This is a genomic window from Thalassospira sp. HJ, from assembly GCF_000948415.1.
Lineage (GTDB): Bacteria > Pseudomonadota > Alphaproteobacteria > Rhodospirillales > Thalassospiraceae > Thalassospira.
The window spans coordinates 633,334-691,004 of sequence record NZ_JYII01000010.1 but is presented as its reverse complement, the minus strand read 5'-3'; the positions used below and the strand labels follow the sequence as shown (position 1 = coordinate 691,004).

At 54.7% G+C, this 57,671-nt stretch carries 50 protein-coding genes (1 of these 50 running past the window's edge); 22 read left to right on the top strand and 28 right to left on the bottom strand.

Going from position 1 to position 57,671, the window contains the following annotated elements:
- Nucleotides 1-721 precede the first annotated feature (721 nt).
- Together UF64_RS08580 and UF64_RS08575 are read right to left on the bottom strand one after the other, a co-directional pair.
- Nucleotides 722-2,101, bottom strand: a complete 1,380-nt coding sequence (locus UF64_RS08580; RefSeq protein ID WP_044828150.1) for an AarF/ABC1/UbiB kinase family protein — start codon at nucleotides 2,099-2,101, stop codon at nucleotides 722-724.
- 1 nt (nucleotide 2,102) lies between these two features.
- Nucleotides 2,103-3,878, bottom strand: coding sequence for a M3 family oligoendopeptidase (locus tag UF64_RS08575; RefSeq protein WP_044828149.1), 1,776 nt, complete (start codon nucleotides 3,876-3,878; stop codon nucleotides 2,103-2,105).
- A gap of 472 nt (nucleotides 3,879-4,350) precedes the next feature.
- Between UF64_RS08575 and UF64_RS08570 the strand changes: the two genes are divergently transcribed.
- Both UF64_RS08570 and UF64_RS08565 read left to right on the top strand, forming a co-directional pair.
- Nucleotides 4,351-6,171, top strand: a complete 1,821-nt coding sequence (locus UF64_RS08570) for a long-chain fatty acid--CoA ligase (RefSeq protein WP_044828148.1) — start codon at nucleotides 4,351-4,353, stop codon at nucleotides 6,169-6,171.
- A gap of 27 nt (nucleotides 6,172-6,198) precedes the next feature.
- The gene (locus tag UF64_RS08565) at nucleotides 6,199-6,621 is read left to right on the top strand and encodes an ATP-binding protein (protein ID WP_044828147.1); all 423 of its coding nucleotides are present in this window, start codon (nucleotides 6,199-6,201) and stop codon (nucleotides 6,619-6,621) included.
- An 11-nt stretch (nucleotides 6,622-6,632) separates the two neighbouring features.
- Here UF64_RS08565 and UF64_RS08560 read toward each other — a convergent pair whose 3' ends face one another.
- A complete protein-coding gene (locus UF64_RS08560) occupies nucleotides 6,633-7,433 on the bottom strand; it encodes a DUF4197 domain-containing protein (protein WP_044828254.1) in 801 nt (266 codons plus the stop codon).
- A gap of 123 nt (nucleotides 7,434-7,556) precedes the next feature.
- The gene (gene clpB / locus UF64_RS08555) at nucleotides 7,557-10,148 is read right to left on the bottom strand and encodes an ATP-dependent chaperone ClpB (RefSeq protein WP_044828146.1); all 2,592 of its coding nucleotides are present in this window, start codon (nucleotides 10,146-10,148) and stop codon (nucleotides 7,557-7,559) included.
- 353 nt (nucleotides 10,149-10,501) lie between these two features.
- Between clpB and UF64_RS08550 the strand changes: the two genes are divergently transcribed.
- Nucleotides 10,502-11,266, top strand: coding sequence for an MOSC domain-containing protein (locus tag UF64_RS08550; RefSeq protein WP_044828145.1), 765 nt, complete (start codon nucleotides 10,502-10,504; stop codon nucleotides 11,264-11,266).
- A 6-nt stretch (nucleotides 11,267-11,272) separates the two neighbouring features.
- On the opposite strand, the gene UF64_RS08545 is transcribed toward UF64_RS08550, so the two are convergent.
- From UF64_RS08545 to UF64_RS08495, 11 genes are all read right to left on the bottom strand, one after another.
- Nucleotides 11,273-12,868: a type IV secretory system conjugative DNA transfer family protein gene (locus UF64_RS08545; protein WP_044828144.1), complete on the bottom strand. Its 1,596-nt coding sequence runs from the start codon at nucleotides 12,866-12,868 to the stop codon at nucleotides 11,273-11,275.
- A 284-nt stretch (nucleotides 12,869-13,152) separates the two neighbouring features.
- Nucleotides 13,153-13,917, bottom strand: a complete 765-nt coding sequence (locus UF64_RS08540; protein WP_044828143.1) for a DUF4167 domain-containing protein — start codon at nucleotides 13,915-13,917, stop codon at nucleotides 13,153-13,155.
- Between the two features lie 293 nt (nucleotides 13,918-14,210).
- Nucleotides 14,211-15,113: a peptide chain release factor N(5)-glutamine methyltransferase gene (gene prmC / locus UF64_RS08535; RefSeq protein WP_052657510.1), complete on the bottom strand. Its 903-nt coding sequence runs from the start codon at nucleotides 15,111-15,113 to the stop codon at nucleotides 14,211-14,213.
- Between the two features lie 2 nt (nucleotides 15,114-15,115).
- Nucleotides 15,116-16,198: a peptide chain release factor 1 gene (gene prfA, locus UF64_RS08530; protein WP_044828142.1), complete on the bottom strand. Its 1,083-nt coding sequence runs from the start codon at nucleotides 16,196-16,198 to the stop codon at nucleotides 15,116-15,118.
- The gene (gene hemA / locus UF64_RS08525; RefSeq protein ID WP_052657508.1) at nucleotides 16,195-17,550 is read right to left on the bottom strand and encodes a glutamyl-tRNA reductase; all 1,356 of its coding nucleotides are present in this window, start codon (nucleotides 17,548-17,550) and stop codon (nucleotides 16,195-16,197) included. Before hemA ends, prfA begins: the two co-directional genes overlap by 4 nt.
- A gap of 7 nt (nucleotides 17,551-17,557) precedes the next feature.
- Complete coding sequence (gene hisS, locus UF64_RS08520; protein ID WP_044828251.1) at nucleotides 17,558-18,799, bottom strand: histidine--tRNA ligase; 1,242 nt, start codon at nucleotides 18,797-18,799, stop codon at nucleotides 17,558-17,560.
- Between the two features lie 128 nt (nucleotides 18,800-18,927).
- Nucleotides 18,928-20,052: a flavodoxin-dependent (E)-4-hydroxy-3-methylbut-2-enyl-diphosphate synthase gene (gene ispG, locus UF64_RS08515; protein WP_044828141.1), complete on the bottom strand. Its 1,125-nt coding sequence runs from the start codon at nucleotides 20,050-20,052 to the stop codon at nucleotides 18,928-18,930.
- Nucleotides 20,053-20,231: 179 nt separating this feature from the next.
- Nucleotides 20,232-21,440 (bottom strand): helix-turn-helix domain-containing protein, encoded by a 1,209-nt coding sequence (locus UF64_RS08510; protein ID WP_235285004.1) that lies wholly within the window; start codon nucleotides 21,438-21,440, stop codon nucleotides 20,232-20,234.
- A 168-nt stretch (nucleotides 21,441-21,608) separates the two neighbouring features.
- On the bottom strand, nucleotides 21,609-23,891 hold the full coding sequence (gene ptsP / locus UF64_RS08505; protein WP_044828140.1) for a phosphoenolpyruvate--protein phosphotransferase: 2,283 nt from the start codon (nucleotides 23,889-23,891) through the stop codon (nucleotides 21,609-21,611).
- Between the two features lie 5 nt (nucleotides 23,892-23,896).
- Complete coding sequence (locus UF64_RS08500) at nucleotides 23,897-24,925, bottom strand: nitronate monooxygenase family protein (RefSeq protein WP_044828139.1); 1,029 nt, start codon at nucleotides 24,923-24,925, stop codon at nucleotides 23,897-23,899.
- Between the two features lie 416 nt (nucleotides 24,926-25,341).
- Complete coding sequence (locus UF64_RS08495) at nucleotides 25,342-26,562, bottom strand: aspartate kinase (RefSeq protein WP_044828138.1); 1,221 nt, start codon at nucleotides 26,560-26,562, stop codon at nucleotides 25,342-25,344.
- 422 nt (nucleotides 26,563-26,984) lie between these two features.
- Here UF64_RS08495 and ubiG point away from each other — a divergent pair, with 422 nt between their 5' ends.
- Nucleotides 26,985-27,743: a bifunctional 2-polyprenyl-6-hydroxyphenol methylase/3-demethylubiquinol 3-O-methyltransferase UbiG gene (ubiG, locus tag UF64_RS08490; protein WP_044828137.1), complete on the top strand. Its 759-nt coding sequence runs from the start codon at nucleotides 26,985-26,987 to the stop codon at nucleotides 27,741-27,743.
- A 50-nt stretch (nucleotides 27,744-27,793) separates the two neighbouring features.
- Here the strand turns inward: ubiG and UF64_RS08485 are convergent, their stop codons facing one another.
- Together UF64_RS08485 and UF64_RS08480 are read right to left on the bottom strand one after the other, a co-directional pair.
- Nucleotides 27,794-29,314 carry a GGDEF domain-containing protein gene (locus UF64_RS08485; RefSeq protein WP_235285003.1) on the bottom strand — a complete coding sequence of 507 codons (1,521 nt, stop codon included), beginning with the start codon at nucleotides 29,312-29,314 and terminating at the stop codon, nucleotides 27,794-27,796.
- Nucleotides 29,315-29,359: 45 nt separating this feature from the next.
- Nucleotides 29,360-29,794, bottom strand: coding sequence for a DUF1178 family protein (locus UF64_RS08480; RefSeq protein WP_044828135.1), 435 nt, complete (start codon nucleotides 29,792-29,794; stop codon nucleotides 29,360-29,362).
- Between the two features lie 125 nt (nucleotides 29,795-29,919).
- Between UF64_RS08480 and UF64_RS08475 the strand changes: the two genes are divergently transcribed.
- The gene (locus tag UF64_RS08475) at nucleotides 29,920-30,450 is read left to right on the top strand and encodes a bifunctional 2-polyprenyl-6-hydroxyphenol methylase/3-demethylubiquinol 3-O-methyltransferase UbiG (RefSeq protein WP_052657507.1); all 531 of its coding nucleotides are present in this window, start codon (nucleotides 29,920-29,922) and stop codon (nucleotides 30,448-30,450) included.
- A gap of 147 nt (nucleotides 30,451-30,597) precedes the next feature.
- Complete coding sequence (locus UF64_RS08470) at nucleotides 30,598-32,511, top strand: PhoX family phosphatase (RefSeq protein ID WP_044828134.1); 1,914 nt, start codon at nucleotides 30,598-30,600, stop codon at nucleotides 32,509-32,511.
- Nucleotides 32,512-32,594: 83 nt separating this feature from the next.
- Here the strand turns inward: UF64_RS08470 and UF64_RS08465 are convergent, their stop codons facing one another.
- Complete coding sequence (locus tag UF64_RS08465; RefSeq protein WP_044828133.1) at nucleotides 32,595-33,137, bottom strand: YHS domain-containing (seleno)protein; 543 nt, start codon at nucleotides 33,135-33,137, stop codon at nucleotides 32,595-32,597.
- A gap of 225 nt (nucleotides 33,138-33,362) precedes the next feature.
- Here UF64_RS08465 and UF64_RS08460 point away from each other — a divergent pair, with 225 nt between their 5' ends.
- Nucleotides 33,363-33,746 (top strand): VOC family protein, encoded by a 384-nt coding sequence (locus UF64_RS08460; RefSeq protein ID WP_044828132.1) that lies wholly within the window; start codon nucleotides 33,363-33,365, stop codon nucleotides 33,744-33,746.
- 19 nt (nucleotides 33,747-33,765) lie between these two features.
- On the opposite strand, the gene UF64_RS08455 is transcribed toward UF64_RS08460, so the two are convergent.
- A complete protein-coding gene (locus tag UF64_RS08455) occupies nucleotides 33,766-34,590 on the bottom strand; it encodes a carbon-nitrogen hydrolase family protein (RefSeq protein ID WP_044828131.1) in 825 nt (274 codons plus the stop codon).
- Nucleotides 34,591-34,827: 237 nt separating this feature from the next.
- Between UF64_RS08455 and UF64_RS08450 the strand changes: the two genes are divergently transcribed.
- The 3 genes from UF64_RS08450 (at nucleotide 34,828) to UF64_RS08440 (ending at nucleotide 37,715) form a co-directional block, all read left to right on the top strand.
- On the top strand, nucleotides 34,828-35,499 hold the full coding sequence (locus UF64_RS08450) for a GntR family transcriptional regulator (RefSeq protein WP_044828130.1): 672 nt from the start codon (nucleotides 34,828-34,830) through the stop codon (nucleotides 35,497-35,499).
- Between the two features lie 63 nt (nucleotides 35,500-35,562).
- Nucleotides 35,563-36,357 (top strand): phytanoyl-CoA dioxygenase family protein, encoded by a 795-nt coding sequence (locus UF64_RS08445; RefSeq protein ID WP_044828129.1) that lies wholly within the window; start codon nucleotides 35,563-35,565, stop codon nucleotides 36,355-36,357.
- A 20-nt stretch (nucleotides 36,358-36,377) separates the two neighbouring features.
- Complete coding sequence (locus UF64_RS08440) at nucleotides 36,378-37,715, top strand: NAD(P)H-dependent oxidoreductase (RefSeq protein WP_044828128.1); 1,338 nt, start codon at nucleotides 36,378-36,380, stop codon at nucleotides 37,713-37,715.
- 85 nt (nucleotides 37,716-37,800) lie between these two features.
- Here UF64_RS08440 and grxC read toward each other — a convergent pair whose 3' ends face one another.
- The 3 genes from grxC to UF64_RS08425 all read right to left on the bottom strand — a co-directional run bounded on the left by grxC (nucleotide 37,801) and on the right by UF64_RS08425 (nucleotide 40,071).
- Complete coding sequence (gene grxC / locus UF64_RS08435) at nucleotides 37,801-38,058, bottom strand: glutaredoxin 3 (protein WP_044828127.1); 258 nt, start codon at nucleotides 38,056-38,058, stop codon at nucleotides 37,801-37,803.
- 285 nt (nucleotides 38,059-38,343) lie between these two features.
- The gene (locus UF64_RS08430) at nucleotides 38,344-39,096 is read right to left on the bottom strand and encodes a ComF family protein (protein WP_044828126.1); all 753 of its coding nucleotides are present in this window, start codon (nucleotides 39,094-39,096) and stop codon (nucleotides 38,344-38,346) included.
- A gap of 60 nt (nucleotides 39,097-39,156) precedes the next feature.
- Nucleotides 39,157-40,071, bottom strand: coding sequence for a LysR family transcriptional regulator (locus UF64_RS08425; RefSeq protein WP_044828125.1), 915 nt, complete (start codon nucleotides 40,069-40,071; stop codon nucleotides 39,157-39,159).
- Nucleotides 40,072-40,203: 132 nt separating this feature from the next.
- On the opposite strand from UF64_RS08425, the gene UF64_RS08420 reads away from it, so the two are divergent.
- From UF64_RS08420 to UF64_RS08410, 3 genes are all read left to right on the top strand, one after another.
- On the top strand, nucleotides 40,204-40,821 hold the full coding sequence (locus UF64_RS08420; protein ID WP_044828124.1) for a glutathione S-transferase family protein: 618 nt from the start codon (nucleotides 40,204-40,206) through the stop codon (nucleotides 40,819-40,821).
- Between the two features lie 133 nt (nucleotides 40,822-40,954).
- Nucleotides 40,955-43,060 carry a pyridoxamine 5'-phosphate oxidase family protein gene (locus tag UF64_RS08415; protein ID WP_044828123.1) on the top strand — a complete coding sequence of 702 codons (2,106 nt, stop codon included), beginning with the start codon at nucleotides 40,955-40,957 and terminating at the stop codon, nucleotides 43,058-43,060.
- Between the two features lie 101 nt (nucleotides 43,061-43,161).
- The gene (locus tag UF64_RS08410) at nucleotides 43,162-44,061 is read left to right on the top strand and encodes a methyltransferase domain-containing protein (protein ID WP_044828122.1); all 900 of its coding nucleotides are present in this window, start codon (nucleotides 43,162-43,164) and stop codon (nucleotides 44,059-44,061) included.
- An 18-nt stretch (nucleotides 44,062-44,079) separates the two neighbouring features.
- Here the strand turns inward: UF64_RS08410 and UF64_RS08405 are convergent, their stop codons facing one another.
- The gene (locus tag UF64_RS08405; protein ID WP_044828121.1) at nucleotides 44,080-44,298 is read right to left on the bottom strand and encodes a DUF6500 family protein; all 219 of its coding nucleotides are present in this window, start codon (nucleotides 44,296-44,298) and stop codon (nucleotides 44,080-44,082) included.
- 134 nt (nucleotides 44,299-44,432) lie between these two features.
- Between UF64_RS08405 and sfsA the strand changes: the two genes are divergently transcribed.
- The 4 genes from sfsA (at nucleotide 44,433) to UF64_RS08385 (ending at nucleotide 47,365) form a co-directional block, all read left to right on the top strand.
- Nucleotides 44,433-45,146, top strand: coding sequence for a DNA/RNA nuclease SfsA (gene sfsA / locus UF64_RS08400; RefSeq protein WP_044828120.1), 714 nt, complete (start codon nucleotides 44,433-44,435; stop codon nucleotides 45,144-45,146).
- A 110-nt stretch (nucleotides 45,147-45,256) separates the two neighbouring features.
- Nucleotides 45,257-46,063: a type I methionyl aminopeptidase gene (gene map, locus UF64_RS08395; protein ID WP_044828119.1), complete on the top strand. Its 807-nt coding sequence runs from the start codon at nucleotides 45,257-45,259 to the stop codon at nucleotides 46,061-46,063.
- 26 nt (nucleotides 46,064-46,089) lie between these two features.
- A complete protein-coding gene (gene radC, locus UF64_RS08390) occupies nucleotides 46,090-46,932 on the top strand; it encodes a DNA repair protein RadC (RefSeq protein ID WP_044828118.1) in 843 nt (280 codons plus the stop codon).
- 37 nt (nucleotides 46,933-46,969) lie between these two features.
- Nucleotides 46,970-47,365 (top strand): VOC family protein, encoded by a 396-nt coding sequence (locus UF64_RS08385; RefSeq protein ID WP_044828117.1) that lies wholly within the window; start codon nucleotides 46,970-46,972, stop codon nucleotides 47,363-47,365.
- Between the two features lie 170 nt (nucleotides 47,366-47,535).
- Here UF64_RS08385 and UF64_RS08380 read toward each other — a convergent pair whose 3' ends face one another.
- Together UF64_RS08380 and UF64_RS08375 are read right to left on the bottom strand one after the other, a co-directional pair.
- Complete coding sequence (locus tag UF64_RS08380) at nucleotides 47,536-48,381, bottom strand: MipA/OmpV family protein (protein WP_044828116.1); 846 nt, start codon at nucleotides 48,379-48,381, stop codon at nucleotides 47,536-47,538.
- A 124-nt stretch (nucleotides 48,382-48,505) separates the two neighbouring features.
- Entirely contained in the window at nucleotides 48,506-50,266 is a 1,761-nt protein-coding gene (locus UF64_RS08375; protein WP_044828115.1) for an HD family phosphohydrolase, read from the bottom strand.
- Nucleotides 50,267-50,822: 556 nt separating this feature from the next.
- Here UF64_RS08375 and purB point away from each other — a divergent pair.
- Nucleotides 50,823-52,133: an adenylosuccinate lyase gene (purB, locus tag UF64_RS08365; RefSeq protein ID WP_044828113.1), complete on the top strand. Its 1,311-nt coding sequence runs from the start codon at nucleotides 50,823-50,825 to the stop codon at nucleotides 52,131-52,133.
- Between the two features lie 212 nt (nucleotides 52,134-52,345).
- Complete coding sequence (locus tag UF64_RS08360; RefSeq protein WP_044828112.1) at nucleotides 52,346-52,966, top strand: YbhB/YbcL family Raf kinase inhibitor-like protein; 621 nt, start codon at nucleotides 52,346-52,348, stop codon at nucleotides 52,964-52,966.
- 54 nt (nucleotides 52,967-53,020) lie between these two features.
- Here UF64_RS08360 and UF64_RS08355 read toward each other — a convergent pair whose 3' ends face one another.
- A complete protein-coding gene (locus UF64_RS08355; RefSeq protein WP_044828111.1) occupies nucleotides 53,021-53,920 on the bottom strand; it encodes a LysR substrate-binding domain-containing protein in 900 nt (299 codons plus the stop codon).
- Nucleotides 53,921-54,019: 99 nt separating this feature from the next.
- On the opposite strand from UF64_RS08355, the gene UF64_RS08350 reads away from it, so the two are divergent.
- Nucleotides 54,020-54,961, top strand: a complete 942-nt coding sequence (locus tag UF64_RS08350) for a DMT family transporter (RefSeq protein WP_044828248.1) — start codon at nucleotides 54,020-54,022, stop codon at nucleotides 54,959-54,961.
- A 97-nt stretch (nucleotides 54,962-55,058) separates the two neighbouring features.
- On the opposite strand, the gene UF64_RS08345 is transcribed toward UF64_RS08350, so the two are convergent.
- Together UF64_RS08345 and UF64_RS08340 are read right to left on the bottom strand one after the other, a co-directional pair.
- Entirely contained in the window at nucleotides 55,059-55,736 is a 678-nt protein-coding gene (locus tag UF64_RS08345; RefSeq protein ID WP_044828110.1) for a response regulator transcription factor, read from the bottom strand.
- 165 nt (nucleotides 55,737-55,901) lie between these two features.
- Nucleotides 55,902-56,219, bottom strand: coding sequence for a DUF1476 domain-containing protein (locus tag UF64_RS08340; protein WP_044828109.1), 318 nt, complete (start codon nucleotides 56,217-56,219; stop codon nucleotides 55,902-55,904).
- A 163-nt stretch (nucleotides 56,220-56,382) separates the two neighbouring features.
- On the opposite strand from UF64_RS08340, the gene UF64_RS08335 reads away from it, so the two are divergent.
- Together UF64_RS08335 and purC are read left to right on the top strand one after the other, a co-directional pair.
- A complete protein-coding gene (locus tag UF64_RS08335) occupies nucleotides 56,383-57,162 on the top strand; it encodes an NRDE family protein (RefSeq protein WP_044828108.1) in 780 nt (259 codons plus the stop codon).
- Between the two features lie 488 nt (nucleotides 57,163-57,650).
- A protein-coding gene (gene purC / locus UF64_RS08330) for a phosphoribosylaminoimidazolesuccinocarboxamide synthase (protein WP_044828107.1) crosses the window boundary here: on the top strand, nucleotides 57,651-57,671 show its 5' end (the start). 744 nt of this gene lie beyond the right edge of the window; only the first 21 of its 765 coding nucleotides appear in the window; its start codon is at nucleotides 57,651-57,653; its stop codon lies off the right edge, out of view.

The following is a 57,671-nucleotide window of genomic DNA, read 5'->3' as shown; positions in this document are numbered from 1 at the left end:
GTTTGACAATCCGTGTTCATTCAAAGCAACCGGTTCCAGAACGTCGTTTCGCGTTCCTTGCGGACCGATCACAGGCAACCCTTATCCAATTCAATTATTTCGGACCAACACACCTATCGGCCCGAAAAAAGAAAAAGGCGGTTCTTCAGCAATCGCAGAAGAAACCGCCCACTTTCCCACCACGCATTACAAGGCATAAAACCTTGCCGACATGTCAGGTCCCACCCGCCAATGGTGCTCAGGACAAACAATCAATGACGCCCTGCATGTCTGCGTTGAAAGCAAGATGCGATTTCTCACCGACAACCACAATCCGAAAAACCGATAAAAAAACACTTTAACAAAATATCAGTTAAAACTTCCAAAAATCATATATGTGTGGAAATTCGCACATTTAATTTCCATTATGGAACAAGTCCTGATCCGGATCGTCACACAATAGATCGTTGATTTTCGGCAGTTTCCCCTGTTTTTACCCCACGTTGTAAGTGAATATTATCTTACAAATAAACGCCCAAGTCTTCATTTATTGCTTGTAGGGCACGCAATAAGGAACGCTGCAAACGCCAAAAGGTTCGCAAAAATATTCTCGAATTTTTGAAAACTAACCGGGTTCAGATGCCGAAAATCACGTTTTTGATCGCGCAATTTGATCAAAAACCCGTTCGACTCTGCATTGAAAACGCGAATCGTTGGGGCCAGCCAACCCCGATTACGCGACTTATGCGTCGGGTCGCTCGAGACCAATCTGATCAAGGGCAGCTTTCTGCCGGGCTTCGAGTTTTGCCACGTCAAAGTCGCCAACCAGATCGTTAAACAGGCGATACCAGTTCACCTGTGCATCCAGACGCAGGAACACCGCGCCAAGCCCGACTGCCGCACGGTCAACCAGAACGAACTCGCGGGGTGGTTTGACACCACCGACACGGCGCAGTTCCTGATGAACCTTGCCGGCCACTTCCGCGCCATAGGCGACCGAGTTGGTTTCGCCCATCTTGCGTTCCCGGTCATCCAGGATCGGGCCATAGACGAAGCTCGCCCAGATGTTGAGCACATCAATCAGTTCGCGTGACGGGTTCTCAAAGCCCCAGCTTTCATAAGCCGAAACAGCCTTTTCCTCGTCCTCGTCACGGAGTGCTTCATAAAGCGTGATCACAGCCTGCACGAAGTCGGGTTTGAAAATGCGGATACAGCCGAAATCAAGAAGATTGACCGACAGATCATCGCGCAGCGTGTAATTGCCCAGATGCGGATCGCCGTGGATCACGCCATAGCGATAAAACGGCACATACCACGCCCGAAACATATTAAGCGCCACCTGATTGCGCGCATCCTGATCGGGATCGCTTTCAAGGAAGTGCTTGAACTTCGGTCCCTGTTGCCAGGTCATGGTCAAAAGCCGCTTGGTGGTGACGTCATCAACCGGCTCGGGCACATGCACGCAATCCTCATCGGCCAGCATATGGCGATAAAGGCGCATATGTTTGGCTTCGCGGGAATAATCAAGTTCCTCGCGCAGGCGGGCGGTTAGTTCTTCCTGAATGTTCTGGGCATCAATCGCACTGTCATAGCGCTTATAGATCGCAAAGGCTGCGCGCAGCTGCTTAAGATCTGCCTCAACAGTTGCCGACATATCGGGATATTGCAGCTTGCACGCCACATCCCGCCCGTCGGGAAGCGTTGCCTTATGTACCTGCCCCAGAGATGCCGCGGCCACGGCATCGTGGCTGAATTCGGTGAATTTCGATTGCCATCCCGCACCCAGTTCGCTGCGCATCCGGCGTTTGACGAACAGCCAGCCCATGCTGGGCGCATCAGCCTGAAGCTCTGCCAGGGCCTGGGTATATTCTTTGGGCAGGGCATCGGGGATGGTGGACAGGATCTGGGCGACCTTCATGAGCGGGCCTTTGAGCCCGCCCAAGGCCGAAGTCAGTTCGGCGGCGTATTTGGCATGATCAATCTCGCCGCCGAACATTTTCCCAGTGGCAAGGCGCGCGGCCAGCTTGCTGGCCGAAGCACCCACCCGTGCATAACGACGAACCCGCCCGCCAAACCTGTTTTCCTCGTTTGCGGCGGTATAATCATCGTCGTTATCACTCATTTCAGGAAAGCTCCTCCAGCTCGTCGATCATGCGCTTGATCATATTGAGGCCCCGCTGCCAGAAGGCCGGGTCCGATGCATCAAGTCCGAACGGTGCCAGAAGTTCCTTGTGCCGTTTGGTGCCACCGGCCTTCAGCATATCAAGATACTTCTGCTGGAAGCCGTCTTCGGCACCCTGATAAACATCATAAAGCGAGTTCACCAGGCAATCGCCAAAGGCGTATGCGTAGACATAGAACGGCGAATGGATGAAGTGCGGAATATAAGACCAGTAGTACTTGTATTCGTCTTCATAACGGATGGCATCGCCCAGACTTTCATGCTGTACGGCCAACCAGATGTCGCAGATCTCATCAACGGTCAATTCACCTTCGCGGCGCTTTTCATGCACGCGTTTTTCAAACTCGAAGAACGCAATCTGACGCACAACGGTGTTGAGCATATCCTCGACCTTACCGGCCAGCATGATGCGCTTCATCTTCGGATCAGATTCTGAGCGCAGCATCGACTGGAAGGTCAGCATTTCGCCAAATACCGATGCGGTTTCCGCCAGTGTCAGCGGCGTATCGGACAGGAAGTAACCCTGCTCACCTGCCAGCACCTGATGCACGCCATGGCCCAGCTCATGAGCAAGCGTCATCACATCACGGGTTTTGCCATGATAGTTGAGCAGCAAGTAAGGGTGTGCGGACGGCACAGTCGGATGGGCAAAGGCGCCCGATGACTTACCTGCACGTGGCGGCACATCGATCCACGGGTTATCAAAGAATTTCTGACCAACTTCGGCCAGTTCCGGCGAAAATTCGCCGTAAGCCTTGAGCACGGTCGAACGCGCGGTATCCCAATCGATCTGACGATCATCATCATCAGGCAGCGGCGCGTTACGATCCCAGTAATCAAGCTGATCAACGCCAAACCATTTCGCCTTCAGGCGATAATAGCGGTGCGACAGATCGGCATGGCTGTTTTTAACGGCAGTGTTGAGCGCGTCGACAACTTCATCCTCGACCTGGTTGGACAGGTTGCGCGATGAAACCGGGGTTGCGAATTTGCGCAGGCGATCATCAATTTCCTTGTCCTTGGCAAGGGTATTGGTGATGTGCGCCAAAAGCTTGATGTTCTTGCCCAGAACGTCACCAATGGATTTCGCGGCCTTCTTGCGATCATCAACCTTGCTTGAAGACAGCATGTTCGCGGCATCGGACATGGTCAGGTCTTCGCCATCAATCGGGAAGCGGAGTTCTGCCATCGTCTGATCAAACAGGCGCACCCACGCGGCCGATCCGGCAACGCGGCGTTCATGCAGGACCTGCTCGACCTCGTCGGACAGCTGATGCGGGCGGAAGGCACGGTTTTCATCAAGCCACGGGCGATAGCGGCGCAGCGCTTCGCTTTGATCATACTTGGCATCAAGCGACGCATCTTCGATGCGGTTGATTTCAAGACCAAAGAACAGCGACAGGCTGGAAATGCCGGTCATTTCTTCCTGAACAAACTGGTAGAACTGGCCAATGGCCGCGTCCGAGCTGTCACCAGCATATTTCAGCTGCGCAAAGGATCCGATCTTGCCGCAGATTTCGCTGATCGCTTCATATTCGGCAATGGCAGCTGCCAGTTCATCACCCGACAGGTCATTGAGCTTACCCTGATAGCTTTGCTGGAATGCCTGAGAGCGGCTTTTGGCATCATCAAGATCGCGCCGGATATTCGGGTCTTTCAGATCGTTGTAGAGATCGGTCAGATCCCAGGTCGGCAAATTCTTGTTGATCGCGTTCATTTGTCCTCCAGACAGTCTCGTTGGTCGCGTGCGTCCGATCCGCAGCGGCAAAGGGTATGCCTTTGCTTTTTAATCGTCCTGATCCGATATATAGCCCGTCAAAGCCATATCACCAGACCCGTTTACAGATACGGTTTCAAATTGCTGGGTCGATCATATCGTTCCTTGTGCCATGGACAACAGCAAAGCCGCATCAAGGGCCAAACAAACCGCATTTTGCAGCGCCTTTGACCGGAACAAGCCACCCCAATCCGCGTTTCTGTGACATAGGCGACAATTCGGTCTTTAAAATGTCATTTTCAGGCTGCGCAATTGTGCAATCCCTGATAACAAATTCATCTTGGAACGTTCGTTTATTCCGATCTGCCGCGCGCTCGCGCGGGTATAAGGAAAAAGGAAATGACAGCGTTACCATCAGGGCAGCGCAAAGATTGCCCGTTCGCGGGAACAAAGAGTGAGGCAAGGAAACGTCATGACAAGTTTGCAGGATTATGCCAATTGGCAAAACTTGCCGACCATGTTTTTTGAAAAGGCCAAGAAACATGGCGACACGCCGTTTCTTTGGACCAAGGATTCCGAGGGCAAGGAATTCGTCCCGACAAGCTGGCAAGAGGCCGCCGATCAGGTCCGTGCCCTTGCGCGTGCCCTTTATGACATAGGCGTTCGCCCCGGCGACCGGGTCCTGCTGGTTTCGGAAAACCGTACCGAATGGGGCATTGCCGATCTTGCCATCATGTGCGTTGGCGCCATGACTGTCCCCGCCTACACCACCAATACCGAGCGCGATCATTTGCACGCGATCGAAGACAGTGGTGCGGCGATTGCCATTATCTCGACCAAGAAACTTGCCCAGCCTTTCCTGCATGCCGCCCTTGATAGCGGGCGCTGCCGCCATGCGATCATGATGGAAGAATGGGGTCAAAGCTTTGTCGGCGATATTACCATTTCGCGCTGGGATGACCTGATCGCCAAGGGGCGTGGTCTGACCCATGATGTTGATGACTGGATTTCCAAGATCAATCGTGATGACCTTGCCTGTCTGATTTACACATCGGGCACGGGTGGCTCGCCCAAAGGCGTGATGCTAAGCCACGGTGCGATCATTTCAAACTGCATGGGTGCGTTTGACATCATTGATACGCTGGGCATCGACAAGGAAATCTTCCTGTCCTTCCTGCCGCTGTCGCATTCCTACGAACATACTGCCGGTCTTTATTTCCCGATCAGTATCGATGCCCAGATCTATTACGCCGAGGGGCTTGATAAGCTGGCGGCCAATCTGGCCGAAGTCAAACCGACCATCATGACGGCCGTACCGCGCCTTTATGAGATGCTTTATCAGCGCATGAGCCGCATGGTCGAAAAGGAAGGCGGCATCAAGCAGAAGCTGTTTGACCTGACCCTGCGTCTGGGCCGTAAGAATTACGAAGGCGAACGACTTGGCCTGATCGAAAAGCTTCAGAACCTTGCCTGTGAACTCTTGCTGCGTCGTAAGCTGCGCCAGCGCTTTGGCGGCCGGATCAAGGCGATGGTCTCGGGTGGCGGTCCGCTGAACTACGAACTGGGTGTCCTGTTTGTATCGTGCGGCATTCGCATCCTTCAGGGCTATGGCCAGACGGAATTTGCCCCGGTGGTGTCGTGTAACCGTGCTGAAAACAACAAACTGCGCACAGTTGGCCCGCCGATGGTGGGTGCTGAGGTCAAGATCGCCGATGATGGCGAGATCCTGCTGCGCGGCGAAAGCATGATGAAGGGTTACTGGAACCTGCCGGATGTGACGGCGGCGACCATTATTGATAGCTGGCTGCATACAGGTGACATCGGCAAGTTCGATGAACAGGGTAGCCTGATGATCACGGATCGCAAGAAGGACATCATCGTCAATTCCGGCGGCGACAATATCTCGCCCCAGCGGATCGAAGGCCTGATGACGCTTGAAACCGAGATTTCCCAAGCCATGGTCTATGGCGATGACAAACCCTATCTGGTGGCAGTCGTCTGGCCGGAAGAAGACTTCATGCGCGAGTTCGCCCGCGAAAATGGTATTTCGAACTCCATTGAAGAACTTGGCAAAAATGATGATTTCCGCAAAGTCATCCGCAACGCGATTGATCACGTCAATCAGCGCCTGTCGACGATTGAAAAGGTGCGCAGCTTCATGTTTGCCGAAGCGCCCTTTACCATTGATAACGAAATGCTGACCCCGTCGATGAAAATCCGCCGTCACAAGATCCGCGAAGCCTATGGCAAGCAGCTTGACGGCCTTTATCAGCGCAAGCGTGGCGGCCAATAAAACACCAAACGACTGACCATAAAGACGATGACGCGCCCCAAAGAAATCAAACAAACCCTTACCCTGGTCCGGGGTCTTCCCGGATCAGGTAAATCGACACTCGCCAAAAATCTGTGCCAGGCCACCGGTGCAGTTCATCTCGAAGCAGACATGTTCATGGTCGATCATGAAGGGTTCTACGAGTTTGATGGCACCCGCCTGTCGCAGACCCACGCCCGGTGCGAGGCGGAATGCCACAACGCCCTATCAGAGGGACAAGACGTTGTTGTCTCGAACACCTTTACCCGCTTCTGGGAAATGAAGGCCTATATCGACATGGCCGACAAGCACGACATTCTGTTGCAGATTGTCGAATGCCATGGCCGGTTCGGCAGCATCCATATGGTGCCCGATGAAACCCTTGCCGATATGCGCGATCGCTGGGAACCGCTGCCGGAAAAATACCGCTAAGGGACGCGCCCCTAGTTCACGGTTGAGAAGACCTGCTTGAGGATATCAGTCGTCCAACGGGTCGGATCGCTTCGGATATCGGCTTCCTGAAGGGCGATATAATGGAACAAGCCATCCATCGCCTTATCCGTTGCGTGATCGGTCAACGATGCCTTGAGGTCGGGGACAAACGGCAATTGGGCGTACTGCCCCACCATCTGATCATATAGCGACAAGGCGCCAGTGTCTGACAGCGCGTCCGTGATCATCGGGCGCAGACGTCCTTCGATATCGGTTCCTGAAACACGCCTAAGATACTGGGTAGCGGCGTCATCCGGGCCTTGCAAGATGCCCTTGGCATCGGCGACCGTCATCTGACGCACGGCATTAACCAGAATATCGCCGGCATCCTGCATGGTCTGTTCGGCAGCCCGGTTCATCCGCAATTCGATTTCATCGGCGTAACTTCCAAGCCCTGCGGCACTCATCAATTTCTGGGCGGTCTGGACTTCGTCGGGCAGTGGGATATGCGCAACCGGATCGGCGTTAAAGCCATCAACAGCACCCAGTTGATCGGTGACCAGATCCACCCCGATATCAAGCGCCTGTTTCAGTCCCTGCTCGACCGTATCCGATGACAGGGCGGATATCCCTGAACCGCTGTTTGATCCACTTCCCGACCCCGATGAATTCATCGCATCGCCAAGGGCCTGCTTTGCCTTGTCAAAGAAGGATTGGGCATGAACCGGCGCGACAGTCCCGCCAGCCAGAACACCAACAACAAGTGCGACAGCACCGGCTTTGAAAACATGATCGGAAGTACGTTTGCGCATCTGCGGTCCTGCCATTTGCGTTATTGCCCGTGAAGGGAAAGACAATGAAGAATAATCATGGCCCGAAAAAGACAAAACCCCGGTAAATCAACCGGGGTTTTGCATGTGATATGTCAGGCGGCCTTATTCAATGACCTCGACCTTTTTGCCATTCAGCAGAAGGTCTTTGCCCTCGGCCGAGACAGGGACCGTATCACCGTCCTTGATCCCGCCTTCCAGGATCTGCATCGCCAACGGGTTCTGCAGATAACGCTGAATAACGCGTTTGAGCGGACGGGCACCATAGATCGGGTCATAGCCTTTTTCAGCCAACCAATCCTTGGCAGCATCATCAAGCTTGAGATCAATCTTGCGATCAAACAGAAGCTTCTCAAGACGACCAAGCTGGATATCGACGATCTTGCCCATCTGATCGCGGTGCAAACGATGGAACAGGATGGTTTCATCCAGACGGTTGAGGAATTCCGGACGGAACGATGCCCGAACGATTTCCATGACCTGGGCGCGGACTTCGCCGCTGTCGTGCCCCGGTTCCTGATTGGCAAGGATTTCCCCACCAAGGTTCGAGGTCAGAATGATCAGCGTATTGCGGAAGTCGACAACACGGCCCTGTCCATCGGTCAGACGCCCTTCATCAAGAACCTGCAGCAGGACGTTGAACACATCGGGATGTGCTTTTTCGACCTCGTCAAACAGGACGACCTGATACGGACGACGACGTACCGCTTCGGTCAGCGAACCGCCTTCCTCATAACCGACATAGCCCGGAGGTGCACCGATCAGACGCGCCACCGCATGTTTTTCCATGAATTCGGACATATCAATCCGGACCATGGCCTGTTCATCATCAAACAGGAACTGCGCAAGCGCCTTGGTCAGCTCGGTTTTACCGACACCCGTCGGGCCAAGGAACAGGAACGAACCAATCGGTCGGTTTGGATCCTGCAGGCCTGCACGGGCACGACGTACCGCGTTCGAGATCGAACGTACTGCATCATCCTGACCGACAACCCGTTTGCGCAGCGTGTCTTCCATCTCCAGAAGCTTTTCACGCTCACCTTCGAGCATCTTGTCAACCGGAATACCGGTCCAGCGCGATACGACAGACGCGATGTGCTTTTCGGTGACCGCTTCTTCCTTGATGCCACGCGACGGATCGTTTTCCGCCTTTTCAAGCAGCGCCAGAAGCGCCGGGATTTCTTCGTACTGAAGCTGCCCGGCACGATCAAGCTTGCCATCACGCATCGCACGTTCAAGTTCACCGCGCGCCTGATCAAGCTGTTCCTTGATATGGGTTGATGCAGCCAGTTCTTTCTTCTGGGCTTCCCATTTCGCGGTCAGCTCGGCGGATTTGCCTTCAAGCTCGGCCAGTTCCTTGTCCAGACGGCCAAGACGATCCTTGGAGGCACTGTCCTGCTCTTTCTTGAGCGCTTCACGCTCGATCTTGAGCTGGATGATACGGCGGTCCAATTCGTCGATTTCTTCCGGTTTGGAATCAAGCTCCATGCGCAGACGCGAGGAAGCCTCATCCATCAGGTCAATCGCCTTATCAGGCAGGAACCGGTCGGTTATGTAACGGTTCGAAAGGGTTGCTGCCGCGACCAGCGCGTTATCGGCAATACGCACCCCGTGATGGAGTTCGTATTTGTCCTTGATCCCGCGCAGGATCGATACCGTGTCAGTGACTGACGGCTCATTGACAAAGACCGGCTGGAAACGACGGGCAAGGGCCGCGTCTTTTTCAATATGCTGACGGTATTCATCCAAGGTCGTCGCGCCAACGCAGTGCAGCTCACCACGCGCCAGGGCCGGTTTCAGAAGGTTCGATGCATCCATCGATCCTTCGGCCTTGCCGGCACCGACAAGCGTATGCAATTCGTCGATGAAAAGGATGACCTGACCGGCTTCTGATTCAATTTCGCTCAGAACCGCTTTCAGGCGTTCCTCGAATTCACCACGGAATTTCGCACCGGCAATCAACGCACCAAGGTCAAGCGACAGAAGTTTCTTGTCCTTAAGCGTTTCCGGCACATCACCCTTGACGATACGCAGCGCCAGACCTTCGGCAATGGCAGTTTTACCCACACCGGGCTCACCGATCATGACCGGGTTGTTCTTGGTCCGGCGCGACAGAACCTGCACTGCACGACGGATTTCCTCATCACGGCCAATAACCGGGTCGAGTTTTCCTTCGCGCGCGGCCTCGGTCAGGTCGCGGGCATATTTCTTAAGCGCGTCATACTGGTTTTCGGCACCGGCACTATCGGCCGTACGGCCCTTGCGGATATCATTGATCGCACCGTTCAACCCTTGTGCGGTGACGCCAGCATCGGCCAGCACCTTGCCGGCAGTGGACTTCGGATCAAGTGCGATGGTCAGAAGCAACCGTTCAGCAGTGACATAGCTGTCACCGGCCTTTTTGGCGACTTCCTGTGCCTGATCAATCAGGCGCGCAAATTCGGATGAAAGATAAATCTGGCCATTGCCGCCGGAAACCTTTGGCAATTTTGCCAGTTCCTGCGCGCAACGTTCCTGGGCAACTTTCGGCTTACCGCCGGATGCCTTGATCAGATTGGCTGCCAGACCTTCTTCGTCATCAAGCAGCACCTTAAGCAGATGAACCGGGACAAATTGCTGATGGTTCTCACGCAACGCAAGGGATTGCGCCGACTGGAGAAAGCCTTTTGACCGATCCGTGAAGTTTTCAAATTCCATTCCTGTCACTCCTTGAGCCAACAGTATTCAGACGATGTGGACCTTCTTGGAAGCGTCCACGGCATTGGTGTCATTACCGAATTCTAAAATTATAGATTATTTCGCCAGTGACAACATTGATATGTCTCAGTCTAGCGCGTTTGCAACCACATACCCCTACAAAAGTTGCAAGAATTATTTGTGCGCCGCAACACGAGTTTCTGGCATTATTCCAGATAACCGGCGACAGTCTTGAATTTTGCATGTGACACAGGGTTGCCCTTGGCAAAACAACGTTCTAACGTCGCCACGATATGCATGCCACTCGTCCCGCTTCATCCGGCATGCCAAAGCGCCATACAGGAACACAGATCATGACGATCGAACTCAAAGCCATCAAAAGATACCCGGTCAAGGGCATGCGCGGCGTTGATCTTGCAGAAGCAAAGATCAGCGCGCACCACATGATCACTGACGATCGTCGCTTTGTCATTGCCACCCAGTCGTCCGTCGGACAGGAAGGCGTTCATGAATGGGCGCGCAAAAGCAACTTCCTGCAGCTGGTCAACACACCGAAGCTGGCCGAAATCGGCACCGAATATGATGACGCCACCACGACCCTGACCATTCTTAGAAATGGGCGCGCCATCTGCAAAGGCAAGCTTGATGAAGCCATGGGCCGCACCGTGGTTGAGGATTTCCTCAAGGCATTCCTGAAAAACGACATTGCCGGCACGCCGAAAATCTATTCCGTGCCAGACACCCATTTCGGCGACATGAAAGAGCCTTTCATTTCGCTGCTCAACCTGGCGTCGATCCGTGATTTCGGTACCCGCATCGTTCAAAGCGAGATCGATCCGATGCGTTTCCGTGGCAACCTGCTGGTTGACGGACTGGAGCCGTGGAAAGAACTGGAATGGAACGAAGACAAGATCATCAAGATCAATGATATCTCGTTCCGCGTCGTGCACCCGATCACGCGCTGCAAGGCAACCAGCGTCAATCCGGACACCGCCGTTGCCGATATCAACGTGCCGCTGATGCTGCGCAAGGGTGTGAACCACCTTTATATGGGGGTTTACCTTGAGGCCCTTGGCGACGGCGCGATTGCACCGGGCGATGAACTGACCATCGCCTAAGCCCTATCAGTCATTCCCGGAATTGAATGTCGGGGCATGGACCGCCATGCCCTTGAACATTTCGTCATGATACCAGTCAATCCGATGGGCCCGAATGGGCGGGCATCCCTTACGAAACAGGATTTGTTCTTCCTTGGGGAAACGGGCCACTTCGGCAGATCGCAATATCGGCTGATTGTCTTGGGATCGCAGATGCACCGGGCGGCTGGTATCCTTGCCGCCCCCGGTATCTTCGAATTTCGACATCGCGGTCAGGCCCGACACCCAATCCAGGTTAAATGCCCCTTCCTGACCCAGCACCGAAATGGCATCAACGCGGCCCACGACATTTTCCCAGTTCAGACAAACATCCATCAGGCCACTCACACCTGAGAAGCCGGGCCAGACGATCATGCCATCGCCATACCCGCCGCCCAGAAGGCGTTCGAACAACGGCATGCGGCCAACGCTCTCAATCCCGTCCAGCAGCACCAGGAATTCCGGATCGCCCGATTTCCATCCACGCTGATTGATCAGGTTCATCATGCCCGCCAGCATCACGCGGCTAAAGGATGGTTGAACTTCCGGGCTTTCGCCGCCCAACTGCCCAATGACAAAGATCGACACCGGACCACTGGTGATGTCTTCAAGCGTAAAGCTGCTTTTGCTGACCAAGCGCGCGATTTGCGTATTGTCGAATTCTTCGGTACAGGCCCGGCAGGCCTCGATGATCTTCATGCGCTGATCTTCGGTCATATCAAGGATATTCAGCGCAACCTCGGAAATACGGCCATCGGCGGACTCGATGCTCATCATTTCTTCAAGGATCTTGTAGAACCGGTGCGATGGCATGGTCAGGTTGCGGCGCACTTCGGCAAGGTTGCGGTTGTCCTTTTCACTGCGCTGGATCGTGAAAACGATAAACCCCTGCAACAGCGTCCTTGCAGTGCGAACTTCCTGCTCGTCGAGTTCCTTGACAATCATCGGCGCCAGAAGCGTATCGGCAATAAGGCCGGTATCGGTAATAAGGCCTTCGCCCTGCTGGCGGATGAAATCAAACGGGTTGAAATGTGCGGTTTCAACGCCGGTCTGTTTGTGCGGGTCAATCACGATCAGTTTCTGACCAAGCTTGGTACGGCGCTCGTGAATGGCACGAAAGATGCTACCATACCGCTCATAAACAAACAGGTTGCCGGTGTGCAGCAAGGCATTCGGTTCGGCCGAGGCACGGTAATACTCTTCGGGTTTGGTTGAAAAAGTCAGAACACGCTTGAGGCCATTGGCACCAAGCAGGCGTTTGTCATTCCCCCAACGCCCAAGCACAAATGCGGGATTTTTATCAAGCAGCTTGCGACCATTGAGGTCCTCAAGAGTGGCCCAGTCGCCCTCGCCGCGGGATTTGGCACCTTTTGTGCCCAGCTTGGGTTTCTTTGATTTGGAAGATGAAGATGGCTTCATGCGGTTAAGCACAATGACGACCAGCGGAATGAACATCGGGACGATGAAACAGACAGCCCCCAGAAGGGCCAACTCATAGTCACCATTAAACAGCCCAAGGGCAATAACCATACCGCCAAGAGCCCATAGCAAAACCATGACGACCCGAAATAAGCCAGTCCCCATCTAACACTCCCCGAGAATGCGCCTCTACCGTGAAAGGATGCCGGCTGTTTGCTGCCGATCTTGGCTTCACGGTTTTATTTTGTGATTTGTCCCAGATCCCGCGCGACCGTTAATCGACAGTTGCGCGGGGTATTCGATTATATGCTTATACAGTTTCGCATCCCTTAAAGCACTGCGTCTTTGGGGGTATGTGCGGATTTGGCGCACATACCCAAACGACAACACCCCCGCAAGCGTTGGCTTACAGGGGTGTTTGTCATGTTGAAAGACCGCCTTCTGTCAGATCAGGCCGAAACCGGCTCGGATCCCTCGTCAGAAGTGGCACCTTCTTCGTCTTCACGGCCAGCGGCACGGCTGCGGCCACGACGCGCGGTCGGGTGGCGACCACGGGTGCGCGCAGCACCGCCAGCAGCACGACGCGGCTTTTTCTCGCCGTCTTCGCCCTGATCTGCGTCATCGGCATTTGCCGCTGTGTCATCGCCAGATACTTCTGCCGGTGCATTTTCATCGGCAATGGCGTCATCGGATTTGCGCGGGCGACCACGGCCCTGACCACGTGCATCCGAACGGCGCGCACGCGGGGCGCGTTTCGGCTTGCCACCATCGTCTTCCGACGCGTCGGAAGACGCATTTTCTGCCTCTACCGGGGTGTTGGTATCGTCATTGTTTGACGATGCATCGGAATTTTCGGTGTTGTCGCCCTGCTGATCATCGTTCTGATTGGACTGGGCGTCGTTGCGGTCGTCACGGCCACGATTGTTGCGCTGACGATTGTTATCACCACCACGTTCTTCACGGCGCTGGTTTTCCCATTCCTGGGCGGCCTGAAGAATACGATGGTAGTGTTCAGCGTGCTGATAGAAGTTTTCAGCCAGAACCGGATCGTCAGTGCAATCCTTCGCCAGCGAAATGTACTTCTCATAGACTTGCTGGGCATTGCCGCGTACGCGGCCGTCCGGCCCATTGCTGTCAAAATTCTGGAATTTCGGATTTACTGGACGTTTATTCGACTGTTGCCGTCCGCGCGGACGTTTATTGTTATTTCTCATATCAACATGACTTTGGTGTTGAAGGACAATCCGGCGGCATCATCGGCCCCGGAACCACTCCGTCTGAAAAACATATTTCCCGCTAAACAGCGCCGATCACGGCATTTGTACAAACCTGCCGGGACCCTTTTAAAAAAGGAGCGGAGATTGTTGACTGTTTACAGGGGAACACGGCGCTTCCATAAGCGCGTCGGGCACCCGGCCCGTTCAATTCAACCTATATGGCTTGATCGGTTATTCCAACTGTTTTTTTCACTTGCCAGTGCTTTTTTTACATCACAGGTCTGGAATAATCAGATTACGCAACGCCCGACCGAACAACGGGTTTTCTTTGCCGCGACGCAACGAACAATTCCGCCCAGATCTTCGCGATATTCCACCCCGACAAAACCGGCTTCGACCAGCAACTGACCAACATCCTTTTCCTGGCCGCGACCAATTTCAAAGATCACAAAACCACCCGGCTTTGCCAAATCAAACGCCACTGGCGAAAGCGCGCGATAGGCCGCCAATCCGTCGCCTTCATCCGTGAGTGCAAGGCGCGGATCAAACTTTTGCACCTCTTGCGACAGGGTCGTCATTTCATCGGCAGTGATATAGGGCGGGTTTGACATGACAAGATCAAATCCCTCTGCCCTATCCGCCTCATCAAGCGAACTATCCCAATCGGAAACGCGAAACTCGACCACATCATCAAGTTCCAGCAACCGGGCATTTTCACGCGCGCAGGCTACGGCACCTTCGCTCAGATCAAGTCCGATCCCGCTTGCCCCGGGCAAATCGCCAACGGCTGACAGCAACAGGCACCCCGTGCCCGTCCCGAAATCAACAATCCTTGGCGCATCAGCATCTTCAAGGAAGTCAATCGCCCATTCGACCAATGTTTCGCTATCGGGCCGCGGCTCCAGCGTTTCTGGTGACAGTTTGAAGGTATGACGCCAGAAGTCACGCTCCCCCAGAATACGCCCGACCGGCTCATGCCCAATGCGGCGTTTGATCATGGCGCGAAAGGCGTCGGCCTTATCGCCTGGTACAATATCTTCGGGCCAGGCACTGATCCGGCCCCCATCAACACCGGCCGCACGCGCCAACAAAATACGGGCATCCATGCGCGCATTTTCAATACCGGCATCGGTCAGGGCCGCGACGGCCTCTGCCATCAGGGCACCAAGGGTTGCTGGGGTGTCAGAAGACATGATCAGCTTTCAATTTCGGCAAGCTTCTGCGCCTGTTCCTCGGCGATCAGGGCATCGATCATTTCATCAACTGCCGGACCACCGGCGATGAAATCATCCAACCGGTAAAGTGTCAGGTTGATGCGGTGATCCGACACGCGCCCTTGCGGGAAGTTATAGGTACGAATGCGCTCTGAACGGTCGCCCGATCCGACCTGTGATTTACGATCAGCCGCGCGTTCGCTGTCCTTGCTTTCGCGTTCCTGATCATAAAGACGCGACATCAGCATCTTCATCGCTTTTTCTTTGTTCTTGTGCTGCGACTTTGCTTCCTGGCTGGCCGCCACAACACCGGTCGGAATATGGGTGATACGCACCGCACTATCGGTGGTGTTGACGTGCTGACCACCCGCCCCCTGGGATCGATAGGTATCAATGCGCAGATCCTTGGGATCGATCTTGATATCAACGTCTTCGGCTTCGGGCAGAACGGCAACGGTTGCGGCCGAGGTATGAATACGCCCACCACCCTCGGTAACCGGCACGCGCTGCACACGATGCACGCCGCTTTCAAATTTCAGGCGTGCAAACACGTCCGTTCCCGACACGTTGACGATCACTTCCTTGAAACCGCCAAGGTCGTTTTCGCTGGCATCCATCTGCTCGAACTTCCAGCCCCGACCTTCGGCATAGCGCTGATACATGCGATACAGATCAGCCGCAAACAGGGCGGCTTCCTCGCCACCCGTGCCAGCACGGATTTCAAGAATGGCGTTTTTGGTGTCTGCCGTGTCTTTCGGGATGAGCATCAGTTTCATCTGACGCTCTGCCTCGGGCAGCTGGTCCTGAATGTCGTATTTTTCGGTTTCGGCCATCTCGCGCATGTCGCGATCGCTTTCCGGGTCGGCCAGAATTTCTTCGGCGTCCTTCAGATCGCTTAGAAGCTTTTTATAGGCTTCAATCGCCTCGACCACCGGGGCCAGTTCGGCATGTTCGCGCGACAGCTTGGAAAAGCCGTCACCATCAAGCTCTCCGCTTGAAAGAAGCGCGTTGAGTTCGTCGAACCGGCGTGTAACGCCTTCGAGTTTCCCAAGGTCCAAACTCACTCTTTATTCTCCTGTTCAGGGTCGCTGGCCTGATCGTGATCTCGATCAGCGCCAAGCGGCTTGTCTTCAAGTTCAAACAGGCGCGCCAACAGTTTCTGGGCCTTGACCCATTCGACGGTGCCTGCACCGTCTGTTGTCGTTGCCAAATCCTTCAATGCCTGTGTCGGCGCATGCAAAAGGCGATTAACCAAAAGCCGGGTCGCCTTTTCCGCATCCCCGTGACTTTCACTAAGCGCATCGGCCCGCACCGCCTCAAACCGTTTGCGCAAATCGGCAATCGCCGGAACCGCTGCGCGTTGAGCACGGTCGCGCACGAAACTGTCAATTTCGGCTTCGATCAATGCCCAGGCCTGGTCGGCCTTTTCCTCGCGCCCGCCGCGTCCTTCGGCGGCAATCTTTTCCAGATCCTCGATCCGGTAAAAGAACACCTCGTCAATCTCGTCGACCTGCGGGTCAATATCACCCGGAACGGCCGTATCAATCATCAGAACCGGACGGAACCGGCGGCGTTTGACCGATGCAAGAGCGCGTTCCTTGTCGATCATGTAGCGGCGTGATCCGCCCGCCGTCAGAACAAGGTCGGCCTCGGCGAGCAATCGATCAAGATCATCAATCTCCGACCAGTGACAATCAAGGCGCCGTGCAACCAAGCGCGCACGCGCGGCCAACCTGTCCGTCACCAGAATGCGACCAATGCCCCGTTCAGCAAGGGATGCCGCAATCAGTTCGCCCATGTCACCTGCACCGGCGACAAGCAGGGTACAATCACTCAGATCACCATGCAGGTCGCGCGCAACCGATTGCGCAGCAGCCGCGATTGAAACTGCCCCCTGCCCAATGCCGGTCTGGTTTCGGACCTTTTTGGCGATGGCATAGGCGGTCTGATAAACCAGCTCCAACTCGCGCCCGACCAGATCGTGCTTTCGCGCGATGCGGTGCGCATCCTTGACCTGACCAAAGACTTCCGGCTCGCCGATCACCAGACTGTCAAGCGAAGCGGCCACGGCAAACATGTGGCGCAGGGCATCACGGCCGGATCGGATATAAAGCTCGCTCGCAAGCTGGTCGCGATCAAGATCTGCCCAAAGCGACATTAGATCGATCAGGCGTTCACGCCCGCGTTCGGCCTCAGACGCCAGAAGATGGATTTCAGTGCGGTTACAGGTCGAAACGACAACCGCCTGCCCTAGTCGGGCCTGCTCGATCGCGGCCAGAAACTGTGGCAAGCGGGCTTCTTCAATGAACAGACGGTCTCGCGTATCCTCGCTTGAGCGCCGATGATTGGTGCCGATCACCATCAGGCGATCAAGCGGCCAATCCCCGGCATCCTCATGCGAAATCCCGTCTGTCACACCATTCTCACTTCTTGCCGATCACATCAGCCAGCTGATCAAGGGCGACTTCCTGCTGCTCGCCGCTATCAAGATCGCGCAACTGGGCGACACCATTGGCAAGTTCATCATCACCAAGGATCACCGCCAGTTTGGCTTTGGCCTTGTCAGCACGCTTCATGCGCTTCTTCATGTTGCCGGAATAGCCGAGCTCGACCGCAACACCACCTTCGCGCAGCGTCTGGGCAAGGGTGCGGCATTTTGCTTCGGCCGCATCGCCCATCGGGATCAGCGCCACCGGGCGTGCACCCGCCGGGGCTTCGCCAACCATCAGCGCCAGGCGTTCAACACCAGCCGCCCATCCAACACCGGCGGTCTGCGGACCACCCATGGTCGAAATCAGCCCGTCATAGCGGCCACCCGCCATAACCGTGCCCTGCGCACCAAGGGTGTTGGTGGTGAATTCAAAGCAGGTGTGGCAGTAGTAATCCAGCCCCCGCACCAGACGCGGGTTCAGTTCGTAATTGATGCCGATATCACCAAGGCCTTCGGTCAGGCCCTTGAAGAATTCCTGAGAATGCGCATTCAGGTATTCGGCAAACAGCGGCGCGTTGGCCACCAGTTCACGATCCCCTTCATCCTTGGAATCAAGGATACGCAGCGGGTTCTTTTCAAGACGCGCACGACTGTCTTCCGACAACTTGTCGAAATGCCCCTTGAAATAATCGACCAGCACATCGCGGTATGCCGCACGGCTTTCCGGATCACCAAGGGTGTTCAGCTCCAGCGTGATGCTGTCCCAAAGACCAAAGGCTTTAAGGATATGTGCGCCGTAACCGATCATCTCGATGTCGCCTGCAACCTGCTCAACGCCAAGCAGCTCGGCACCGATCTGGTGGAACTGACGCTGACGGCCTTTTTGCGGGCGTTCATAGCGGAACATCGGGCCGTAATAGCTGACCTTGACCGGGGACATCTGCTGCATGCCGTTTGAAATATAGGCACGTGCGATACCAGCCGTCCCTTCGGGACGAAGCGTCACCTGTTCGCCGCCGCGATCTTCAAAGGTGTACATTTCCTTGGTCACGACATCGGACGTATCGCCAAGGGTACGGGCAAAGACCTCGGTAAATTCGAAGATCGGCGTGGTCATGCGATGGTAGCCATACAACTCGCCGATTTCGCGTGCGGTATTCGCGATGTAATCCTGCAGACGGTTCTGTTCCGGCAGAAGGTCGTGCGTGCCACGGACGGGTTGAAGCGATGCCACTTTGGGTCTCCGATCTAACTTGAATTCCAGATATTTGCGCAAAATATCAATGAGCGCAAACACATGCGAACATGAAAATAGCTTTCCGCCGGTGTGGCGGAAAGCCAAATTTAGTCAATACTGCCTAGCTATTCCGCTGCGGTTTTCTTCGCGGCTTCTTCGGCTTCGATTTTGGCAGCACGTTCTTCGACCAGTTCGACGATATGGTCGACCATCTTTTCCGTACTGATATTGTGATCCGGACGCCCGGAAATATACATCTTGTGGTTCCCGCCACCGCCACCGGTAAGCCCGATATCGGTTTCACGCGCCTCGCCCGGACCATTGACGATACAGCCAATGATCGACAGCGAAATCGGGGTCGAAATGTGCGCCAAACGCTGTTCGAGGGCGGCCACGGTTTCAACCACGTTAAAGCCCTGACGTGCGCAGGACGGGCAGGAAATGATCTGAACGCCACGGGTACGAAGACCAAGTGATTTCAGGATATCGAACCCGACATGGATTTCCTCAACCGGGTCGGCCGAAAGCGACACGCGAAGCGTATCCCCGATCCCGGCCCAAAGAAGGTTGCCCATGCCAATCGATGATTTCACCGTACCACCGCGAAGGCCACCAGCCTCGGTAATGCCAAGATGCAGCGGATAGTCGCACGCTTCGGCCAGGCCATAATAGGCCGCAACCGCAAGGAACACGTCCGATGCCTTGACCGAAATCTTGAACTCGCGGAAGTCCTGATCTTCAAGAATTTTGGCGTGGTTAAGCGCACTTTCGACCATCGCTTCCGGGCATGGTTCGCCGTAACGTTCCAAAAGTTCCTTTTCAAGCGACCCGGCATTCACACCGATACGCATGGAACAGCCATGATCCTTGGCCGCCTTGACAACTTCGCGCACACGTTCGGTCGAGCCGATATTGCCCGGGTTGATGCGCAAGCAGGCGGCACCGGCTTCGGCGGCCTCGATCGCGCGTTTGTAATGGAAATGGATGTCAGCAACGATCGGGACATGCACCTGCTTGATGATGTCTTTCAGGGCTGCCGTTGATTCCTGATCCGGGCAGGACACACGAACGATATCCGCACCGGCTTCTTCCAGGCGATGGATCTGCGCAACAGTCGCGTTCACATCGGTGGTCAGGGTGTTGGTCATCGACTGCACCGAGATCGGTGCATCCCCGCCGACTTCCACATCACCGACACGGATTTTGCGGCTTTGGCGGCGTTCAATATCGCGATATGGGCGGACGCTCATTTCCGGTTCCAAAATGTTCAAAATGTCTTGGGGAGTATATAGCTTATCAAACGCGGATTAGAAACCGTTGGCTAACAGATTTTCCGCCAGATTTCGCATAGCTGTCACGAAAAAAGGCGACCCGTTCGGATCGCCTTTCGCATTTTGTCTGTTTTATCGCCAGATGGCGTTGCTGCAACCTATTGAACGCTCGGCTCTTCGGTCTGGGTCAGATCGCTGACATCAAGCGAGAAGTCCGAAATCACCGCGCCATATTCGCCAACCGGCTGGGCTTCTGCACCATCAATGCTATAGGTCAGCGCACCGGCATTCCCGACTTCAAGTTTCAAACCATCACGATTCGGAACCATGTAGGTATCCCCAGCCGTCAGCATGCGGGTCAGCAGCACATTGCCATCTGCCTCACGGATACGAACCCAGCTGGTTTCAACCGCCGAAATGGTCACACGGCTATCAACATTGACCGCACCAAAGACGCGCGCACCACCGGCATCATCGACTTCCGGTGCAGCCGGTACCGATGCAACTTCGGCCGCGGGTGCAGCTGGTTCCTCAACCGGAGCTTCGGCCACTTCGGCAGCCGGTACCGGCTCAGACGCAGGCTGCTCAGCAACTTCCTCGACAACCGTTTCCGGTTCCGGGGTCGGTACTGCGTCTACAGGTTCTTCACTAACCACCGGAGCTTCTGCCGGTTCTTCAGTCGCTTCTGCGACTTCGGCAACCGGTTCGGAAGAAGTCGGCTCAGTTGCCGGTGCTTCGGCAACGGTCGGCTCTTCAACCGGCGTTTCAGTCTCGGTAACACTTTCCGGCGCGCTGGCAACAGATGGCTCCGGATCGGCAATCACCGGTGCAGGTGTTGCGACCTCGGCCTCGGCAGCCTGTGCGTCAGCAGCATTTTCAAGATTGCGCGGTTCGGCTTCTTCGGTTGCCGGGGTCGAATAGCTTGCCAGACGTTCTGGCAACGGGTCGACCAGATCGGCAATGGTTTTGCCCTGGCTGGACAGGTAATACCAACCACCATAGGCACCAAGACCCAGCATGACCGCAATCAGCAGAACAGCACCACCCGGCACACGGCTTTCCTGAACCGGTTTCGGGAAGGACAATTCACTGCGTACAGCAGGCGCATTGCTTTCTTCACGGAAGCGGCGCGCGATTTCCGCGCCATCCAGTCCGAGATGTTCGGCATACGCCTTTACGAAGCCAAGACCATAGGGACCGTTCGGAAGAACCGAATAGTCGCTGCTTTCAATGGCTTCGATGTAAATTTTACGAATACGAAGCATGCGGCAAACGTCTTCGACGGATTGCCCCAAACCATTACGGGTGGCCTTAAGCAGGCTCCCGACTTCGGTGTAGCCACCGATCTGGCTATTATCTTCGTCCATCACAACATCATTTGACGGTTCATCCCCGGACAAAGGCCTGAAACGAAGGCGCCCACGGGTCTCGTCGTCCAAATGATCTTCCTTTCGCTTTTTGATCGCCAACTCCGCACCCCCACGTTACGATCTAGCAATAAAACTAGCAGATATCCCCACCAAAAGCGATTGTTTTTAAAGTTTTACACCGTGATCTATTGCGAAAGCCTTAAGACGCGATCGCAAAGATCTGGTTGGGTTATCCATCACGGTCAGGATATAGCGTTCGACTTCGGACTTGCACATGCTTCTGACCATTTCCTTCACAGGACCGACAGAGGCAGGTGCCATCGACAAACGCTTGATACCCAAGCCGATGAGGGCCATCGCTTCGAGCGGACGCCCCGCCATTTCACCACAAATGGTCAGGCGGACGTTCCGCTGATCACACAATGTCACCAATTGGCGCATAAATGCAAATACGCTTGGTGACAACGTATCATATCGACCTTCAATTCGCGGATTTCCACGGTCAGCAGCAAACATGAACTGCAACAGATCATTGGTACCGACCGACAGAAAATCAACCCGCTCGAGCAAGGCCGGTGCCTGCCAGATCAGGGCAGGAACTTCAAGCATCGCCCCGACTTCAACCTTGCGCGGCACAAAACCACGCGCAGCTTCACGCTTGAGCTGTTCATCCAGAACCGCCTTGGCCATGTCAAACTCGGCCACCTCGGCGATCATCGGGAACATGACATAAAGATCGCGGTCATGCCCTGCACGGATCAGCGCACGCAGCTGATGGACCAGCACCGCTGGGCGATCGAGAGTAATACGGATAGACCGCCAGCCCATCGCCGGGTTCTCTTCTGTCATATCTTCCCAATAGGGCAGCAATTTGTCGCCGCCCACATCAAGGGTTCGGAAGACAACCGGCCGGCCTTCGGCCTGTTCGAAAATGCGATCATACAGGCGCGTCTGATCGGTGATATCGGGCATGGCGGATCGCACCATGAACGGAATTTCCGTCCGGTACAGGCCAATGCCGTCAGCACCGCTTTCAATCACATGCGGCACATCAATCAAAAGCCCGGCATTCACATTCAGCGAAATCTCTGCCCCATCAGTGGTTTTCGCCGGCAGGTCACGCATCTGGGCATAAAGTGCTTTTCGCTCTGCCCGGGCACACAGCGCGCCATCAATCACAGCACGAACGTCCTCACTCGGGCGAACAAAAAGCTGACTGTTATCTGAATCGACAATCAGCGGGTCACCGCCCTCGACCTTATCAAGGACGCCCTTGACCCCGCCCAGCACCGGAATATCAAGCGCGCGCGCCACAATCGCCACGTGCGAAGTGTGCGATCCTTCCTCAAGCGCCAGACCACGCAGGCGGGTATGGTCATAATCCAGAAGTTCTGCCGGACCGATATTGCGCGCCACCAGAATGATGTCATCTGGCAAATCACCGAAAGCCGGCGACTGATACTGCCCGGAAAGGTGCTGCAACAACCGGTTGGCCAGATCTTCAAGATCGTGCAAACGTTCGCGCAAATAAGGATCCGTCACCTGCGCCATGCGGGCACGGGTATCGTCATGCACCTTTTGAACGGCGGCCTCGGCCGTAAGCCCTGTATGCACCGCTTCAGTAATGCGGTTGAGCCAACCGGTATCCTGGGCAATCATCCGATAGGCTTCAAGGATATCGCCCGGATCATCGCCCTCGTCCATGCCATCAATGCCCGAAACGGCTTCGAGCATCTTATCAAGATGGTTCTGAAGACCATGCATGGCTTCGCGCAGACGCGTAAGCTCTTCTTCCGGATCGTCAGACACCATGCGGTCAATGACGATGCGCGGCTCATGCAGAACGGCAATACCCTTGCCAATCCCCGGTGCCAGACGTGCACCACCAAGACGCAGCGGCAATAGTGCAATCCCGTCAGCCGGGATCAGTTCCTCGCGGCTGACAAGTTCTCCGGCGGCGACCATTTCGGCCAGCACCATGGCGACGTTTTCAAGCGCTTCCTGCTCGTCTTCGGAATACAGGCGTTCGGTCCGGTTCTGCACGGCAAGAACGCCGATAATACGGCCACCGCGCAGGATCGGCACACCGATCATGGAATGATAGATTTCCTCGCCGGTTTCCGGACGATAGGCAAAGTTCGGGTGGCTTTGCGCATCCTTGAGGTTCAGTGGCCGCGCATGTGCGGCAACAAAACCGACAATCCCCTCGCCCACCCGCAGGCGGGTCAAGTGAACCGCCTCTTTGGACAGACCACAGGTCGCAAACAGCTCAAGCACTTCGCCCGCACGCATGACATAGACAGAGCACACCTCTGCCACCATGTCGGCGGCAATGATGGTCACGATCTGTCCGAGGCGTTCTTCGGCAGTCCCCGGACCAGCCATGACGTCACGCACACGCTTTAAAAGGCGTCGCGGGCCAGAGACTGCGGCGGACGGAATGCTCATTTGACTTAGCTGTCTCTCTTAACGAGGGATTGAACGGCCTGTTCGACCAACTCTTCGAGGATTTCGGAAACCGGTTGTTCTTTCTTTACCATACCAACCGACTGCCCGGCCATAACCGATCCGCTTTCAACATCACCATCGATCACGGCACGGCGCAATGCACCGGCCCAGAAATGCTCGATCTCAAGCTGTGCGGCACCCTGATCGAGCTCACCGGCACGGAATTTTTCAATCACTGCACGCTGGGTGTCACGGAATTCATCGGTGCCCTTGTTCGCGAGCGCACGCACCGGAATTACCGGGAAGCGATCATCAAGCTGAACAGTGGTGACCGCATCGCGCGCACTTGCACGGATAAAGGCCTTTTTGAAGTCCGGATGGGCAATGCATTCCTCGGCACAGACAAGGCGCGTGCCGATCTGGACACCTGCCGCACCCTGTTCAAGCAAACCCGTGATCGCTTCGCCGCGGCCAATACCGCCCGCGCAGAAGACCGGAATGTCAGAAACGTTCGGCAGGATTTCCTGTGCCAGAACCGTCAGCGACACCGGGCCGATATGGCCACCGGCTTCGCTACCTTCGATCACCAGCGCATCCGCGCCCGAACGGATCAGCTTCTTGGCCAGAACCAGCGCCGGGGCGAAACAGATGACCTTGGCAAATTCCTTGGCCTGCTTGATAGAGTTCGATGACGGCAGCCCGCCAGCCAGAACCACATGGCCAACACTATGTTCGCGGCAAACTTCAATCAGCTCATCAAGCTGCGGGTGCATGGTGATCAGATTGACGCCAAACGGCTTGCTGGTCATTTCCTTGGTGGCAGCGATTTCAGCCGACAGCAGATCCGGGGTCATCGACCCGCAGGCAATCACACCAAAACCACCTGCATTGGACACCGCCGCAACAAGATGGCGCTCTGAAACCCAGGACATGGCGCCGGCCATGATGGCGTATTCGGTTCCAAGGAATTCCTTGCCCGACGCCCACAATTTTTCCAGGCGCGCCCGTGCGGCATCAATTTTCAGATCGCTCATATTCTCTGTACCCCAAAGCAGAAACGCAGGGAACCGGTGGTTCCCTGCCATTTCATTACAAAGGCCGAAACACATCGTTCCAGCCAGAGCATGTTACCTTAAATCTGTTCCACTTTGCCGGAGGCATTCTTCCGTCCTGCAAGGAAAGGTGCGAAGAGCGTAGCGGGGCTACGTTCAAGAACCTTGACGCTGCGGGGCGGAAGAATGTCCCGGCCCGAAGGGTTTGATTTTGGCGACGTCCGGCTACGTTACACCACTTGAACGATGCGCCGCATCGCTCTGCGTGCTGTGCCTTGCCTGACGATACGCCAAAAACAAACAAAGTGAAGCACATTTAAGGTAACATGCTCTACTATGTAGTATTACAGGTAATTTAACAGTGGCTTAATCGTATAGGGTCAGCCAACCTGTTGAACTTATTCAGCATCCAGACCGTATGCCGTGTGCAGGGCACGAACGGCAAGTTCGGTATATTCCTCGGCGATCAGCACGCTGACCTTGATTTCCGAGGTCGAGATGACCTGAATGTTGATGCCCTTTTCCGCGAGGGTTTCGAACATCTTGCGCGCCACACCCACATGGGAACGCATACCCACACCAATGATGGACACCTTGGTCACATCAGACGTGCTGAGCAGTTCCTGATAGGCGATCTGCTCTTTGTTCTTTTCGATCACCTGAAGCGCTCGCTGGAATTCACCACGCGGAACGGTAAAGGTCATGTCGGTGCTTTTGCCGTCTTCAGAGACGTTCTGCACGATCATGTCGACATTGATATTGGCATCAGCCAGCGGGCTGAAGATTGAAGCGGCAATACCCGGTTTGTCTGCGACTTTAACCAAGGTGATCTTGGCTTCATCACGGCTATAGGCAATTCCGCTGACGACTTCCTGTTCCACGATCTCGTCCTCGTCTACAACAAGTGTTCCTTCTGCTTCGCTAAAGGTGGAGCGGACCTGCACCCGAACGCGATGGTTCATCGCCATCTCGACTGAACGGGTTTGCAGAACCTTCGCACCAAGCGAAGCCAGTTCCAGCATTTCTTCGTAGGTAATTTTTTCGATCTTCTGCGCCTTGGGCACAATGCGCGGATCGGTGGTGTAAACACCCTCGACATCAGTATAAATGTCGCAACGATCGGCATTCAGTGCCGCAGCCAAAGCCACCGCCGACGTGTCCGAGCCACCACGACCCAGCGTGGTGATGCGGTTATCGGGTGCAATCCCCTGGAAACCGGCAACACAAACGACTTCGCCGCCATTCATGCGCTTATCAAGCTCGGTGGTATCGATTTCCTGAATGCGGGCCTTGGCATGTGCGCCATCGGTCTTGATCGGGATCTGCCAGCCAAGCCAGGAACGTGCAGGCACATCCATGCTTTGCAGCGCCATCGCAAGCAAACCGACAGTCACCTGTTCGCCCGACGATACGATCACGTCATATTCACGTGCGTCATACATCGGCGAAACTTCCTGCGCCCAGCCAACCAGTTCGTTGGTCTTGCCCGACATGGCGGACACGACAACAGCAACCTGATTGCCGGCATCGACTTCGGTTTTCACCCGGCGCGCGACATTCTTGATTTTATCAACATCGGCGACCGACGTGCCGCCAAATTTCATGACAATACGGGCCATGAAGTATCCCCGCTATGCTCGCCGTCCATCGGCTGTCCGAACGTGACGGCATGTGATCCGGTCTTAGCTCAGGTTAGCATGCCGCAACTACAGCGCTTCCCCTGATCCAAGCGGCGTTATCAATACTGCCATAATCTTCACGAAACAAGCGTCAAGGATGCTGATAAATTGCGTCAGAGCAATTTTTTTTGCCTGAAAATGCCCCCAAGCCCCCGAATGGGACAAATCCCATCGCATATCATGCGAAAATTACCCATTAACCCTGAGGGCGCGCGCCATCTTCGCATGGCAGGCCCGCGTCAAATTTCCACAAGATCGAGCACTGCCGGACGTCATTTGACAGCTCGGTATTGCCTTGCCGTTCGCGCGCGCGTAAACAGGGCATCATACAGCAAAGTGTTTTACGCCTTCGGAGCCACACCATGTCGGAAGCATCCGCACAAACCAGCCGCACTGCCAATGCCGACGAAATCGCACGTTTTTCTGCGATGTCCGAAAAATGGTGGGATCCGAATGGTGTGATGAAGCCGCTGCACAAGTTCAATCCGGTGCGCCTGCAGATCCTGCGCGACAATATCTGCGCCCATCTTGGCCGCGATCCGGAAACCATCGAACCTCTTAAAGGCATCGAGATCATCGATATCGGCTGTGGTGCCGGCCTTCTGTCCGAGCCGCTTGCACGCATGGGGACCAAGATGACCTCGATCGATGCATCGGAAAGCAACATCGAAGTCGCAAAAATCCATGCCGCGCAATCCGGTCTTGAAATCGACTATCGCTGCTGCACGCCGGAAATGCTGGCCGACGAAGGCAAGCAGTTCGATATCGTCCTGAACATGGAAGTCATCGAACATGTCGATGATCCGCAATTCTTCATGCAGGCCTGTGCATCGGTTCTCAAACCCGGTGGCTTGATGTTTGTTGCTACACTGAACCGCACGATCAAATCACTAGCACTGGCGAAGATCGGCGCGGAATACATTCTACGCTGGCTGCCGGCAGGCACCCATGACTGGCGCAAGTTTGTGAAGCCTTCGGAAATGTCGGGATATCTGCGTGGTGCGGGTCTTGAGCTTTGCGACATCACCGGTGTCGCCTATAACCCGATCAACGATACCTGGGCACCCGCCCCACGTGATCTTGATGTGAATTACATGGTGATCGCCCAAAAACCGGCATAGTCTCCGGTGACGCAGGTTAATCGCCACACGGTCATTGCGTACGCTGCTCTTTAGCCCACAACAATCCGGTTGCGCCCAGTCTCCTTGGCCTTGTACATGGCCCGATCTGCTTCATTGATCAAATCATCAAGCATGGCATGCTCTTCGCCTTGGCGGTGAAGCATCCCGATACTGATGGTGGTGCAGACTTCGGCGGCATTGGGAACCGGTACTCGAAGGGCTGCTACCTTTTCGCAAATGGTATTTGCAAGGCATTCTGCCTCGGCACTTGAAATACCAGACGCCAGAACTGCAAATTCTTCCCCGCCCAAGCGCGCCACCAGATCATCCGTCCGCAAACTGTCCCGGATGACACGCGCGACTTCGGTCAAAAGACTATCCCCAACGGCGTGACCGTGGGTGTCGTTGATCGTCTTAAACCGATCAAGGTCCATGACCAGAACAGCAAAAGCGTCTTTTTTGCTAACTGCGCTATCAATACGGCTCTGGCCCTGTTCCAAGAACGCGCCACGCATTAACACACCTGTCAGGAAATCATGCTTGGCGGCATGTTCAAGCCGCCCAAGAAGTTCGGACCTTAACTGATCAATGGATGCCACGGTCAAGGGACCAATCACCAGCATCGCGATGCCGATGCGCGTCGACATGATGCTAAGCATCGGATCAGCGTCTTCTGGCAATGACATCAGAAGATCATGCTCCAGATTGACCATCACCAGAACCGACATGACGATCATCAAAAATGCGATCTGATTAAACCGATATGTAAGGGCACACCACAAAAGGGCTGGAACCGGAAACACAATCGCGCCAGGCCCACCGACCAGATCAGCCATACAAATACTGGCCAACAGCGACACAGCTGGCAACCCGTGCCAGGCTGCCTTCCAGTTATCTCGCAATGCGTGAACCGCCTTTTGCACACCACCGAGGATCACAGGTACACGTGCGACCGTCATGGTAAACGGCAGAATAACGACATAGTTGGCAAATTCCGTGACCACCCAATAGGTCGCGGTGCGCACCGGATCCGGATCAGCAAAGATCAGCCCATAAATCAGCGCAAAGCACCCGGCACTCAGGGCTGCTGCCGCAGCACCCAGGCCAAGATACAAACTGTACGGGCGCTGAAGAGTGCGAGGCTGTTTGCAAAAATGCCTTAAGACGCAGATAGCGGCACCGACGCCAACCATGTTGGTTACGGCGAGAGAAACCGATGTCGTAAGGTCATTTCCTGTCAGGAGATCGGCTAAAACATATCCGACAAAAGCCATGATCCAGCCGACAGGGTTATTGACAATCGGCAAGCGGATCAGAAACGCAACAAACACAGAATTTGCCGGCCACAGAACCGCCAGCATCCCCTCAGGGCGGGTCAGAATACCCAGAAGCGACGTGGCAAACACCAATACGCCAACCCCAAGAAACAAAAGCAGGTGGCGCAACGGGTTGTTTTCCCCCGAAGCCAGCAAACCAGACGTCACGTTTTCAACCTTATTGGTATAACTATGAAATGGGTAATAGACGATCACACCGTCCATTGCCAATCCTAAATCGGGGGAAAGAGCCATACCCACGTTCACGTTGGGCATCAGTCTAATTTTGAGGAAGGCGGCCTAGTTCTTCTTGGTTTCGTCGTCCCAGGGCAGCGCCATCACATCGATGCCTTCATCGACCAGTTCGGCGGTTTCCTTGAGCGACGCCTGACCAAAGATGCCGCGTTTTTCGGTTTCGCCGTAATGGATTTTGCGGGCTTCTTCGGCAAACTTGTTGCCGACATTTTCGCAATTGCTCTCGACCTGTTTGCGAATTTCCGCGATGGCGGCCTGGGTCGCTTCGGCAATGGCCTTTTGCTGCTGCTTTTCGGCGGCGACTTCTTTTTGGCGTGACGTGCGCAGGCGCGGCGCCATCAGGGCCTTGCCGACATTCGACGTTCCACAAACCGGGCAGGACAAATCACCATCGGCGGCCTGTGCTTCGTAGGTCGCACCGTCCTTGAACCAACCTTCAAATTCGTGATCATGTTCGCATTTAAGCTGGAATAGAATCATGATGGTACTTGTATAAGTCGAACCCGTCGCAAAAAGATAAGCATATCATATAGACTTCATATGGCCCGCCATGGCCAAAATCGCCAGTCCACGGGCGCCACACTGAATAACCAAGATTTACAAAAATGTCATCCCAATTGCCATCAAACTGGATCACACAACATTGCCCTGCCCCAACGCCCTCACGCAACTGTGCGCTTGATCTGGCATGCGGCAAGGGACGGCACAGTTTCTGGCTTGCCGATCAGGGTTGGAAGGTCACAGCCATTGATCGCGACCTTTCGCAAACCGATACCAACGCAAACCCGACCATCGACTGGCAGGAAGCCGATCTTGAGACGGGGCAATGGCCCTTGGGCGATCAGAAATTCGATCTGATTGTCGTAGTCAATTATCTGCATCGGCCACTATTTCCCAACCTGCGCGATGCCGTCAGAGCGGGTGGCACCCTGATATATGAAACCTTCATGCTCGGGAACGAGGCCTTCGGTCGCCCGCGATCACCGGACTTCCTGTTGCGTCAGGATGAACTGATGGAAACCTTTGGCGACTGGAACATGATTGCCCGTCACCAAGGCCCAATCCGTGCAAACGATGGCGATGAAATTACCGCGATAAAACAATCGATTGTCGCACAGAAGCCATCGCAAAACTAATCGCGCCGGGGTATTGGAAAGAATTGCAATAAATCCGTAACACACTGTTATTACAAAAAGAAACACAACTTTCACAATTAAATTCTGTCGTTTCTGGCATCTTGCCTGCTGCTGTTTCAGGCAAAGGCGTTGAGAGAGAGAAAAGCCATGAGCGATAAATACGAAATCATCGAAGATAGCGACGATATCCCGTCCAACCCGACCAACAATCCGTGCATTGACGATCTGATCAATGCACGTTTTTCCCGCCGTGGCTTTTTCAAAGGCCTGATGGCAACTTCCGCCGTTGTTGGTGCTGGTATCGCGACCAAGGGTGTTGCCAAGGCACAGTCGCCGTCTACCCTGACCTTCAAGTCGATCCCGCAGAAAATCACCGAAACCCATGCGGTTGCTGATGGCTATGACGCCAGCGTCCTGATCCGTTGGGGCGACAAGGTCGTCGCTGATGCACCGGCATTCGTTCCGGGCCAGGTCGATGCCAACGCACAGAACAAACAATTCGGTTATAACTGCGACTATGTCGGCTATATGCCGCTTCCGGTCGGCTCCCAGAATTCCGATCACGGTCTTCTGTGCGTCAGCCACGAATACACCAATGCCGAGCTGATGTGGTCGGGCCTCAAGGATGCGATGGGTGCCTCCGAAGAACAGGCACTGCACGAAATTGCTGCCCACGGTCATTCGGTGATCGAAGTCAAGAAAACCGGTGGCAAATGGCAGGTTGTTGATGGCTCGGACTATGCGCGCCGCATCTCCCCGATCGACACCGAAATGCAGATCACTGGCCCGGCTGCCGGTCATGACCGCCTTAAAACCAACACCGACCCAACCGGTACGCGCGTCATCGGCACGCTGAACAACTGTGCGGGTGGCAAAACCCCGTGGGGTACTGTTCTGATCGCCGAGGAAAACTTCAACGGTTACTTTGGCGGCGACATCGCCAAAACCAGCGAAGAGCGCAACTACAAGCGCCTTGGTATCTCCAAGGACAGCTGGTACTCGTGGGTTAAATATTTCGACCGCTTCAACGTCGAAAAAGACCCGAACGAGCCGAACAAATTTGGCTGGATGGTCGAGATCGATCCGTATGACCCGACCTCGATGCCGAAAAAGCGCACTGCCCTTGGCCGCTTCAAGCACGAAGGCGCCACGGTCATCATCAACAAGGACAACTCGGTAGTTGCCTATTCCGGTGATGATCAGCGCTTTGATTATCTTTATAAATTCGTTGCGACGAACAAATACAACCCGAATGACCGCGCATCGAACATGGACCTTCTGGAAAACGGCACCCTGTTTGTTGCCCAGTTCCACGAAGATGGCAGCCTTGACTGGATGCCGCTGATCTTCGGTGAAGGCCCGCTGACCGCAGAAAATGATTTCCACAGCCAGGCCGATGTTCTGATCGAAGCCCGCCGTGCGGCTGACCTTCTGGGTGCAACCCAGATGGACCGTCCGGAAGACGTCGAACCGAACCCGGTCAATGGCAAGGTCTATGTCATGCTGACCAACAACTCCAAGCGCAAGGAAGGCAACGCACCGAACCCGCGCGCTGCCAACCCGCATGGTCACGTGCTTGAACTCACCCCTCCGGGTGGTCGTGGCAAGGATGCCGATCATACGGCTTCGCGCTTTACCTGGGACATCATGATTGCCGGCGGCAACCCGACCGTTGCTGATGACAAGGCGGTTTACCATCCGGCGGCAGAAAGCTGGGTTTCCTGCCCGGACAACATGGCAATCGACCATCGCGGTCGCCTGTGGATTTCCACCGATGGCGCACCGAAGTCCGACATTCCTGATGGCATGCACGCCACCGATGTTGACGGCCCTGGCCGTGCGCTGACCAAGTTCTTCTTCGCCTGCCCGGTTGGTGCAGAAATGTGCGGTCCGGAATTCACCCCGGATGGAAAGACGCTGTTCCTTGCGGTCCAGCACCCGGCGGATGGTTCTTCCTATGACGAACCAAGCACCCGCTGGCCGGACTTCCAGGCTGCCATGCCGCCGCGTCCGTCGGTCGTGGCTGTGACCAAAGAAGACGGCGGTGAAATCGCAGGCTAATCCCCTGTATCACTGACCTGAAATGCAAAACGCACCGGCAAATCTGCCGGTGCGTTTTTGTTTGTCTGGACTATATGCCCGGATTACTTGATCGGCGCGGCCATATCATAGGTGCCGTCATTATCGGTAATTGCCATCCAGCTTTTATCCGATGCCGATTTGGCTTCGAGGCCCGTCCAGTTGCCATCAGCCGTTTCAATAAAGCCGTTAATATCTTCGCTCCAGAAACCGACCACAGCGGGCGTGATGTTGAGATAAAGCTGCCCATCAACAATCCGCCACAAGTTCGGGTTGGCGGGCACCTTGCCGCCCTTGGCAATCCCGTATGCGCAATGCCCATCAAAGGCCGGGGCATATTTGGCTGGATCGGCGAGGAACATGTCGCGGTTTTCTTCGGACGAGAATGCCCAGGTCGCGCCGTTATAGTCTGCCGTGATATCTGCGCGGCCCGGCACGGCGTGCGGTTGTGTCATGCCGACATCCTTTTGCGGCAAGTTGAAATAGGCCACCGCGTCATAACCGCTAATGGCATAGCCTGTTTCATCAACATATTGCTCACCCGCATGGGCGGCACTCGACAGGCCAAAGAAAACGGCCGATCCAATTAAAAACTGTTTGAACATCATCCCTGTTACTCCGGTTGAAAATCCCTGGTGAGCAAAGTGTGCCCGGTACCCGTTCGAAATTGAAATGACGTTGCGACACTGTTTCGTGAGATCGCGTGAGGACGCGACAATTCCAGCCAAAGACCCCATATGAACCAGAGCGAATTGCCGCTTGACCTTAACTATAGTTGAGGAATTACCAAGAAGGGAAATCTGAAACAAAACACATAACGACAAGGAAACGCCATGAGTGCTGCATTTCTCGAACATGTGAATTTCACGGTCGCCGATCCGGTCAAAACCGCCGCCAACCTGTGCAAATGGTTTGGCTGGCATATCCGCTGGCAAGGCCCGGCCATCCATGACGGGTTGACCTATCATGTCGGCAATGATGACAGCTATGTCGCGATCTATGCCCTTGGCACACCAAAAAACGGCCAGGAAAGTTCCTATGCCACGATTGGCGGGCTCAACCATCTTGGCATTGTCGTTGAAGATTTGGACGCGACCGAGGAACGCATCAAGTCAGATGGCATCGAGACCTTTAACCATGCCGATTACGAACCCGGTCGCCGGTTCTATTTCCGCGATGAGAATGACATCGAGTTTGAAGTGGTCAGTTACACCTGACCACCTCGATTAAACCTGTTCAGCAGGGCTTGTATTCCCGATCATTGCCAAGCGATGGCACCATCCGGCGAATTTCATCAACACGCGTTAGATCAATCTCGGCAGTGATGAAACCCGGATCGGTGCCACCATCGGCAAGCACCTGCCCCCAGGGATCAATGATGAGCGAATGGCCAAAGGTCTGGCGATCACCGGGATGCTCGCCGCACTGGGCCGCGGCAATCACGAAACAACCGTTTTCAATCGCGCGCGCCTTCAAAAGTGTGTGCCAATGCGCCTGCCCCGTGGTGCGGGTAAAGGCCGCCGGGATGCTAAGGATCTGTGCACCGGCCTTGGCGTAATCGCGAAACAGATGCGGGAACCGCACGTCATAGCAGATCGACACCCCGACCTTGCCAAACTCGGTACTGGCCAAGCGGGCCGTATCGCCGGGACGGAAGGTTTTACTTTCGCGGTAGCTTTCGCCATTGGCCAGATCGACATCAAACATGTGGATCTTGTCGTACGATGTGATGACCTTGCCGTCCGGGCCGATCACAAAACAGCGGTTCGCCACCCGGTCTTCGCCCGGCACTTTGACATGCAGTGATCCGACGATCAGGGTGGAATTCAGCTCCTCAGCCAGATCGCAAAAGAAAACCAGACCGGGATGCTCATCCTCGGGAAAGGCGGCCGCACGCACGTTTTCACCGCCAAAGGACATCATGGACACGTTTTCGGGAAAGGCGATCAATCTGGCCCCGGCCGCATGGGCATCGCGGGCATAGGTCGCCGCGCGCGCAAGGTTATCAGACATCACATCGCGTGAATTGACCTGAACACAGGCCGCAATGAAACGGGTCATGACGCAGTCTCCTTTTTATCGTTATCCATTTTCATGATGGGCGTGACGCCGCGGCCCGGCAATAGACAATTGGGATAGCAGACCGCGATTTATCAAGGGATGGACGGCCACGGTTGCATTCTCCTGCCCCCATCAAAACCCGAAGATCACAAGGCGCGTGTTTCCGATCCAGATTCAATCCTTCCCAAACCGGAAATTAGTGTATACAGTATTCCGTACACCTAACGAGGATCGAAGATGGAACCTCTTTCCGGCCGAAAAAGTCTGACTGACGAAGTGCATGACCGCCTGGTTGATGCCTTGTGTTCCGGTGCTCTCCCTCCCGGGACACCTTTGCGTCAGGAAGCCATTGCCGAGGAACTCAATGTCTCGCGGCAACCCGTGTTGCAAGCTCTGGGGTTGCTGCGTCGTGACGGATTGGTCGAACCCATGGGACGGCGCGGTTACCGCGTTGCCCCTGTGGATCATGAACTGGTGCGCCACGTTTATGACCTGCGAGAAGCATTTGACGGGCTTGCGGCCCGTCTGGCTGCTGAGTCCAAGGCATCGGATCGGGAATCGGCTTTGCGGGCTGCCATCGAACAGGGACGCCACGCCCTGGGCAGCGGCGACACCGCAGAATTAGTTGCAGCCGACGTCGCATTTCATCAAACGATCTACCGTTTGTCGGGCAACCCCCTATTGCCCGAAGCATCCGCGGCAGTCTGGCTTCAGATCAGACGCGTGATGCACGCCTATATCCAGATCGGTTACCCCCGTGATCCGATCTGGACCGAACATCAAGCCATCGCCGATGCAATCTGTGTCGGCGATGGCACACGTGCCCAGATTCTTGCCGTTGAACATAGTCGCAACGCCAAGAATCGTCTGATCTCGAATATGAAGGATACCAATCACCAAACCAATTAACCGCCCGCAAAGGGCATCAGCCGCAACAGAACAAACAAAAATGTGCGGTGTGGAGGAAACATCATGAAACTGAGTGAGTCTGAACTCGAGAAGTTCCGCGAAGACGGCTTTGTCTTTCTGCCCGAATTGTTTTCACGCGACGAAGCAGCCCTGCTTCTTTCCGAAGCCAAGAATATCTATGCCTCTGACCGCGAAGAGGTCTGGCGCGAAAAATCCGGTGTCGCGCGCACAGCCTTTGCCGCGCATACCTATAACGAAGCCCACCGCCGGCTCGGTGCCCATCCCCGCCTGATCGAACCTGTTGTTCAATATCTCGAAGAACAGGTCTACATGCATCAATACAAGATCAACGCCAAAGCGGCCTTTGATGGCGCGGTCTGGCAATGGCATCAGGATTACGGCACCTGGCAGCGCGACGATGAAATGCCCGAACCGCGCGCTTTCAACATCGCACTCTTCCTTGAAGACGTAACACCGGCCAATGGTCCGTTGCTGTTTATTCCCAAAAGCCACAAGGCAGGCGTGCTTCAGGCTGGTCATGATCTTGAAACCACGTCCTATCCGCTCTGGACGCTGGATCGTGAAACGGTCAGCAAGCTCGCAGCCGACGGCGGGTGCGAAGCCCCGATTGGCCCGGCCGGTTCGGTTGTGATGTTCCATGGCAATCTGGTGCATGCCAGCCCACCGAACATCAGCCCGTTTGATCGCACGATTGTCTATCTCAGCCTGTGTGCGGTTTCCAACCACATCCGTGCGTTCAACCGCAAACCGTGGATCGCGCACCGCGATTTCACCCCGATTGAACCGCTTGCAGATAACTGCCTTGATGAGCTGGTCGCAAAGCGCCCTGCCGCCTGATACGGCTTCTGGAGAACAAGATGAATCTCGACGCAAAACTGCGTAAACGGGCAGATGATGGCAACCCTGTACGGGTTGGCATCATCGGTGCCGGCAAATTCGGCTCGATGTTTTTAAGTCAGGCCGGACACCATCCGGGCTATCACGTTCTGGGCATTGCGGATCTCAGCATCGACCGTGCCAAGGCGGCCTTGCGCCGTGTGGGCTGGTCCGATGATCAGTTCACCGCCAAGGACAGCGCATCGGCCTATAAGGATGGCACCACCTGGATTACCGAAGATGCCGATGCCCTGATCGCGGCTGACGGGCTTGAAGTCATCATTGATGCCACCGGAAGCCCCGCAGCCGGTATTCGGTTTGCCCTTAAGGCCATCGAACATGGTCGCCATATCGTCATGGTCAATGTCGAGGCCGATGTGCTTGCCGGTCCCTTGCTTGCCAAACGGGCCGAGGCCGCCGGCCTTGTCTATTCCATGGCCTATGGCGATCAACCGGCCCTGATTTCGGAAATGGTTGATTGGGCGCGTGCGATTGGTTTGCCTGTGACCTGTGCGGGCAAGGGCACGAAATATCTTCCGATTTACCATCATGTCACGCCTGATGACGTCTGGCATCACTATGGCCTGACACCCGAACAGGCCAAGGCTGGCGGCATGAACCCACAGATTTTCAACAGCTTCCTTGATGGCACCAAATCCGCCATTGAAATGGCAGCGGTGTCCAATGCCTGTGATCTGGTCCCACAGGATTGCGGGCTGCAATTCCCGGCCTGCGGGGTGGATGATCTACCGCGTCTTTTGTGCCCGCGTGGAAGTGGCGGGATCCTTGATCGCAAAGGCACGGTCGAAGTGGTTTCAAGCCTTGAACGTGATACCCGCCCGGTATTTCGTGATCTGCGCTGGGGTGTTTATGTCACGTTCGAAGCCCCCAGTGACTATGTCGCGCGCTGCTTTAACGAATATGGCCTTCTGACCGATCCAAGCGGGCAATATTCCACCATGTATAAACCCTATCACCTGATCGGGTTGGAGCTTGGCATATCGGTCGCCTCTGCCGCCCTTCGTGGTGAAGCGACCGGCACATCGCGCGCATGGTCGGGCGATGCTGTCGCGACGGCCAAGCGTGATCTCAAACCCGGTGAGATGCTCGATGGTGAAGGTGGCTATACGGTCTATGGCAAACTGACACCGGCCCAGACATCAAAATCGCGCAATGCGCTGCCGATCGGGCTTGCCCATCACCTCAAGATCAAACGTCCGGTGGCGATGGATCAGACACTGACCTGGGATGATGTCGAATTTGATATCAAGGACCCGGCGATTGCATTCCGCAAGGAAATGGAAGCCACCTTCGGCTAAAACCCAATCATCAGACCAAATAAAAACCCCGGCCAAACTGGCCGGGGTTTTGTATGACTATTGCCATAAGCCGATCAGAGAATTATCAGGCAGACAGCTTGGCTTCAAGTTTGTCAGCCGCTTCGAGCGCCATCAGCTCGTCACAGCCGCCAATATGTTCGTCATTGATGAAGATCTGCGGCACAGTGTGCTTGCCATTGGCGCGATCCATCATTTCCTTTTTACGACGCGGTTCCATCATCACGTCGATCAACTGGTATTTGGCACCCTTTTCTTCCAGCAGCTTGCGCGCACGCTTGCAATACGGGCACCATTCGGTGGCATACACTTCAACTTTTGCCATGTGGCACTCATCCTTTCTTTGGCAACCGATCATCGCTGATGCCCCGAAACATCGGGTTCGCCGCGTCTGATACGGTGCGGAATTAAGGGTCAGGACCTACTAATTTGGTTCGAATGGCAGGGCTTATATTTGTGAAATCCAAGAAAAAGCCCGCTGAGCGGGTCGGCATCCCGCTCAAGGGATTTGACGCAGGAGTTCGCAAATATAAGCCCTGCCATTCGAACCAAATTAGTAGGTCCTGACCCTATTCAGATGAAGGGTATATAACAGAAATCTTGCAGCGCGTCATCGCACGACACGTGCAACTGTGATCACAGATACGTGCATGGCGCCTGATCGCTTCAACGCCCGAACACAGGCATTGGCCGTCGCCCCGGTGGTCAACACATCGTCAATCAGCACAACCCGTGCCCCGGCAAGATTGCATTTGTCAACACGCACCTCATCCACCTCAAACGCCCCGCCAACTTCGCGTTTGCGTGAAGACGGACCAAGACCGCCAAGACTTCGGGTATTGCGGGCACGCCTTAAAACCAGCCCATCCCAGGGCACACCGGTCATGCGTGACAGCTTTGCCGCCAGAAGCCCGGACTGGTTATAGCGCCGTTTGAGCAACCGTTTGCGATGTAGCGGCACCGGCACGATCAGATCGGCCTGATCCCAAATGCCCTTGCCCGCCTGATATACCCAGCGCGCCAAAAGCGGTGTCAGATCACCCCGGTCAGCATGTTTGAAGCGCAGAAGATATTCCCGGCTGTGATCATCATAAACCAGTGCCGCACGGGCCTGATCAAAGGCAGGTTTCTTCTGCAGGCATGCCGCGCATAGCATCTGCTCGCCATGACTACTATCTGTCACATCAAGCTCGAACGGATATCCGCAACAGGCACATTGCGGGGCAGAGATAAACCTTAACCCCGCCCAGCAATCAGCACAGACCGCATGGGTCGTATCGGTCACATCGCCACAGCCCCCACACCGCGGCGGCAGGATGGCGTTGATGCCCATGGTTGCAACAGTGCGTGCCCACTCGATCATCTGCGATACGATCCACAATCACCTCACGGATGGCTCAGCATAACACAGACAAGGAATGAATTATTGGAAATCAAACAACACATTCGACCTCAGCTCCGCAACAGCAAGATCGACAAAGTATCTCACCTTCGCCGGGGCCGTTTTGCCTTCTGGATAGACCAGATGCACCGGCACCGGGACGGGGGCATAATCATCAAGCACAGAGCAAAGCTGCCCCGATGCAATATAGGGAGCTGCCTGATAGGATAGAATGCGGGTAATCCCCCAACCATCAATGGCCGCATTACGTGCGGCCTCAATCGAATTGGTTTCCCAGCGGGCATTTGGCGAAAACTGCACCGTCTTGCCTCCTGCACGTGTCGGCTTGAATTGCCAGTCAAGCCGTGCCGAGGAACCGATCGTCGATATGATTTTGTGATCAGATAAATCAGCGGGCGTTTCCGGCCAGCCCTGACCCACCAGATAAGCCGGTGACGCACAAACAAGCGGTTGCACCTGCCCGACCTTGATCGCGGTGAGCGATGAGTCAGAAAGGTGGCCAATTCGCACGGCAAGGTCGATGCCTTCTTCTACGATATTGACGAAACGATCAAAAAGCAGAAGACGTGCGCGTATGTCAGGATATTGATCCAGATACTGACCAACAATTGGTGCGACATGCATCTGCCCGAACTGAACCGGCGCGGTGATGGTCAGCATTCCGCTTGGCTTGGCATAAGCCCCACCTGCTGCAGCTTCGGCTTCGTGCAGATCGGCAAGCAGCCGCTTGCAATCAGTGTAATAGCGCGCACCGGTTTCCGTCAGTGTGACAGACCGGGTTGTACGAATTAAAAGCCGCGCGCCTATCATGTCCTCAAGAAACGCAACGGCCCTTGTGACAGCCGGTGGACTTTGTCGCAACTCCCTGGCTGCAGCGGCAAAGCTGCGTGCTTCTACCACATGCACAAAGACATTCATCGCCTGAAAACGATCCATCACACAGCCCTTAACTATTCCACTTATAGAAATAGTAAATTCCAAATAAAGATAATTCTACCCTCGAAAAGAAACAATCATACTACCCCCTCCCGTTCATCCCATGTGAACGCCCAAACGGAGGACGTCTTAATGAAGCTGCATTATTTTTCACTTTCCGGACATGCCCATCGCGCTCATTTGTTCCTGAGCCTTCTTGGCATTGATCACGAGATCATCAATGTCGATTTTGCCAATGGCGCAAATAAATCCCCTGAATTTCTCAAACTGAACCCGTTCGGTCAGGTTCCTGTTCTTGAAGACGGGGATTTTGTCATCTCTGATTCCATCGCGATCATGGTTTATGCTGCAAAAAAAGTTGGGGCCACCGAATGGCTTCCCGAAAACTCCGAAGATGCGGCAAAAGTTCAGCAGTGGCTTTCGGTCGCAGCGGGTCAGATCGCTTATGGTCCCTGCGCTGCACGTCTTCTAACGGTATTCGACGTTCCATTTGATGCAGACGAAGTAATCGAGCGTGCACATGGCATCCTAAAATTGATCGAGGATCGACTGTCGGCGAATGACTGGATCGCACTTGCACACCCGACTGTCGCCGACATCGCGCTTTACAGCTATATCGCTAACGCGCCAGAAGGCAATGTCGACCTTTCACCGTATGCGAATGTACGCCGCTGGCTGACTCGCATTGAGGCATTACCGGGTTTTGTTCCCTTTGAACAAACGAACGCCGGACTTCGCGTCGCTTCATGACACACCGTCACGAACTGTGACAGACCATGATGATGGATTGGGCCGGTCATTGACGCCATTTCACCCTTTTCGTGCGACCTTTGCAAAACACAAAGACCGGCCCATCAGAATTTTTATGCTAAGCAGGCCCACAATGAACACGCCCGTCAGAACATCATCCACATTTGCGTCAGAAGGTAACGAAGAGGACCCCTGGCACCAGGGTGAAATCCGCATGCAGGAACTGGCCGGTGTGCGGAAAGAAATGCTGGATGTCGGAAAACGCTTATTACGCGATCACCTGATCGAACAACATCGTCAGTTTTATCCACAACTTCCCTTTGCCGTATTTGGCACGGTGGATGAAAATGATGATGTCTGGGCAACATTGCGCGCCAATCATCCCGGCTTTCTGATTTCAGAGGACCCAAATCACCTGAGTGTCAAACTTCCCCGCGACTCAAGCGACCCAGCAGATACCGGCATGGAAGATGGTCAGGCCATTGGTATGATCGGGATCGAGTTACACACACGACGGCGCAATCGGTTGAATGGCAAAATTATACGTCAATCCGATGACCAGTTTGCAATTCGCGTCGGGCACAGTTTTGGCAATTGCCCTCAATATATCCGGCGGCGAAATTTTCAATTTGTTGGCGATCCCTGTACGGTTCAATCGTTGCATCCTGAAACATCGACGAAATTAACGACTCGGGCACGCGATATGATCGCAAAGGCCGATACTTTTTTCGTTGCGACCTTTGTGGACCGTGATGGCAAAACCCGCGAAATCGACGTGTCCCATCGTGGTGGAAAACCGGGCTTTGTCCGGCTTGATTCCCATGGAACACTGACCATCCCCGATTTTGCAGGCAACCTGTTCTTCAACACATTGGGCAACATTCTATCCAACCCAAAGGCCGGGTTGGTCTTTACCGATTTTGCCAATGGTGATCTTCTACAACTAACCGGTGATGCAGAGGTCATCACCGAAGGCCCGGAAATTGATGCCTTTTTGGGGGCTGAACGCTTATGGCGGGTTTTCCCACGCAAAATGGTCTGGCGGGAAGCTGCGTTGCCAATTCGTTGGCATACAACAGGAAACAGCATATCCCCCAACAGCCTTCTGACCGGTGATTGGGAAAGTACCGAAAGGAGACTATCCGCCAGTAAAGCTGGAAATGCTTGGCGTTGCTTTCGAATTGCGCAAATCACGCAGGAAAACCATCTGATCCGGTCCTTTCATCTGGAACCTGCAGATCAGGACGGCACTCTGTCCTTTCAGCCAGGCCAGCATCTGCCAATCCGGGTCAGTCCGAAGGGTCATGACAAACCATTATCGCGAACCTATACGCTTTCAAGCGCTCCATCTGATGAGAAATATCGTATAAGCGTGAAACGTGAAGGTGAAGCATCAAGGCATCTGCATGACAAACTGAATGTTGGCGATACAATCGAGATAGGCGCTCCTTCCGGCGACTTTTTCCTAAAAACAGCGAAAGAACGACCAGTGGTTTTAATGGCTGGCGGCATTGGTATCACACCCATGATATCCATGATACGTCACGCTGTTTATGAGGGGTTGCGCACACGTCATTTTCGCGCAATCTGGCTGTTTTATGCTGCGCGCAACATTTCTGACCGTGCTTTTGACGATGAAATCACAGAACTCGTTAACGCGGCACAAGGAAACATTCGTATCATCCGCGTTCTTCGCGACACCAATGGCGCGACACCGCGCAAGGATTACGACGCATCCGGGTTTATCGACATGAAATTGTTGCGGGCGGTATTGCCGTTTGACGATTTCGATTTTTACCTGTGTGGCCCGCCTCCTTTTATGCAAGGCATTTATGACGGCCTTCGTGGTTTGAACATCGCCGACAACCGTATTCACGCAGAGGCATTTGGCCCGGCGTCACTGACACGCACGCCCTATCACGACGATGGCCTTCCCGATCTGCCGGTTGCCAGTACGAAGCCCATATCGGTCGAATTCACGCAATCAAGCACCTCCGCAGTTTGGCAACCGAATGCAAACAAAACGTTGCTTGAACTCGCCGAGGATGCGGGCCTTGCACCTGAATCAAGTTGTCGTGGCGGAAGCTGCGGCACATGCCGAACCAAAGTTACCCAAGGTAGCGTAACCTATAAAAACCGGCCAAGCGCAAATGTTGGCGTGGACGAAGCTTTAATCTGTTGTGCCGTACCGGCAGAGCCGGAAGATGGGAGACACACACCTTTGGTTCTCTCCATATAGACTGTGATCAGATTTGCGGTTCTTCGATTGCAGCAGCGGGATCAAAGCTCTATCTAGTGTCATAACCTATTACAATGATTTTAGCCGGAGCTTCCCGCCTCATGGCCGATCCGATCACTGTCTTTGATCGAGACATCCTGAAACTGCGCCGCGACCGTGCAGCGACCAAGGCACAGGACTATAACTTCCTGTTTGCCGAAACGGCTGAGCGGCTTGCCGATCGCCTTGATGACACTACCCGTAAATTCCCGCTGGCCGTCGACCTTGGCTGCCATAGCGGTGAGCTGGGCCAGATCATTGGCCAGCGCGGCGGCATAGAAACCCTGTATCAGAGTGACATTTCAAGCGGCTATGCCAAGGCAGCCCGTGCCAATAACGCCAAGGGCACGCTGGTGGCGGATGAGGAATTCCTGCCCTTCGCCGAAGGATCGCTTGATTTGATCATCTCCAACCTCAGCCTGCATTGGGTCAATGACCTGCCCGGCATGTTACTTCAGGCGCGCCGCGCATTGAAACCCGATGGATTATTCCTGGCCTGCTTGCTGGGCGGTGAAACGCTCAAGGACTTGCGCGAGGCGCTTATGACGGCAGAGGCAGAAGAAGAAGGTGGTGTCTCACCGCGCGTATCCCCGTTTGTTGATGTGAAGGATGCCGGGTCGCTCCTGCAGCGTAGTGGCTTTGCCCTGCCGGTGGTCGATGCCGACGATATCTATATCGACTATCCCGATGCGCTCAAACTGATGCGCGATCTTTCGGGGATGGGTGAAAGTAACCTGATCGCCAAGCGATCGAAGAAATTCACCAAACGCAGCACCCTTGCCCGCGCCGCTGCCATCTATCACGAACGCCATGCGCGGGCAGATGGCCGCATCCACGCCAAGTTTCAGGTAATCTACCTGACCGCCTGGGCCCCGGATGAAAGTCAACCCAAGCCGCTGCGTCGTGGTTCGGGTCAGGTCAGTCTGGTTGACTTCCTGGGTGACGACGCAAAGAAGCAGTAGCAGTCGATAAGGGCCGGATCATTTCCCGGCGGAGACCATCTCACGGATCTTGGTCGCCTTTTCAAAGTGATCAAGTTCGTGGGTCTTGATCCACCAACTTGCCGCCTCCATCAAGGTATCAGGGTCATCATTGCGATTGGCAAAAAACGCATAGAATGACAGGCCGACATCCGGCCCCTTTTGCGCGATCTTCCGATCACAAACGACAATGATTTTTTCGCGCAGGCTTTGACGCATGATGGCTCCGTAAACGGGTTGTGACTTCAAGGGGTTGATGTATGGCCTGTTTGCCGCGAAATTGGCAGTCGTTCCCGACTATTCACATGACAGTTTCTGTCAGGACAGATTTGCGAAAGGCCTAAGGTCCCAAAATGCTCCTCCCCCAACCTCTGATCCACGGCAAGCTGATCAAGCGTTACAAACGGTTTTTGGCCGATGTCGAACTTGATAGTGGCGAGGTGATCACCGCCCATTGCGCCAATCCGGGCGGCATGATCGGGCTTAAGGAGCCGGGCATTGATGTCTGGCTGTCGCAATCAGACAATCCGAAACGCAAACTGAAATACAGTTGGGAACTCTGCCAGATCGGGGATGCCTGGATCGGCATCAACACCGCCCATCCCAACGCGATTGTCGAGGAAGCGATTCTGGCCGGCAAGGTGCCAGAACTCGCGGGCTATGAGAACCTCAAGCGCGAAGTCAAATACGGCAAGAATTCACGGATCGATATCCTGCTATCTGATCCCGCGCGTGGTCTTTGCTATGTCGAGGTCAAAAACGTTCATCTCAAACGCGATGAAGACGTTCCAAGCCTTGCCGAATTCCCCGATGCTGTTACTGCACGCGGGGCAAAGCACCTTGATGAAATGGCCGATATGGTCGCCGAAGGTCATCGGGCAGTGATGTTTTATCTGATCCAGCGCACGGATTGTGACCGCTTTACCTTATCGACCGACATCGACCCGCATTACGGCGAACGCTTCAAGGCAGCACGTGCCAACGGGGTTGAGGCCATTGCCTATGACTGCGCGATTGATACCAGTGCCGTGACGGTTCGAAACCCGCTTCCGATCACCGGGCTATAAGCATCAAACCCCGCGCATATCAGCCAATCCTTGCCAATTCTGGCCGGTGGCTTTATGTCATTGGGTTATAAAACAGTTACATACCTAGCCGAGTTTAAGGAGATTTTCGGGTGGCGAACGGAACAGTCAAAATTCACGGCCCCGAAGCATTTGAAGGCATGCGCGCCGCTGGCAAGCTGGCAGCAGAAGTGCTTGATATGATTACCCCGCATGTGGTTCCGGGTGTCACCACCGGTGAGCTTGATCGCCTGTGTGATGAATATATCCGCGATCACAATGCAATTTCGGCCTGCCTTGGCTATCGCGGTTTTCCGAAATCCACCTGCACGTCCATCAACCATGTTGTCTGCCACGGCATTCCCGGTGACAAGAAACTGGCCAATGGCGACATCATGAATATAGATGTCACGGTCATTCTTGATGGCTGGTACGGCGACACGTCGCGCATGTATATCGCAGGCACGCCAAAGGTGATGGCGCAGCGTCTTGTCGATGTGACTTATGAATCGCTTTGGCGTGGCATCAATGCCGTTAAGCCGGGTGCGACCCTTGGCGATATTGGCCATGCCATTCAGTCCTATGCCGAAAGCGAACGTTTCTCTGTGGTGCGTGATTTCTGTGGTCATGGACTGGGTCAGGTGTTCCACGATGCGCCGAATGTCTTGCATTACGGCAAACCGGGCGAAGGTATCGTTCTGGAACCGGGCATGATCTTTACGATTGAGCCGATGATCAATCAGGGAACCTATGCGTGTAAAATTTTGCCCGACGGCTGGACAGCCGTGACGCGAGACCGCAAACTGTCTGCACAGTTTGAACATTCGCTCGGCGTGACGGAAGACGGGTTTGAAGTGTTTACCCGATCCCCCGCCGGTCTGGAAAAGCCGCCCTATAATCTCGACAAAGCCGCCGAGTAACGGGCACGCAACAAGGGGAAGCAGATTTGAGCGAAGAACAAGATCGCAAAGCTGCTTCCAATCCTGCCCAACAGACCGCGTCTGAAATAGATGATGGCACGCGGGTCTTTTTCGATCAGGCCCGCACAGCCCATGCATCCGGCGTAAACGCCGTACCGACGCCTGATGCGCCGCAATCCCCAAAAGCCAAATCCGCGAAGCCGCATTATCACGGCCACCGCCAACGGCTGCGTGATCGCTTTATCAAGGGGGGCGCCCCGGCCCTTGCCGATTACGAATTGCTTGAGCTGATGCTGTGCATGGCGATGCCGCGCGGGGACGTCAAACCGCTCGCGAAATCGCTGATCGCGCAGTTTGGCAGTTTCGCCAATGTGTTGGCCGCCCGCCCCGAAGACCTTAAAACCGCCAAGGGCCTTGGGGATGCTGGCATTGCCGCCATCAAGATCGCAGAGGCCAGTGCTCTTCACCTGTCACGTGAACGCGCCATGGAACTGCCGGTGATCGCCAGTTGGGAACAGCTGATTGACTATTGCCGGGCCCGGATCGGACATCTGAAGAACGAAGAACTGCACCTGCTGTTTCTTGATCGCAAGAACCGGCTGATTGCCGATGAATGTCATCAACGCGGCACGGTCGATCACACGCCGGTTTATCCGCGCGAAGTCATCAAGCGCGCGCTTGAACTACATGCCTCGGCCCTAATTCTGGTGCATAACCATCCAAGCGGTGATGCCACCCCGTCAAAGGGTGACATCGATATGACCCGCAAGATCGTTGATGCGGCCAAGGCGATGGACATCACCGTGCATGATCACATCATCATCAGCCGTTCCGGATATAATTCATTTAAGACGCTTGGCCTGATATAGCTGCCATCCCTGATCCATTTCCCACCACGAGATAGCCATGCCCCATATCGGTTTGTTCGCCCTTGTCGTGCGCGACTATGACGAAGCCATCGCATTTTACACCGAAAAAGTCGGCTTTGAGTTGATTGAAGATACCGACATGGGCTGCGGGAAACGTTGGGTGGTGGTCTCCCCGAAGGGAGCTCGTGAAACACGTGTTTTGCTGGCGAAGGCAGGCAATGACGACCAAGTCAGCGCGATTGGCAATCAAACCGGCGGTCGGGTTGGCTTTTTCCTGAACACAGATGACTTTGAGCGCGATCACAAATGCATGGTTGATGCAGGGGTTCGTTTTCTTGAAGCTCCCCGCGATGAGCCCTATGGCATGGTCGCCGTGTTTGAGGACCTCTATGGCAACAAATGGGATTTGCTGCAACTGAAGGTATCAGGGTGAAACTGGCTGCTATCCCGATACCCGTCATCGATCAGGAACAAAGTCGCGCAAAGAGGTAACGGACCGGCAGTTGGTTGCAATAGTGGGGGATGCCGGTCCGTCTCGTCGGCAAAGCCTGATTGCTTGCCGACAAGTTCGAGGTAAGATGATGACAGGGAGACGGTTCAGGGTCAGAAGGTGTAAACCAGCACCAGACCGGCACTCAGCACATAGTCCTCATCAATAATCGAACTTTCGGTATATTCATCGGGCAGGAAGCGCACGCCACTGGTCCCGACCACGGCAAACCGTTCGGTCACCGGATAGGTCACGCTGAAATCAAGATGCGGGATAAAGGCCGCATCTGGGGCATAGAACCCACGATCAGCACGCACTTCATTGCGACGGACACCGACATTGTAATCAACCAGTTCCTCGCTCTGCCAGGTTACGCCACCGCCGACATTAAAGCGGAACTTTTCATAATTGGTCGGCAGGTAATAGCCGACATCGATTTCATGCCCGCCATAAGCGTCATTCAGATCGGTCAGATAGTTCGCCCGAAACTCTCCACGCCAGAGGCGCAGCGACCCGCCGATACCGGCCTCAAACGCCATATCGCGTTCTTCAAGCCCGTTGAGATAGCTTGAATCATCAGAATCAAACGGCTCCATGCGAAGCCCGCCCAGAACCGAAACACTGGCAAAATCGTTCTTCCAGACTTTGGCGTCAATGCCATCGAGAGCGACATGCAGCCGTTCGGCATCATAGGCCAGAACCGGCAGTGCACCTGGATCGACACTGTCCGCCCCGCGATAGGGATTGCTGCTCACCCGGCCGATGGCGCCGAGCTGCCAATTGCCGCCAAGCCAAGGTTTCAATGCATCCTCGGTTTGTGGATTGACCTGTTCGCGAATGATTTCTCTTTGACCGGGCGTTGCGGTCTGAGCATACGCCTGCCCGGAAATGGCGGCGGTTACGGTGATGGCTATGGCGGAGGATTTCAGAAGAAGGTGGGAAAAGGGACGTAAATTCATATAGCTAAGCATCCTTGGTTTGAGGGATGCAGAGATAATCTCATTTACCTGTGGCGCAAGCGTCCGTCTCTACAGGATCGAACCTCGAGACCGGATTTTGGGCGTTCGAATGCGCATTCGGTCGTCAATTAACCGCAGAAAGAATGAATTGCGCGATATCAACATCGTCGCACTGATCTTCGCGCAGATGCTTGCGACCATATTCCTGATAGGTGCCACTGGTCAGGAACAGCTCAAACAGGTCGCTGTCGATCTGCCCCTTGTCACGCATGTCGGCAAGGATCGAGATACATTCCGACAGGGTCTTAGGTCGCTTATAAGGGCGATCGACAGCCGTTAAGGCCTCGAAGATATCTGCGATCACCATGACCTTTTCGAGGATCCCCATATCATCGCTGGTCAGACCACGCGGATAGCCAGATCCATCCATCTTTTCGTGATGGTTGCCGGCAATCGCCGGAATGCGTTGCAGCTCCTTGGGATACGGCAATTGCGCAAGCATATCCTGGGTAATGACGACATGGTCATTGATCACCTGACGTTCTTCCGACGTGAGCGTGCCGTTCGGGATCGAAAGGTTATATACCTCGCCCCGGTTAAAGCCGTCATAGATATCGGCTTCGCGATCCATCAGAAGGCTTTCGGTTCCCGGTGCCCGGAGTTCCGCAAGTTCGGCATCATCGAGACGTTTGTGCTCTGCCCAGGACAAGCCGACAGTGCGGTCGAAATAGCGGGTCCATTTCTGCTCCCCGATGTCGTGCAGGGCAAAGATAGTGTCGGTATCAAGTTCCGTATCACCGATATTGGCATCCGCCACCATGGCGAACTGGGTTTCAAGCTCTGCCACGCGATTGGCAAAGTCGGCCTCGCACTGATCAGCGTCTTCACCATCAAGCTTGCGTTTGAGCATCTCGATCTCGGCATCGCGGCGGAGCACTTCAAAGCGCGTGCGGACTTCATGGATGCGGTTATGGATGGTTTCAAGCTTGGTGGCCTTTTCCATCACATGATCGGGCGTGACGATCTTGCCGCAATCATGAAGCCAGGCGGACAGATCAAGCTCGTACCATTCCATGTCGGTCAGGTAGAAATTGGAAAACGATCCTTGTCGGTCATCGACAGCAGCCTGAGCCAGCATGCGGGCCAAGATCGGCACACGCGAACAATGGCCGGCGGTATGTGGGGATTTGGCATCAATCGCATGACCCAGCACACGCGCAAAACTTTCCATCAGGTCGCGCTGTGCGACCAGAAGGCGGCTGTTTTCAATCGCGACGGCAGCCTGACTGGCAAGTGCATTGATGATCGGTTCAATCGCCGGATCAAAGGAAATGACATTGCCCGCATCATCGCGCGCATTGATCAGCTGCAAGACACCAATCACTACACCGCTGGTATTTTTAAGCGGCACGGTCAGGAAGGATTTGGACCGATAGCCGGTTTTGGCATCGAAGGCCCGGGTGCCGGTAAAGTCAAAGCCCTCGGCACTATAGGCATCATCAATATTGATCGCCTTGCCGGTCAGCGCGACATAGGTCGCGATATTGGCATAGTTCGGACGGCCCTGATCATCATAAAGCGGCAAGGGGGGAAACGGCTTTTCGGTTTCGCGACCAGAAACAAAGAACGTATCAAGCGTATCATTTACCATGATACGGAAATGAAGTTCGCTTTCTTCCCGGTTGACGAGATAAAGCGACCCGCCATCCGCATTGGTGAAGTTCCGCGCGGCCATGAGGATTTTCTGGTTAAGCTCTTCACGGCCTTGCGACGCCGAAAGGGCAATACCCAGTTCCACCAGTTCCGCCAGATAGTTCTTGTCTGTCTCACGGACCTGTTTCACATCTGTCTGGTGATTTTTGGCCCCGTCGCGTTCACGCGCCATAAAAATTCCGTCCACTTCGCATTCGGATCAATCGCATCGTCGCAGATACGTTTTGCCTGCTTACACTACATACTTCTAATAAGTTGCTATTTTTCTAACATTAGGGTCAGGACAGACCAATTTGGTTCGAATGGTCGCTGAGATTTGTGCGGATACGCGAAGCGAAACCACCGAAAGATTTCCATCTTTCAAGGTTTTGCGACAAAGTAGTCCGTGCAAATCTCAGCGATCCGAAGGACAGAGTTTATATTTGCGATCTCCCGCGTCAAACCCCTTGCGCGGGATGCCAACCCGCTCGGCGGGCTTTTCCTTAGATCTCACAAATATAAACTCTGCCATTCCAATCAAATTGGTCTGTCCTGCCCCTAAACAAGTTTCCGCGCGGTAAAATCGCCTCACAATCCTGCCATACCCGTCTGCAGGGTTGCCAATTTGCCCGGAATGGACTATCCGACCCCGTGAAAGCGTGCCGGCGCCGTGATCGTGCAATTGATTACGCATTCCGATCATCGAGATCCTTTTCCGGCACCCAACCATATTGCCCGGAGGCGACCGCATGATCCCCCGTTATTCCCGTCCGCAGATGACCTCTATCTGGGAACCGGCGAACAAGTTCCGTATCTGGTTCGAAATCGAAGCCCACGCTGCTGACAAACTGGCTGAACTGGGTGTTATCCCGGCAGAATCCGCCAAGCTTGTCTGGGAAAAAGGCGACAAGCCCTATACCCAGGACCGCATCGACCGTATCGACACCGTCGAAGCCGAAGTCAAACACGATGTGATCGCGTTTCTGACCGAGCTGGCTGAACAGGTCGGCGAAGAAGCCCGCTTTGTCCATCAGGGCATGACGAGTTCCGACGTTCTTGATACCTGCTTTAACGTGCAGCTTGCCCAGGCAACCGACATCCTGCTTGAAGACATGGACAAGCTTCTGGCCGCCCTTAAAAAGCGCGCCTATGAAACCAAAGACGTCCCCTGCATGGGCCGCTCGCACGGTATCCACGCAGAGCCGGTGACCTTTGGTCTTAAGCTTGCGACCTTCTATGCGGAATTCAAACGTAACCGTGACCGTCTTGTCGTGGCGCGCGACGAGATCGCGACCTGCGCGATTTCCGGCGCGGTCGGCACATTCGCCAACATCGATCCGAGCGTTGAAGAACATGTTGCCGCCAAGCTTGGCCTGAAACCGGAACCGGTTTCGACCCAGGTTATCCCGCGCGACCGTCATGCTGCTTACTTCGCAGCCCTTGGCGTGATTGCATCGTCGATCGAGCATCTGGCAACCGAAATTCGCCACCTGCAGCGCACCGAAGTTCGCGAAGTTGAGGAATTCTTCTCCAAGGGGCAGAAAGGCTCATCGGCGATGCCGCACAAGCGTAACCCGGTCCTGACCGAAAACCTGACCGGCCTTGCCCGTCTGGTGCGTTCGATGGCGATCCCGGCGATGGAAAACGTTGCCCTTTGGCACGAGCGTGACATTTCGCACAGCTCGGTCGAACGTAACATCGGCCCGGACGCGACTGTCACGCTGGACTTCGCACTGATGCGTCTGACCAACGTTGTCGAGAACCTTGTCGTCTATCCGGAACGCATGGACGAGATCCTCAATCAGATGGGCGGCCTGGTCTTCTCGCAGCGTGTTCTACTGACCCTTACCCAGCATGGTGTTTCGCGTGAAGATTCGTACCGGATCGTTCAGCGCAATGCGATGAAGGTATGGAACCGCGAAGGCGATCTTCTGTCGCTTCTGAAAACCGACGAAGATGTGACGGCGAAAATCCCGATGGACAAGCTCGAAGCTCTGTTTGACCTTGGCTACCACACCAAGCATGTCGACACGATCTTTGCCCGCGTCTTTGCTGACTAAGCAAGTCCCGGTTTGAATTAAGAGCCCCGGTCATTTGGCCGGGGCTTTTTTTATGCCAAGATCCAGTGCTGCTTTCATCCCTTTGACATTGCGCTGCCTTTTTCCTGATCTATATCGAAAACAGGGAAAAACTTGCCCAAATGTCTGGCACGTATGTTGCTGAACTTTTCGGGCGGCAAGACTGCCCGATACATTCAACAAAGGGACAAAAAATGAAACTGAGCATCGAAGGATGGGATGACGGCGCGCCGATCCCGATCAAATTCGCATTTGGCAAAATTCCGGCAGAAGGCCGGTTTGAAACATCCGACAATATCAGCCCGGCGCTGAGCTGGTCCGATGTTCCAGCCGGCACCAAATCATTTACCCTGATCTGCCATGACCCGGATGTCCCGTCCTCGGGCGAAGACGTCAATATCGAAGGCAAAACCGTTCCGGCCAGCCTGCCGCGTGTTGATTTCTATCACTGGGTGCTGGTCAATATTCCCGCCACCACCACAAGCCTCGCCGAGGGCGCAGGTTCAACCGGCATCACGCCAAAGGGCAAGCCGGCTGGTGTGAAGGCGCATGGTGAAACCGGCATCAATTCCTATACTGATTGGTTCGCGGGCGATGCGGATATGGGTGGCAACTATGGCGATTACGATGGCCCTTGCCCGCCCTGGAATGACTCAATCATTCACCACTATCATTTCACGGTCTATGCGCTGGATACAGACAAGCTCGACCTGCCGGAAAACTTTACCGGTCCGGATGCCCTTGCCGCCATCGAAGGCCATGTGCTTGATAAGGCAAGCTACATGGGCACCTACACCATGAACCGTGATCTCTGATCTGTCGGCACGCCGCATTTCCAACCCCGGTCGGGATTACCCGGCCGGGGTTTATTATGAAACGGCAAGGTCGCTGGCCTCGTTTAACAGCCAGTCACGGAATTGCGTAACCGGTGCACGCAGCTCGCGATTTTTCGGCCAGACCAGATAATAGCCCAACGGCACTTTCACGACCTGATCGGGAAACAGATGGATCAGCTTGCCTTCTGCGATATCTTCTTCGGCTAGCAACGGATTGGCCAAAACGACACCCTGTTCATGAATGGCCGCTTCAATCGCCATGGATGTCTGATCAATTTCCACGCGTTTGATCCCGCGAATTTCCGACCCTGAAAGCCCGGAAAATGTACCCAACCATTCTTCCCACCAGGCATGCAAAATGTCATTGAGCAAAGTCGCACGCACAAGATCATCGGGCGTATTCAGGCCCATTCTTTCCCGATAGGTCGGCGCGCAAAAGGCGGCTGCCTGCCCCTGATACAGCAACACAGCCTCAAGGCCTTCATCCTTGCCATCAAAGTAACGGACAGCCAGATCAACCGGATCATGGTCGAAATCAAGCAGAACGGATGATGAGCCGACATGCAGTGATGTTTCGGGATGCGCGATCAAAAAGCGCGACATCCGTTTGGAAAACCATTTTGCCGCAAAGCTCGGCGGCATGACAAACCGCACCGCATGATTTGACTGATCGCGCAAATGATGGCTGGCATCGCGGATCTGCTGCAAGGCCGGGGCAATGCGCGCGGCATAGGCCAGCCCATCTGCGGTTGGCGTGATCTGCCGAACCCCGCGCGTAAACAGCTCCACCCCAAGCCATTCTTCAAGTTTGCGGATTTGCTGCCCGACCGCGCCGGGTGTGACATTGAGCTCATCCGCCGCCAGCGCAAAGCTTTTATGGCGCATGGATGCCTCGAACGCAGGCAGTGATTTAAGCGGCGGATAGGATCCCATAACGTAGATTCTCTATTCCATAAGCCAGATACTATGATTTGTGAAACCTACCGGAAAATCTGACAATGGGCCATGGTTTTTACAAACTGGCCCGCCACCATGAAAAACAATGCCTATATCGTCTTCGGGTTTCTTGCCCTTGTCTGGGGCATGACCTTTCTGTTTAACAAGACCGCAAGCACGCTCATCACCCCGACGCAGATCGCAACCGTTCGGGTCTTCATGGGCTTCTTACCGGTTCTTGCTGTGGCCGTGATCGGACGGAAACTTAAATGGCGGCATTTGCGCTATGCCCATCATTTTATCGCGATGTCGGTTCTCGCTGGCAGCCTTTACTATTTCAGCTTCGCTAAGGGCATCCAGCTTTTGCCATCAAGCCTTGCCGGAATGCTGAGCGGCGCCATTCCGATGATTTCCTTTGTCACCGCAGCCATCTTTTTGCGCGATGAGCCGATCAATCGGCGCTCCATGCTTGGTCTTATGTTTGGCTTTGCCGGCGTCGCCATGATTGCCCGCCCATGGGATGCCAGCATTTCGGCACATGATCTGGCCGGGTTTGGTTATGTCGGACTGGGGTCGCTTTGCGTCGGCCTGTCGTTTGTCTATGCCCGCAAATTCCTGAGCCCGCTTGGCATCTCGCCACTTGCGCTATGCACTTACCAGCTCGGCATTGCTTCCCTGACACTGCTGGTCACGACCGACTTCACCGGTGCAACAGCGATCTTTGATAACGGCTGGATTGCCCTTGGCCTGTTCTTCGGGCTTGGCCTGTTCGGGACCGGAATTGCTTATCTTTGCTATTACTACGTGGTCGAGAAGCTCGGTGCGGTCAAAGCAGCAAGTGCGACCTATATCCCGCCGATCATCGCCGTTCTGACCGGGTCATTGATCTTGGGTGAAACCGTTCGTCTGCTTGATCTGGTTGCGATGGCAGCCATCATGACAGGCGTTGTCGTCATGCAATCCGGCCGACCGCGCAAAGCGAACAGAAACAGCATCCCTTCCCGCTCGCCAGAGCTTTGCCCGGCGACGAACCGTTAGTCGGCGTTTAATGCACCGGGCACTCAAAACAAAAAACGGCCCGTGAAATCACGAGCCGGGATTTGAGCACAAGGCTGAACGACCTTTAACGGTGATGTCAAAGAGTGCCAGACCGCGCCATGTCTTCCAGTGCCATTTTCACGGCCTGGGCGCGGTTCGAGACGTTCAGTTTGCGATAGATGTTTTTCAGATGGTATTTCACCGTGATCTCGCGCAGGTCAAGGTGACGGGCGATATCCTTGTTCGGACGCCCTTCTGACAGAAGTGCGAGAACTTCACGTTCACGCGGCGTCAGGCGACCAAAATCACCGTCACTTCCGAAACCACCCGCCAGACGATTATCGCTGTCACCGGAACCTGACAGACTGTCATTCATATCGGTCAGGATCGAAGACGGCAGATACTTGTCACCGGCCAGAACCAGCTGGATCGCATTCGCCAAAGCCTGCCCACGCAGGGTTTTGGGGATAAAGCCATGTGCGCCGGCTTCAATCGCCTTGCGGACATCATCACTGCGATAGGCACCAGATAGAAGAACCACGAAGGTCTTGTCTGCCACTTGTTCCAAAGTGCGTTTCAGACCTTCGAGGCCATTCATGCCCGGCATGCGCAGATCAAGCAGCACCAGATCGAATGTATTATTCGCTGCTATCAGCTCGAGTGCGGGGTCCAAGGCCCCTGCTTCGGCCACTTCGCAGTCATCGAAATACTGTTGGAACAGTAGCGAGATTGCTTCACGAACAAGGTCGTGATCGTCCGCCAAAAGGATACGCAATGCTGTCGCCTTTCATCTACCTAATCGGCTCCCTCACCTACCTGCGAAGGATACCACACCAAAAGGTTGCACCTACTCAATTTTTCGGTCTGGGGAGCTCAGGATACGAAAGCCGGCACGTATTAGCAAACGAGAAGTTTTCCAAGCACATGCCGTATCGTCAAATCACGACAGAACTTCTGCGCGCGCAACCGGACGTAGTTCTTCGAGTTTCGCATTCAAAGTCGATGCCGTAACATCAATATTTCTGCTGCCAAAATCGGCCATCAGCAAGGCAACAACACCATTTTCGCGCGGGTTGGCGACGACCTCACCAATGATCTTGCGCGTGTAGTCCTGACATTCTTCCTGGCTCATGCCCATCTGCTCGCCCGCCCACTGGACAAGCATTTTATAAAGATGGGTTTCCACGCGGAAATCCTGTTCAAGATCAAAGCTGTACTTGGCTTCGAATCCGCGTTCACGCTCGTTAAAGCTGCTCATTTCGATCCCTCCTGATATTTGGTCATTTTGCCAATGGGGCCAAAGTGGTCAAGTCTTTGTCGGTCATACCATTTTAAATGACACTAAACGACACCGATTTCACCCCTTTGCCTTATACTTTTGAATTTGACAAAGTGCGGTTCTGCACGCTTTGATCTGCCTCATGTGTACAGTCATTATTTTACGCCGCCCCGACCATGACTGGCCGGTACTGATTGGCGCCAACCGCGACGAAATGAATAACCGCCCCTGGAAGGCCCCTGCCCGCCACTGGGAAGACCGCCCGGATGTGATTGCCGGACTGGATGAAACCGCCGGCGGAACGTGGCTTGGCGTCAACGAGGATGGCGTGGTTGCCGCAGTCCTGAATCGCTATGGCACGCTTGGCCCGGCAGAGGACAAACGATCACGCGGTGAACTGCCGCTTGAGGCGCTTGATCATGCCGATGCCATTGATGCCGCCCAGGCGCTTGCCGAACTTGATGGCGATGCCTATCGGGCGTTTAACATGGTGATTGCCGATAACCGCGATGCCTATTGGCTGGCAAACCGGGGGACTGGCAAGATCGAAATCACCGAAATCCCCGAGGGCATGTCGATTCTCACCGCCCATGACCTTAATGATACGCAAAATAGCGCGCGCACCAGACGAAACCTGCCGCGCTTCATCAGTGCGCCTGCGCCGAATCCCGAAGCCGATGACTGGTTTGCCTGGCAGGCCCTTCTGGCAGATACCGGGACAGAGGCCCCGGATCCCGACCATCATGACATCCGCGCGGATGCGATGCTGGTGCGCAGCAATATCGGCTTTGAGACGGTTTGTTCGTCCCTGATCGGCCTTCCGGCGATTCCCACAAGCGAACATGAACTGCCGCGCCGCCCGATCTGGCTGTTTGCCGAAGGCCAGCCGGACAAAACCACGTTCCACAAGGTCGATGTCTAGGATTAAACGGTTACAAACTTCGTCTGACCACAATGAGTTAGGGTCAAAGTCAAAGTTCGGCCACCGCCCGAACGTGACGGTTGCAAATTTCGATTATCAAGTTTGCATAAATAGAGCTTAAGCGGCAATTGAGTTTCTCGCCAAGCACTGCTATACGGAGGGCGCGAATTTCAGGGTGCCTGCTGCGTCGGACGGCGGGCTCAGGGTCATGAGCCTGTTAGTTTTATTGTAATGGCAACCGTTATGTTTGTGAAATCCAAGGAAAAATCCGCAGTTCGGGGCGGCGCCCCGGACAAGGGTTTTGACGCGGGAGTTCACAAACATAACAGTTGTCCTGCGGATCAATCAGGTTTGCACGGGCTATTTTGTCGCAAAATCTTGAAAGATACATATCTTCCGGCGATTTTGCTCCGCATATCCGCACAAACCTGATTGACCATTGCAACAAAAATAACAGGTCATGGCCCTAAATGTGAAAGATCCCGCCAATGTCCAGAAAGCAGCCCATT

Bases quoted from the DNA above. Each gene is read 5' to 3' on its own strand.
- UF64_RS08495 (WP_044828138.1), bottom strand. From the start codon at position 26,562: ATGGCCCGTATTGTCATGAAATTTGGCGGCACGTCGGTCGCCGATGTT.
- UF64_RS08335 (WP_044828108.1), top strand. From the start codon at position 56,383: ATGTGTACAGTCATTATTTTACGCCGCCCCGACCATGACTGGCCGGTA.
- UF64_RS08340 (WP_044828109.1), bottom strand. From the start codon at position 56,219: ATGAGCAGCTTTAACGAGCGTGAACGCGGATTCGAAGCCAAGTACAGC.
- UF64_RS08415 (WP_044828123.1), top strand. From the start codon at position 40,955: ATGAACACGCCCGTCAGAACATCATCCACATTTGCGTCAGAAGGTAAC.
- prmC (WP_052657510.1), bottom strand. From the start codon at position 15,113: ATGTCTTCTGACACCCCAGCAACCCTTGGTGCCCTGATGGCAGAGGCC.
- UF64_RS08380 (WP_044828116.1), bottom strand. From the start codon at position 48,381: ATGAATTTACGTCCCTTTTCCCACCTTCTTCTGAAATCCTCCGCCATA.
- ptsP (WP_044828140.1), bottom strand. From the start codon at position 23,891: ATGAGCATTCCGTCCGCCGCAGTCTCTGGCCCGCGACGCCTTTTAAAG.
- UF64_RS08580 (WP_044828150.1), bottom strand. From the start codon at position 2,101: ATGAGTGATAACGACGATGATTATACCGCCGCAAACGAGGAAAACAGG.
- UF64_RS08430 (WP_044828126.1), bottom strand. From the start codon at position 39,096: ATGATCGAGTGGGCACGCACTGTTGCAACCATGGGCATCAACGCCATC.
- UF64_RS08350 (WP_044828248.1), top strand. From the start codon at position 54,020: ATGAAAAACAATGCCTATATCGTCTTCGGGTTTCTTGCCCTTGTCTGG.
- UF64_RS08410 (WP_044828122.1), top strand. From the start codon at position 43,162: ATGGCCGATCCGATCACTGTCTTTGATCGAGACATCCTGAAACTGCGC.
- UF64_RS08460 (WP_044828132.1), top strand. From the start codon at position 33,363: ATGAGTGCTGCATTTCTCGAACATGTGAATTTCACGGTCGCCGATCCG.
- ispG (WP_044828141.1), bottom strand. From the start codon at position 20,052: ATGAGCGTCCGCCCATATCGCGATATTGAACGCCGCCAAAGCCGCAAA.
- purB (WP_044828113.1), top strand. From the start codon at position 50,823: ATGATCCCCCGTTATTCCCGTCCGCAGATGACCTCTATCTGGGAACCG.
- UF64_RS08560 (WP_044828254.1), bottom strand. From the start codon at position 7,433: ATGCGCAAACGTACTTCCGATCATGTTTTCAAAGCCGGTGCTGTCGCA.
- UF64_RS08450 (WP_044828130.1), top strand. From the start codon at position 34,828: ATGGAACCTCTTTCCGGCCGAAAAAGTCTGACTGACGAAGTGCATGAC.
- UF64_RS08375 (WP_044828115.1), bottom strand. From the start codon at position 50,266: ATGGCGCGTGAACGCGACGGGGCCAAAAATCACCAGACAGATGTGAAA.
- UF64_RS08500 (WP_044828139.1), bottom strand. From the start codon at position 24,925: ATGAGCGATCTGAAAATTGATGCCGCACGGGCGCGCCTGGAAAAATTG.
- UF64_RS08405 (WP_044828121.1), bottom strand. From the start codon at position 44,298: ATGCGTCAAAGCCTGCGCGAAAAAATCATTGTCGTTTGTGATCGGAAG.
- UF64_RS08465 (WP_044828133.1), bottom strand. From the start codon at position 33,137: ATGATGTTCAAACAGTTTTTAATTGGATCGGCCGTTTTCTTTGGCCTG.
- UF64_RS08475 (WP_052657507.1), top strand. From the start codon at position 29,920: ATGTCATCCCAATTGCCATCAAACTGGATCACACAACATTGCCCTGCC.
- UF64_RS08540 (WP_044828143.1), bottom strand. From the start codon at position 13,917: ATGAGAAATAACAATAAACGTCCGCGCGGACGGCAACAGTCGAATAAA.
- clpB (WP_044828146.1), bottom strand. From the start codon at position 10,148: ATGGAATTTGAAAACTTCACGGATCGGTCAAAAGGCTTTCTCCAGTCG.
- UF64_RS08440 (WP_044828128.1), top strand. From the start codon at position 36,378: ATGAATCTCGACGCAAAACTGCGTAAACGGGCAGATGATGGCAACCCT.
- UF64_RS08385 (WP_044828117.1), top strand. From the start codon at position 46,970: ATGCCCCATATCGGTTTGTTCGCCCTTGTCGTGCGCGACTATGACGAA.
- UF64_RS08360 (WP_044828112.1), top strand. From the start codon at position 52,346: ATGAAACTGAGCATCGAAGGATGGGATGACGGCGCGCCGATCCCGATC.
- UF64_RS08355 (WP_044828111.1), bottom strand. From the start codon at position 53,920: ATGGGATCCTATCCGCCGCTTAAATCACTGCCTGCGTTCGAGGCATCC.
- UF64_RS08480 (WP_044828135.1), bottom strand. From the start codon at position 29,794: ATGATTCTATTCCAGCTTAAATGCGAACATGATCACGAATTTGAAGGT.
- UF64_RS08575 (WP_044828149.1), bottom strand. From the start codon at position 3,878: ATGAACGCGATCAACAAGAATTTGCCGACCTGGGATCTGACCGATCTC.
- UF64_RS08470 (WP_044828134.1), top strand. From the start codon at position 30,598: ATGAGCGATAAATACGAAATCATCGAAGATAGCGACGATATCCCGTCC.
- UF64_RS08565 (WP_044828147.1), top strand. From the start codon at position 6,199: ATGACGCGCCCCAAAGAAATCAAACAAACCCTTACCCTGGTCCGGGGT.
- UF64_RS08485 (WP_235285003.1), bottom strand. From the start codon at position 29,314: ATGGCTCTTTCCCCCGATTTAGGATTGGCAATGGACGGTGTGATCGTC.
- UF64_RS08510 (WP_235285004.1), bottom strand. From the start codon at position 21,440: ATGGACGAAGATAATAGCCAGATCGGTGGCTACACCGAAGTCGGGAGC.
- UF64_RS08445 (WP_044828129.1), top strand. From the start codon at position 35,563: ATGAAACTGAGTGAGTCTGAACTCGAGAAGTTCCGCGAAGACGGCTTT.
- UF64_RS08425 (WP_044828125.1), bottom strand. From the start codon at position 40,071: ATGGATCGTTTTCAGGCGATGAATGTCTTTGTGCATGTGGTAGAAGCA.
- sfsA (WP_044828120.1), top strand. From the start codon at position 44,433: ATGCTCCTCCCCCAACCTCTGATCCACGGCAAGCTGATCAAGCGTTAC.
- grxC (WP_044828127.1), bottom strand. From the start codon at position 38,058: ATGGCAAAAGTTGAAGTGTATGCCACCGAATGGTGCCCGTATTGCAAG.
- UF64_RS08455 (WP_044828131.1), bottom strand. From the start codon at position 34,590: ATGACCCGTTTCATTGCGGCCTGTGTTCAGGTCAATTCACGCGATGTG.
- UF64_RS08550 (WP_044828145.1), top strand. From the start codon at position 10,502: ATGACGATCGAACTCAAAGCCATCAAAAGATACCCGGTCAAGGGCATG.
- UF64_RS08545 (WP_044828144.1), bottom strand. From the start codon at position 12,868: ATGGGGACTGGCTTATTTCGGGTCGTCATGGTTTTGCTATGGGCTCTT.
- UF64_RS08420 (WP_044828124.1), top strand. From the start codon at position 40,204: ATGAAGCTGCATTATTTTTCACTTTCCGGACATGCCCATCGCGCTCAT.
- UF64_RS08570 (WP_044828148.1), top strand. From the start codon at position 4,351: ATGACAAGTTTGCAGGATTATGCCAATTGGCAAAACTTGCCGACCATG.
- ubiG (WP_044828137.1), top strand. From the start codon at position 26,985: ATGTCGGAAGCATCCGCACAAACCAGCCGCACTGCCAATGCCGACGAA.